At 64.1% G+C, this 52,631-nt stretch carries 43 protein-coding genes and 1 other RNA gene; 5 read left to right on the forward strand and 39 right to left on the reverse strand.

Going from position 1 to position 52,631, the window contains the following annotated elements; all coding sequences use genetic code 11:
- Window positions 1-157: 157 nt before the first annotated feature.
- From BM297_RS18880 to rfaH, 7 genes are all read right to left on the reverse strand, one after another.
- Window positions 158-883, reverse strand: a complete 726-nt coding sequence (locus tag BM297_RS18880) for a tyrosine-protein phosphatase (protein ID WP_092434610.1) — start codon at window positions 881-883, stop codon at window positions 158-160.
- A 161-nt stretch (window positions 884-1,044) separates the two neighbouring features.
- Window positions 1,045-3,282: a GumC family protein gene (locus tag BM297_RS18885; protein WP_092434613.1), complete on the reverse strand. Its 2,238-nt coding sequence runs from the start codon at window positions 3,280-3,282 to the stop codon at window positions 1,045-1,047.
- A 126-nt stretch (window positions 3,283-3,408) separates the two neighbouring features.
- A complete protein-coding gene (locus tag BM297_RS18890) occupies window positions 3,409-3,948 on the reverse strand; it encodes a polysaccharide biosynthesis/export family protein (protein WP_092434616.1) in 540 nt (179 codons plus the stop codon).
- 74 nt (window positions 3,949-4,022) lie between these two features.
- Window positions 4,023-5,183 carry an outer membrane beta-barrel protein gene (locus tag BM297_RS18895; protein ID WP_092434619.1) on the reverse strand — a complete coding sequence of 387 codons (1,161 nt, stop codon included), beginning with the start codon at window positions 5,181-5,183 and terminating at the stop codon, window positions 4,023-4,025.
- A gap of 95 nt (window positions 5,184-5,278) precedes the next feature.
- Window positions 5,279-5,809: a hypothetical protein gene (locus tag BM297_RS18900; protein ID WP_092434622.1), complete on the reverse strand. Its 531-nt coding sequence runs from the start codon at window positions 5,807-5,809 to the stop codon at window positions 5,279-5,281.
- Window positions 5,810-5,958: 149 nt separating this feature from the next.
- On the reverse strand, window positions 5,959-7,416 hold the full coding sequence (locus BM297_RS18905) for an MBL fold metallo-hydrolase (protein WP_092434625.1): 1,458 nt from the start codon (window positions 7,414-7,416) through the stop codon (window positions 5,959-5,961).
- Window positions 7,417-7,669: 253 nt separating this feature from the next.
- Entirely contained in the window at window positions 7,670-8,197 is a 528-nt protein-coding gene (gene rfaH / locus BM297_RS18910; protein WP_092434628.1) for a transcription/translation regulatory transformer protein RfaH, read from the reverse strand.
- A 234-nt stretch (window positions 8,198-8,431) separates the two neighbouring features.
- Here rfaH and BM297_RS18915 point away from each other — a divergent pair, with 234 nt between their 5' ends.
- Window positions 8,432-10,486: a polysaccharide biosynthesis protein gene (locus BM297_RS18915; protein ID WP_092434630.1), complete on the forward strand. Its 2,055-nt coding sequence runs from the start codon at window positions 8,432-8,434 to the stop codon at window positions 10,484-10,486.
- Window positions 10,487-10,537: 51 nt separating this feature from the next.
- Here the strand turns inward: BM297_RS18915 and BM297_RS18920 are convergent, their stop codons facing one another.
- The 22 genes from BM297_RS18920 to BM297_RS19025 form a co-directional block, all read right to left on the reverse strand.
- A complete protein-coding gene (locus tag BM297_RS18920) occupies window positions 10,538-11,485 on the reverse strand; it encodes a GNAT family N-acetyltransferase (protein ID WP_092434633.1) in 948 nt (315 codons plus the stop codon).
- A gap of 117 nt (window positions 11,486-11,602) precedes the next feature.
- On the reverse strand, window positions 11,603-13,645 hold the full coding sequence (locus tag BM297_RS18925; RefSeq protein WP_092434636.1) for an acyltransferase family protein: 2,043 nt from the start codon (window positions 13,643-13,645) through the stop codon (window positions 11,603-11,605).
- A gap of 102 nt (window positions 13,646-13,747) precedes the next feature.
- The gene (locus tag BM297_RS18930) at window positions 13,748-15,199 is read right to left on the reverse strand and encodes an oligosaccharide flippase family protein (protein WP_217648288.1); all 1,452 of its coding nucleotides are present in this window, start codon (window positions 15,197-15,199) and stop codon (window positions 13,748-13,750) included.
- On the reverse strand, window positions 15,190-16,317 hold the full coding sequence (locus tag BM297_RS18935; protein ID WP_092434639.1) for a DegT/DnrJ/EryC1/StrS family aminotransferase: 1,128 nt from the start codon (window positions 16,315-16,317) through the stop codon (window positions 15,190-15,192). Before BM297_RS18935 ends, BM297_RS18930 begins: the two co-directional genes overlap by 10 nt.
- Before the next feature lie 37 nt (window positions 16,318-16,354).
- Complete coding sequence (locus tag BM297_RS18940; protein WP_092434642.1) at window positions 16,355-17,365, reverse strand: GNAT family N-acetyltransferase; 1,011 nt, start codon at window positions 17,363-17,365, stop codon at window positions 16,355-16,357.
- A 52-nt stretch (window positions 17,366-17,417) separates the two neighbouring features.
- Window positions 17,418-18,011 (reverse strand): sugar transferase, encoded by a 594-nt coding sequence (locus tag BM297_RS18945; protein WP_092434644.1) that lies wholly within the window; start codon window positions 18,009-18,011, stop codon window positions 17,418-17,420.
- On the reverse strand, window positions 18,011-19,135 hold the full coding sequence (locus tag BM297_RS18950) for a glycosyltransferase family 4 protein (RefSeq protein WP_092434647.1): 1,125 nt from the start codon (window positions 19,133-19,135) through the stop codon (window positions 18,011-18,013). The genes BM297_RS18945 and BM297_RS18950 overlap by 1 nt, the downstream gene beginning before the upstream one ends.
- Window positions 19,113-21,101: an asparagine synthase (glutamine-hydrolyzing) gene (gene asnB, locus BM297_RS18955; protein ID WP_092434650.1), complete on the reverse strand. Its 1,989-nt coding sequence runs from the start codon at window positions 21,099-21,101 to the stop codon at window positions 19,113-19,115. The genes BM297_RS18950 and asnB overlap by 23 nt, the downstream gene beginning before the upstream one ends.
- Window positions 21,089-22,228, reverse strand: a complete 1,140-nt coding sequence (locus BM297_RS18960) for an O-antigen ligase family protein (protein WP_092434653.1) — start codon at window positions 22,226-22,228, stop codon at window positions 21,089-21,091. Before BM297_RS18960 ends, asnB begins: the two co-directional genes overlap by 13 nt.
- Before the next feature lie 103 nt (window positions 22,229-22,331).
- Window positions 22,332-23,591, reverse strand: a complete 1,260-nt coding sequence (locus BM297_RS18965; RefSeq protein ID WP_092434656.1) for a glycosyltransferase — start codon at window positions 23,589-23,591, stop codon at window positions 22,332-22,334.
- Entirely contained in the window at window positions 23,588-24,646 is a 1,059-nt protein-coding gene (wecB, locus tag BM297_RS18970) for a non-hydrolyzing UDP-N-acetylglucosamine 2-epimerase (protein ID WP_092434659.1), read from the reverse strand. Before wecB ends, BM297_RS18965 begins: the two co-directional genes overlap by 4 nt.
- A 133-nt stretch (window positions 24,647-24,779) precedes the next feature.
- Window positions 24,780-26,144, reverse strand: coding sequence for a polysaccharide deacetylase family protein (locus BM297_RS18975; protein ID WP_092434662.1), 1,365 nt, complete (start codon window positions 26,142-26,144; stop codon window positions 24,780-24,782).
- A 2-nt stretch (window positions 26,145-26,146) separates the two neighbouring features.
- Window positions 26,147-27,196: a GNAT family N-acetyltransferase gene (locus BM297_RS18980; RefSeq protein WP_092434665.1), complete on the reverse strand. Its 1,050-nt coding sequence runs from the start codon at window positions 27,194-27,196 to the stop codon at window positions 26,147-26,149.
- Window positions 27,197-27,781 (reverse strand): UDP-2-acetamido-3-amino-2,3-dideoxy-D-glucuronate N-acetyltransferase, encoded by a 585-nt coding sequence (gene wbpD / locus BM297_RS18985; protein WP_092434668.1) that lies wholly within the window; start codon window positions 27,779-27,781, stop codon window positions 27,197-27,199.
- A complete protein-coding gene (locus tag BM297_RS18990) occupies window positions 27,778-28,740 on the reverse strand; it encodes a Gfo/Idh/MocA family oxidoreductase (protein WP_092434671.1) in 963 nt (320 codons plus the stop codon). Before BM297_RS18990 ends, wbpD begins: the two co-directional genes overlap by 4 nt.
- A 95-nt stretch (window positions 28,741-28,835) precedes the next feature.
- On the reverse strand, window positions 28,836-29,858 hold the full coding sequence (locus tag BM297_RS18995; protein WP_092434674.1) for an NAD-dependent epimerase/dehydratase family protein: 1,023 nt from the start codon (window positions 29,856-29,858) through the stop codon (window positions 28,836-28,838).
- 88 nt (window positions 29,859-29,946) lie between these two features.
- The gene (gene tviB / locus BM297_RS19000; RefSeq protein ID WP_092434677.1) at window positions 29,947-31,224 is read right to left on the reverse strand and encodes a Vi polysaccharide biosynthesis UDP-N-acetylglucosamine C-6 dehydrogenase TviB; all 1,278 of its coding nucleotides are present in this window, start codon (window positions 31,222-31,224) and stop codon (window positions 29,947-29,949) included.
- 117 nt (window positions 31,225-31,341) lie between these two features.
- Complete coding sequence (locus BM297_RS19005; RefSeq protein ID WP_092434680.1) at window positions 31,342-32,067, reverse strand: tyrosine-protein phosphatase; 726 nt, start codon at window positions 32,065-32,067, stop codon at window positions 31,342-31,344.
- Window positions 32,068-32,103: 36 nt separating this feature from the next.
- Window positions 32,104-34,320, reverse strand: a complete 2,217-nt coding sequence (locus BM297_RS19010; protein ID WP_245768298.1) for a GumC family protein — start codon at window positions 34,318-34,320, stop codon at window positions 32,104-32,106.
- 76 nt (window positions 34,321-34,396) lie between these two features.
- Window positions 34,397-34,906, reverse strand: coding sequence for a polysaccharide biosynthesis/export family protein (locus BM297_RS19015; RefSeq protein WP_217648289.1), 510 nt, complete (start codon window positions 34,904-34,906; stop codon window positions 34,397-34,399).
- A 273-nt stretch (window positions 34,907-35,179) separates the two neighbouring features.
- Window positions 35,180-35,461: a hypothetical protein gene (locus tag BM297_RS21905; RefSeq protein WP_092434690.1), complete on the reverse strand. Its 282-nt coding sequence runs from the start codon at window positions 35,459-35,461 to the stop codon at window positions 35,180-35,182.
- 1,108 nt (window positions 35,462-36,569) lie between these two features.
- Window positions 36,570-39,497 carry a hybrid sensor histidine kinase/response regulator gene (locus tag BM297_RS19025; RefSeq protein ID WP_092434693.1) on the reverse strand — a complete coding sequence of 976 codons (2,928 nt, stop codon included), beginning with the start codon at window positions 39,495-39,497 and terminating at the stop codon, window positions 36,570-36,572.
- 308 nt (window positions 39,498-39,805) lie between these two features.
- Here BM297_RS19025 and ffs point away from each other — a divergent pair.
- From ffs to recR, 4 genes are all read left to right on the forward strand, one after another.
- Window positions 39,806-39,902, forward strand: an RNA gene (gene ffs, locus BM297_RS19030) — signal recognition particle sRNA small type.
- A 212-nt stretch (window positions 39,903-40,114) separates the two neighbouring features.
- The gene (gene dnaX / locus BM297_RS19035) at window positions 40,115-42,103 is read left to right on the forward strand and encodes a DNA polymerase III subunit gamma/tau (RefSeq protein ID WP_092434696.1); all 1,989 of its coding nucleotides are present in this window, start codon (window positions 40,115-40,117) and stop codon (window positions 42,101-42,103) included.
- Window positions 42,104-42,112: 9 nt separating this feature from the next.
- On the forward strand, window positions 42,113-42,439 hold the full coding sequence (locus BM297_RS19040) for a YbaB/EbfC family nucleoid-associated protein (RefSeq protein WP_090310254.1): 327 nt from the start codon (window positions 42,113-42,115) through the stop codon (window positions 42,437-42,439).
- 176 nt (window positions 42,440-42,615) lie between these two features.
- Window positions 42,616-43,215 (forward strand): recombination mediator RecR, encoded by a 600-nt coding sequence (gene recR, locus BM297_RS19045; RefSeq protein WP_092434699.1) that lies wholly within the window; start codon window positions 42,616-42,618, stop codon window positions 43,213-43,215.
- 99 nt (window positions 43,216-43,314) lie between these two features.
- On the opposite strand, the gene fnr is transcribed toward recR, so the two are convergent.
- The 10 genes from fnr to BM297_RS19095 all read right to left on the reverse strand — a co-directional run.
- A complete protein-coding gene (gene fnr, locus BM297_RS19050; RefSeq protein WP_092434702.1) occupies window positions 43,315-44,058 on the reverse strand; it encodes a fumarate/nitrate reduction transcriptional regulator Fnr in 744 nt (247 codons plus the stop codon).
- Window positions 44,059-44,146: 88 nt separating this feature from the next.
- On the reverse strand, window positions 44,147-45,529 hold the full coding sequence (gene hemN, locus BM297_RS19055) for an oxygen-independent coproporphyrinogen III oxidase (RefSeq protein ID WP_092434705.1): 1,383 nt from the start codon (window positions 45,527-45,529) through the stop codon (window positions 44,147-44,149).
- A gap of 79 nt (window positions 45,530-45,608) precedes the next feature.
- Window positions 45,609-46,322 carry a sulfite exporter TauE/SafE family protein gene (locus BM297_RS19060; RefSeq protein ID WP_092434708.1) on the reverse strand — a complete coding sequence of 238 codons (714 nt, stop codon included), beginning with the start codon at window positions 46,320-46,322 and terminating at the stop codon, window positions 45,609-45,611.
- Window positions 46,315-46,548, reverse strand: coding sequence for a cbb3-type cytochrome oxidase assembly protein CcoS (ccoS, locus tag BM297_RS19065; RefSeq protein WP_092434711.1), 234 nt, complete (start codon window positions 46,546-46,548; stop codon window positions 46,315-46,317). Before ccoS ends, BM297_RS19060 begins: the two co-directional genes overlap by 8 nt.
- A 14-nt stretch (window positions 46,549-46,562) precedes the next feature.
- The gene (locus BM297_RS19070; protein WP_092434714.1) at window positions 46,563-49,031 is read right to left on the reverse strand and encodes a heavy metal translocating P-type ATPase; all 2,469 of its coding nucleotides are present in this window, start codon (window positions 49,029-49,031) and stop codon (window positions 46,563-46,565) included.
- A gap of 8 nt (window positions 49,032-49,039) precedes the next feature.
- Window positions 49,040-49,546, reverse strand: coding sequence for a FixH family protein (locus BM297_RS19075; RefSeq protein WP_092434717.1), 507 nt, complete (start codon window positions 49,544-49,546; stop codon window positions 49,040-49,042).
- Window positions 49,547-49,558: 12 nt separating this feature from the next.
- Window positions 49,559-50,977, reverse strand: coding sequence for a cytochrome c oxidase accessory protein CcoG (ccoG, locus tag BM297_RS19080; RefSeq protein WP_092434720.1), 1,419 nt, complete (start codon window positions 50,975-50,977; stop codon window positions 49,559-49,561).
- A gap of 230 nt (window positions 50,978-51,207) precedes the next feature.
- Entirely contained in the window at window positions 51,208-52,122 is a 915-nt protein-coding gene (gene ccoP / locus BM297_RS19085) for a cytochrome-c oxidase, cbb3-type subunit III (protein ID WP_092434723.1), read from the reverse strand.
- The gene (locus tag BM297_RS19090) at window positions 52,119-52,301 is read right to left on the reverse strand and encodes a cbb3-type cytochrome oxidase subunit 3 (RefSeq protein WP_092434726.1); all 183 of its coding nucleotides are present in this window, start codon (window positions 52,299-52,301) and stop codon (window positions 52,119-52,121) included. The genes ccoP and BM297_RS19090 overlap by 4 nt, the downstream gene beginning before the upstream one ends.
- Before the next feature lie 6 nt (window positions 52,302-52,307).
- Window positions 52,308-52,631 (reverse strand): cbb3-type cytochrome c oxidase subunit II (locus tag BM297_RS19095; protein ID WP_175526689.1); only part of this gene is annotated, 324 nt, incomplete at its 5' end.

Below are 52,631 nucleotides of genomic sequence, written 5' to 3' on the forward strand. Positions count from 1 at the left end.
TGGCCCGCATCGCCGCGAGGGCGCGCCTCCTACGGGAGCGCGGTGTGGTCTGGTTTTGTGGCGGGCCCGAGCTTGGCGAAGGGGTTGGTTTGTTTGGCGAGCCGTTGGCCCCATCGCCGCGAGGGCGCGGCTCCTACAGGGCGTAGTGTTGTTCCGGTCAGGCGAAGTGGCTTTGGGCGATTTGCCAGGGCGTGTCCTTGACCAGGCGTTCAGCCTGGCTATCTCCGACGATGCGGGCGGCGTGTTCCATGCCTTCGGTCAGGCGGGGCGGGCGGTGTTGCGCGTTGTGGGCGTCGCTGGCGAGGATGGTGACCAGGCCCTGTTCGAGCAGGCTGTGGGCGAGGTCCTGGGCGGTCTCGCCGAAGTGGCCGGCGACGGAGCCGGCGGTGACTTGCAGCAGGCAACCCTGTTCGATGAAGGGCTTGAGCTTGTTCGGCGTGCGCATGATGCCCTTGTTGCGTTCGGGGTGGGCGATCATCGGGATGATGTTGCGCGCTAGCAGCCAGCCGGTAAGGCGTTCGGCGCCGAAGGGGATCTCGCTGTGGGGGAACTCGAGCAGCAAGACCTTCTTGTCCTGCCAGCGGCCGAGGAAGGGCAGGTTGCCTTCGGCCTGGCTGACCATCAGTTCCATGCCGAAGCGCACTTCGGCGGCCCAGCTGACCCGCAGTTGGATGCCGGCCTGGTCGAGGCCGCGGACGAACTGCTGGTGGGCGGTGTGGATGCTGGTGCGGTCGTTGTCGTAGCGGCCGGGGTGGATGTGCGGGGTGCAGACCAGGTGGGTGATGCCGTCCTGCACGGCGATGCGGGCCAGGTGCAGGGCGGTTTCCAGGTCGGGTGCGCCGTCGTCGATGCCGGGGAGCAGGTGGTTGTGCAGGTCGATCATTGGGTGGTGTGGTTCTGATTCTGTATTTTGTGGGAGGCCCGACCTCGGGGCGATTCGTTTGGGCTTTGGGCGGGCCTTTGGCCCGCATCGCCGCGAGGTCGCGCCTCCTACAGGGCGCGGTGGGGCGCCCATAAGTGTGAGGGCGCCTCCTGCAAGGGCGGTCAGGCTTTCTGGGCGTCGCTGCTGTAGCCGTAGTAGTCGTAGTAGCCGCCGTAGCTGTAGCCCTGTTTCTGGGCCTTCTTGATGTCGACCTGGTTGAGCACGATGCCGGTGACCGGGGCGTTGTTCTGCAGCAGTTGGCCGATGCCTTTCTGCACCAGCGGGATCGGCGTGGCTTCGGACTTGACCACGTAGATCAGCGCATTGGCCAGGGTGCCGAGGACCAGGGCGTCGCTGACTGCCTGGGTCGGCGGCGAGTCGATGACGATGCGGTCGTACTTGCTGCGCAGGAACTCGACGACCTTCTCGAAGCGCGCCGAGGACAGCAGTTCCAGCGGGTTCGGCGGTACGGCGCCGGCGCTGAGCATGTCGATGCCTTCGATGTGCTTGACGCACTCTTCGAGCTTGGCGGTGCCGGCGATCAGGTTGGCCAGGCCGGGGGTGCCGACCGCGAAGCCGAAGTTCTTGGCCATGGTCGGGCGGCGCATGTCGGCGTCGATCAGCAGGACCTTTTCCATCTGGCCGAGGGCGCAGGCGAGGTTGGCCGCCACGGTGCTCTTGCCTTCGCCGGGGATGGAAGAGGTGACCACCAGGATCTTGTGCGGATCGTCCATGCCCGACAGCACCACGCCGGTGCGGATGGTGCGGATCGACTCGCTGAAGCTGCGGTCCTCGTTGCTGGTGAACAGGTGGGCGACCTGCTCGCGCTGCTTGTTCTTGATCAGCGGCAGGATGCCGAGCACCGGCAGGTTGAGCTTGTTCTCGATCTCTTCGGTGCCCTTGAAGGTGTTGTTGAGCATCTCCAGCAGCAGGGTGATGCCGACGCCGGCCATCAGGGCGAGAATGCCGGCCAGGGCGATGATCAGGCTCTTCTTCGGCTTGATCGGCGCAGTGGGCAGCACGGCCTGGTCGACCACGCGGGCGTTGGCGCTTTCCAGGTCGGAGGTGGCGGCGGTTTCCTTCAGGCGGGTCATGAAGGTGTCGTACAGGGCGCGGTTGCCGTCCACTTCGCGCTGCAGTTCACGCAGCTTGAACTCCTTGCGCGAGATGTCCTGGATCTGCGACTTGTTGGCGTTGAACGAGGCCTGCAGGGAGTTCTCGTTGGCGACGGCCAGCTGGTAGTTGCGCTCGATGCCGGCGACGATCTGTTCGACCTGGCCGCGCAGACTGCCGGAGGCGGCGCTGAGGTCGGAGCGGGCGGCTTCCATGGCCGGGTGGCGGGCGCCGTAGCGCTTGGACAGTTCGTCGACCTTGGCGCGGGCCTTGGCTTCGTCGGCCTTGAACTGCTGAATCAGCGGGTGGCCGAGCACGGCCGGGATGGTGGCGAGCTTTTCCCAGCCGCCGCCGCGCATGGACTGTACCTGCTGGTACTGGCTTTGGGCTTCGGCGCGCTGGCGGCGGGCGTCGATCATGCGGTCGCCGGTCAGCGACAGTTCGGCGGCGCTGATGGTGGCGACACCGTCGACGTCGACCAGGTTTTCCTTCTCGCGGAACGCCTGCAGGCGGTCTTCGGCGTCCTTGAGCTTGGTGCGCAGTTCGCCGAGGCGGCTGTTCATCCAGTTGGTGGCGGTCATGGACATTTCCATGGTCGCTTCCAGCTGGGCTTCGATGAAGCCGTTGGCCATGGCGTTGGCGGCCTTGGTGGCCATGCGCGGGTCGGCCATGTCGACCTGGACCTTGACCAGCTGGCTCTTGCCCAGCGGCGCGATGCTGACGCGCTCCATGAAGGCTTTGGTGACTTCATCGAAGATCTTCGCTTCGGTCGGGTCGACGTCTTCTTCGAGGTCGTCCGGCAGGATGGCCGGGATGGCCTTGGTGATGTTGAAGCTGGCCAGCAGGCCGCCGATGTCGATCAGCGGCTCGGGCTGTTGGCGCGGGTCGAATTCGGGGTGGGTGGTCAGGTTCAGCTGACGTACCACACGCTCGGCGAGGGCGCGGGACTTGAGCAGTTCGAACTGGGTCTGCAGGTATTCGTTGCCGGTGCCCTCCAGACCGTAGACCTGCTCGATGGAGACGACGTTGGCCTTCTTCTGCTCGATCAGCAGGGTCGCGCCGGCGCGGTAGATCGGCGTGAGGCTGAAGGCGGCGAGGGCAGCCACCATCATGACGACCAGCATCAGACTGAGGATGCTCCATTTGCGCCGCCAGATGGTCTGCCACATCTGCAGCAGGTCGGGGCCGTCGCTTTCCAGACGCTGGGCGATCCAGCTGCGTTCGGTGGTCTGGGCGTTACTGTCCATGCTTGGGGAAACTCTGGGAAATGGTGGCTGGGTAGGCGGCAAAGCGTTCGCTTGTCACATGCGGGACAGTACCTGGGGGACTGCCGGGATGTTTACCTGCTGTTCTCGGCGGCACGGCTACGCGAATCAGAAGAAACCCTGATCGATGGTGATGGTGTCGCCGGGCATCACGACGGTGTCGAGGGTGGCTTGTTCGGGAGTGCGGTTCGGATCCTGGTCGCGGATGATGGTGATGCGACCGGTGGAGGCGCGCTCGGTAAGGCCGCCGGCCAGGGCCACGGCGCGGCGCAGGGTCAGGCCGGGCTGGAAGGCGTAGCCGCCGGGCTCTTTCACTTCGCCGCTGATGAAGAATTCGCGGTAGGTGAGCACGCTGACCGAGACGCGCGGGTCGACCAGGTAGTCGCCCTTCAGGCTTTCGGTGAGGATCTGCTCGATTTCGGCGGCAGTCTTGCCCTTGGCGCGGACGTCGCCGATGAAGGGGTAGGAGAAGATGCCGGCATCGTTGAGGCGGATTTCCTCGATGCTGAGGTCCTTTTCACCGAAGACGTTGATGCGGATGACGTCGCCGGAGGCCAGTTTGTAGGTGGAATTGCTTTCAGCCAGCGCAGCGCTGCTGTTGAGCAGGAGCAGGCCCAGGATCAGGCGGAAGAAGTAACGGATGACCATGTGGCTTGGTTTCTCTTGTGAAGTCGGCTACAGAAGCGGGGGGCGCCACCCCCCCAAAGTCTGTGTTGCGCGGGTTACAGGCTGGCGGTGAAGCTGAGGGCGTAGATGTTGCGCTCGTAGCTCTCGTTGGCGGCGTCGGAATCGTTCTCGGAGTACTTGTAGCCGAGGCCGACGTCCAGCCAGCGCCGCATTTCGTAGGTCAGGCCGATGCCGAAGGTGTCGATCTGGTCTTCGCGATTGGTGTCCTGGTATTCCTGGTCCATGCGGGTGTAGCTGACGTTGGAGCTCAGGCGCTCGGCCCAGTCATGGTTCCAGCTCAGGGTGGTGCTCTGGGTCTTGATGGTCGAGGCGCCGCTGTCGCCCTCGTCGAAGCCGCGACGGGTGTTCAGGCTGAAGCGCGAGTAGGTGCGCGGTTCCCAGGTGGCGCCGACTTCCCACATGCCAGTGGATTTTTCACTGATGCTGGAGTCGTCGAAGTCCTTCTTCTCGCGACCGAACTTGGCGGTGCCGGTGGTCTTGGCGGTCGCTTCCCAGGTCACACCGGTGAGCAGGCCGATGTTGGTGCTGTTCAGGCGATCGTTGCTGACGTAGTCGTAGTCGGTGTGGCGACCTTCCAGCAGGACCTTGGTCTTCGGCGCGACACGGTAGTAGAAGGTGCTCTTCAGCGCGGTGGTGTCGCGCTCCTTGTCGGCGTTGAGGCGGCCGGTGTTGGTGTAGCGCAGCTCCTCGTAGTTGGCGCCGAGGTCGATCTGCGCGCGGGCGCTCTGGGCGCCGAAGGTGTACACGCCACCGACGTTCTTGGTGTTGAACATGTCGTTCTCGACTTTCTGGTCGAGACCGGCAGTCTCTTCCACGTCGTGATAGCCGGCGTTCAGCTTCAGACGGTTGCGGTCGTTGAATTCCATGCCGGCATCAGCGGTGAGGTGATGGTCGGTGTTGTTGTCTTTCTGGCTCGAGTGGAAGGTGTCGCTGACTGCGCTGTAGCTCAGCTTGTAGGCGCTCTTGCGGCCCTCGGCGCCGAGGGTGAAGGTCGGCGCGATGGTGGTGATCCACGACGACTCTTCGTTGTTTTCCACTTCGCGGAAGTTGTCGTCGTAGCTCTCGCTGACCTTCAGGGTCGGGGTGAACTCGAGGCCGTCGGCCAGTTTGACGCTCGCGGCCTCCACGGCCAGTGCGCTGCTGCTGGCGGCGGTGATGGCAATCGCCAGCAGGCTGATGTGCAGTTTCTTGCTCATTGAAAACGTTTCCTTTCCTGCCTCGGGCAGGGAGTGGTTACCAGGATGGCGGCCACGCTGGGCCGCCATCGGTGTCCTTTGATCTGCGCAGTGGATCAGCTGCCGCTGGCAGTGCCGCCGCCACCGCCGGAGCCGCCCGGGGTGCTGGCGTTGTTGGTGGTGGTGGTACCGCCGGCGCCGCCGCCGTCAGCACTGCCGGTCGACGCGGTGGAAGCGGCTGCAGCAGCGGCGGCGTTGATGGCGGCGGCCTGGGCCGGAGCAGCGGCAACGGCGGCGCTGGTGATGGCGGCAGCTTGTGCCGGGGCAGCGGCAACGGCGGCGCTGGTGATGGCGGCAGCTTGTGCCGGGGCAGCGGCAACGGCGGCGCCGGTGATGGCGGCAGCTTGTGCCGGGTTGGCTTGCACGGCGGCGGCGACGATGGCAGCGGCCTGCTCCGGATTGGCGGCTACCACGGCGGCGATGGCCGCTACCAGGGCTTCGCCCTCAGCGGTGGCCAGAGCCTGGGTCTGTGCCGGGGTCAGGGCGATGCCGGCGGAGCGCAGTGCGCCGACGGTGTTCTGGTCGGCCATGACCTGGCCGGAAGCCAGCGCCAGGGCGATGGAAAGTGCAGTAAGGGTTTTGCGCATGTTTAACGTCCTCGTTATTTGCAGCAATTGACCTTGCCGGGAATCTGGCAAGGGAGTGGTGTTGAGCATTGCCCGGCGCGGCTGATTGGATGGCAGCCAACATGAGCGAGGCGGGGCTTTCTGGTGAGTATCGGCTGCACCGCGTTTTTCTACAGGCCGGTATGGACCGACAGGCTCCGCTCATGCTGGCGGTAGCGCTCATGCAAGGCACGAGCCAGTTGCGCCTTGGCTCCGTCCTCGCCATGCACCAAGCGAATTTCGCTGGGCCAGTGGCGCATGCGGGTCACGAAGTTGACCAGGCCGCGCTGGTCGGCGTGTGCCGAATAGCCGCCAAGGGTCTCGATACCGGCGCGCATGTCGATACGCTCGCCATCCAGGTCGACGTAGCCGCCGCGGGGGCCGTATTGCTGGATGATCTGGCCGGGCGTGCCCTTGGCCTGGTAGCCGACAAACAGCACGTTGTGCCGCGGGTCGCCGAGCATCGCCTTGAGGTAGTCGACGATGCGCCCACCGCTGCACATGCCGCTGGCGGCGATGACGATGGCCGGGCGGGCGCTCTGGGCCAGATGGCGAACCGTGCTCAGGTGATCGCTGTGGCTGTCGACGGTGATCAGATTGGTGAATTTGAGCGGGTTGCGCCCCTGGCCGACGCGCTTGAGCGCTTCCTTGTCCCAGAAGGGTTGCAGCTGCTGATAGACCTCGGTGAAGCGGCTGGCCAGCGGTGAGTCGAGGATGATCGGCAGGGTGGGCCAGGGGGCGGCACTGGTCGCAGATGTGTCTGCTCCTGCAGGTGCGCTGTCGGCCTTGAACTTCATCCTGTGGGTGATGTCTTCCAGTTCGTACAGCAGCTCCTGGGTGCGGCCGATGCTGAACGCCGGGATCAACACGGTGCCGTTATCGGCCAGGGCTTTTTCGAGCACGCCCTGCAAACGCTTGCGGCGGGTGGCGCGAGACTCGTGGGTGCGGTCGCCGTAGGTGCTTTCCAGAATCAGGGTGTCGGCCTGCCAGGGCGATTTGGGGGCCGGCAGTAGCGGAGTATGGGGCGATCCCAGATCGCCGGAGAAGACGATGCGTTTTTTCTCACCGCTCTGACGATAGTGCAGATCGCATTCGACGTAGGCCGAGCCGAGGATGTGCCCGGCGCGCTGCAGGCGGATGCGCGCGTGCAGCTGCGGATTGTCGACGATCCTGAACCAGGTCTTGTAGGGCAGGGCGATGGTGCGAGTTTCGATGAGCTTGAGGTAGCGCTCGAGCAGTTTGGCGTCGCGACTGATACCGAGGCGGAAGGCGTCTTCCAGTACCAGCGGGAGCAGCTTGGCCGAGGGTTCGCTGCACAGGATCGGGCCTTTGAAGCCGGCAGCCAGCAGCTGCGGCAGACGGCCGATGTGGTCGACGTGCACGTGGGTGGCAATCAGCGCTCTGATATTGCTGGTATCGAAGTCGACCTGTAGCTGGTTGGCATTGCTGAGGCCGTCGGGCGAGGTTTCCGCGCCCTGGAACAATCCACAGTCGATCAGCAGGCTATGCTGTTTATCCATCAACAACTGGTGGCAGGAGCCGGTAACGCCGTGGGCGGCGCCGTGATGCAGGATTTGCGGGTAGGCCATGGTGTCAATCCGTTAACAGTGTCCAGTGGTGCCGCAGGTTTTCAGGCACGCTACCGCCCCAGGATTTTCCGTCGGATCCTGAGAACGTGTATTTCGCGTACAGCGCCCAGCCCTATGCGCGCCGGGCGGGCACAGGGCTGAGGGCAGATTTGTAAGGTGGGGTTTGCTGGTGCGCCCGGTCCTTGGGTCTATATTCGAAAACTCTATTATTGTGCCGGCTGTCACAACCTTTTGTCTGTAAGCATTTTTCCCTTTATTCCGCCTTCTGAATGCTTGACAGCGGCACACGGACTTTCTGTTCGCGGTGCAGGATGTTCATCAGCAATACCACCCGCTCGTTACCATCCATCGACAGGAATATGGCCTCCAGTTCGGCGAAGGGGCCGTTGTTGAGGCGTACCTTGTCGCCAGACTCGAGCAGTGGGCTGGGGGCGGGAGCGCTGCAGCGTTGCTGCAGGCATTCGATCAGCTCCGGGCTGACGGCCAGCGGCTGGTTGCCGAAGCCGACTACCCGGCTGACGCCACGGGTGGAGCGCAGCGGGGCCCAGTTGTCCTGCTGGCTGAGCTGGATGAACAGGTAACCGGGGAACAGGGACTCCTCGACCAGCTGCTTTTGCCCGCGCAGCAGGCGTTCGCGGCTGTGCCGCGGGCGGTAGCAGGTGTAGCCCTGGCGGAGCAGGTTTTCCTCGGCACGCTCGTCTTGGCGCGGTTTGCACTGGACCAGATACCAGGCATGCGGTTGTCGATGCTGGGGCTGTTCCGGCGTGAGTCTGCTGCTCATGCGATCTTTCGTCCTTGCCTTTGCCTTTCGGGGGATAGCTGCGCTCTGACAGGCGCGGCTTGGCTCAATCTGCATGATTTTCAGGGATTGCGCCACTTGATGCATGCATTGGCAGTATTTTGACGAATCTGATTCTCTATCGATCTGGACTTTTCTGGAATGGCGGCAAAATGACTCATCGTGGGCTACCGTTCCCTTGGAGGCTTCTCCTCGGAATGGGTAAAGGTGGTTTTCATGAGCGGGAATCGGAGTTCGCTACGTCAGCGTCTGTTGACGCTATCCCCTGCCAGGAAGCGCTTGTTGCAAGTTGCGGCGGATGTGCCGCTGATATGGCTGGCGTTGTGGCTGGCCTTCTATGTGCGCCTCGATGACGCGAACCTGATTCAACCGTTCACCAGCCATGCCTGGTTGTTCCTGGCCGCGCCGGCGGTGGCTTTGCCATTGCTCATTCGCCTGGGGATGTACCGTGCGGTGATGCGTCGCCTCGGCAACGCTGCGCTGTTGACGATCGCCAAGGCGGTGACCTTTTCCGCGTTGCTGCTGGGCTTGCTGGTCTTCCTGCGTGGCGACACGGTCAGGGTGATTCCGCCCGCGGTCATCTTCAATTACTGGTTGCTGAGTCTGCTGCTGATCGGTGGCTTGCGCATCGCCATGCGCCAGTACTTCACGGGGGACTGGTACAACCTGCGCGATCAGGCGTACCGGCGCCAAGCCGGTTTGCCGAAGGTGGCGATCTATGGGGCGGGTCTGGCCGGCAATCAGTTGGCCCATGCGTTGAGCATGGGCCGTAGCCGCCGCCCGGTGGCCTTCATCGATGATGATCCGCAGCTGGCCCATCGGGTGATCGCCGGCCTGCCGGTGTATCCGCCGAGCCTGATCGAACGCATCCAGAAGGAAACCGGGATCGAGGAGGTGCTCCTGGCCATTCCTTCGGTCTCCCGTGCGCGTCGCCGCGAGATTCTGAACATGCTCCAGTCTTATCCCCTGGCGGTGCGCTCGATGCCGGATATCGCCGATCTGGCCAGCGGCCGGGTCAAGGTCGAGGATCTGAAGGACGTCGACATCGCCGATCTGCTCGGCCGCGATCCGGTGGCGCCCAAGCCCGAGCTGCTGGCGCGCTGTATCCGTGCTCAGGTGGTGATGGTGACCGGCGCTGGCGGTTCGATCGGTGCCGAGCTGTGCCGACAGATCCTTGATGGCGAACCCTCGGTGCTGATCCTCTTCGATCATTCGGAGTTCAACCTGTACAGCATCCAGCTCGAGCTGGAGCAGCGCATCCGTCAGGCGAACCTGCCGGTGCAGCTGGTGGCGACCCTCGGTTCGGTGCGCTATCCGGTGCGCATGCTCGAGGTGATGCAAAGCTGGAAGGTGGACACCGTCTACCATGCGGCGGCCTACAAGCATGTGCCGATGGTCGAGCACAATGTGGCCGAGGGCGTGCTCAACAACACTCTGGGGACGCTGTATGCCGCCCAGTCGGCCCTGCGTGCCGGGGTGCGCAACTTCGTGCTGATTTCCACCGACAAGGCGGTGCGTCCGACCAATGTGATGGGCAGCACCAAGCGCATGGCCGAGCTGGTGCTGCAGGGCTTGGCCCACGAAACGTCGGTGACGTTGTACGGCGAGCCGGACCTGCCGGCGCAGCCCAATCACACCCGGTTCATCATGGTGCGCTTCGGCAACGTGCTGGGCTCGTCCGGCTCGGTGATTCCACTGTTTCGCGAGCAGATCAAGCGCGGCGGGCCGATCACCGTGACGCACCCGGAAATGACCCGCTACTTCATGACCATTCCAGAAGCTGCGCAGCTGGTGATCCAGGCGGGCTCCATGGGCGAAAGCGGCGATGTGTTCGTGCTGGATATGGGCGAGCCGGTGAAGATTGCTCAGTTGGCGGAGAAGATGGTGCATCTCTCCGGTTTGACGGTGCGCTCGGCGGCGAACCCGGATGGCGACATCGACATCGAGTTCACCGGCCTGCGCCCGGGGGAGAAGTTGTACGAGGAGTTGCTGATCGGTGACAACGTGTTGCCGACCGAACACACGATGATCATGCGCGCCAACGAGGCCTGCATGCCGTGGGAGGAACTCAAGGCGCTGATGGTCGAGATGGTCCAGGCGATCCGCGTGGATGATTACCCGCATGTGCGCCAGTTGCTGTGCCGGATCGTCAGTGGCTATACGCCGGATGCCAACGTCGACTGGCTGCACTGCCAGGTGGATGTTGCCGAGTCCGCAGCGCAAGCTGTGCGCAATGATGAGGTGATGGTCTCGGGAGGCAGAGGTGCGTAGTGGCGCGCGGGGCTGACGCCGATGCGGCCCGTGTACGGGCCGCATCGGCGTTCAATCGTTGAAGTGCCTGAGGAACAGGACGGTCCTGAGCAGCCTCGAAGGAGTCCTGGTGACGCAAGAATAGGGCTGTTGTATTGCTCCGAATGCCCGGAAGAAATGCTCTACCGGTTCCAGCATCGAGCCTTCGAAGTCGAAACGCCGGGTGACGGTTGTAGAGAAGCGTATGGCTTCCCACATGCACAGGCTGGTGGCGCCGCTGTTGCGCAGTTCTGGGTCACCGCCTCCCATCAGGTAGTAGGCACTGTTTTCATCCCATATCAGATAGACACCCGCATGACGGCGGCCCAAGTCGTCTTCGGCAATGAATATCTTGCGAGCGTTGCGTGCCCGACACGCGCTGTCGAGTCGTTCTACAAGGGGGTCGGAGTTGGGCGCAGACATGCCCTGGCGGGCAAAGGTGAGACGGCTGAGGGCAAGGAACTCGCTGACGCCGAGATCGTCGCGGATGCGGACCTTGAAGCGATTGCTGGCCTTGCGTATCTCGCGCCTGATGTTCTCCTGCAGATCGCTCCACAGTGCCTGTGGGTCGCTCAGCTCGGGAAGGATGTAGGTGTAGCGGGTGGTTTGCCTGAAGCCCTGCCAGTACAGGGGCAGACAGATGCTCTGGCTGTAGTGCCAGTTCTGTGCGTAGTGATGGAAACGTGGCAGGCGCTCGACCAGGGTCTGCATCAGGTCCTGCTGTTGGGAAACCTCCCTGGCATCGTCGGGCCGCAGCCAAGGGCCCAGCGTCTGGGTGAGAGCGGGTTGGGTGAGCAGGATCAGGCCCAGGCGCCTCTCGGTGTAGTAGGGCAGGGTCGCCATGATCCTGCCGTTTTTTGCCACGGTGATCACGTCCCAGTGCTGCTCGCCGGCGGTAGCGTCAAGCCACCATGGTTGGCTGAAAATCGGGATGGATTTTTCGCTTTCGCATAGGCGGCGATAGGCATCTTTGTTGTTCACGACTCAGTCCCAAAGACCCTGCGAGGGGCTTGAAAGGATCGGAGGTATCCCTGCCCTCGAGCGTGCGGCGCGCGTTGACTGCCCACGCGTCGCTCGGGGGCGGTTTCGTGAATCCTTTCAGTTTCTGCTCTGGGTTGGCCGTCGGGGGACGATCAGGGTGGGTGGGAAGATGTCGGGGGATGTCCTTGCCAGCTTCTCGTGCAGTTCGTTGGTGAGGGAAAGCACATAGAGCACGTTCAGGTGCTCGGCGTCCCTGTACATCAGGTGGTCGTTGGTGACGGTCATGCAGGTCCTCTGCGTGCAGAAGAACTCCGACATGTCGATGAGGTTCAGGTTGCTGAGCGTGCGCAAGTGGGCAATGGAGGGGTCGATGCTCGACAGCGACTGCTCGCGCGGCTTGGCGCAGGCCAGCGCATCCTCCGGATGTCGGGCTACGCAGGTGGCGGCATCGAAGTCGAACGCGGGGTTGTCGCGGATGGCGATCACCTTGATGCCCAGGCTTTCCAGCTTTTTCCACTGTTGCACGTATGACGGGGGGACATGCTCCGGCGATTCGGCCAGGGTCGCCCTCGTCGAGTTGGTGATCACGGCCAGTGGCTTGAGCAGGCTCAACTCTTCGACCAACTGTCTGTTCCACTCCATGCACGAGGGATCCGAGTCGGGCAGGGCGCCGAGCGGGCAGGAGCTTTTGGTGATGTTGAGGATCTTCAGCCGACCTTGCTTGCCGATGGTGTCCAGCGCGGGTAGCCACTGCGCCGCGTGCGAGCCGCCGACCAGGGCGACCGAGGCTTGGGAGTGCCGGTCGCCATAGGTGCAGATCCTCACCTCCGGCGAGGTGATGTCCTGGTGGCAGCCATCGGTGTAGGCATCGGGCAGCAGCTCCTTCACGGTGACCAGCTCGTCATGCGGGATATGGCTGGCATCCTGCCGTTCGTCGGGGCGGCTGACGTCGTTGATTATCGCCTGCTGCAGGTTGTAGTGGCTTTGGCTGGCGATGGTGCTCTGGATGTAATAGCTCCAGGTGGCCGCAGTGGCGAGCACGGGAGTCAGGAAGGCACCGCCGATCAGGTAGGGAGCCCATGCCTTGCCGGCTTGGTACTTCTTTTTGCGGATCGGCTCCTCGATGTAGCGGTTCGTCGCCATGGCCAGCACGACGGCAAGCAGGATGATTGCCAAACCCAGCGGCAGGCTCAGGTGGCTGTTGCCGGTGTATTCGATGGTGAACGCCAGCAGCGGCCAGTGCCAGAGGTAGATACCAAAGGAAACTTTGCCTAGGGCTTTCAGCCAGGGGTGGGACAGCAGCCGCTTGGCTGGCGTCTGCGAGCTTCCCGCGCCGGAGATGATCAGCAGGACAGCGGCGGTTACCGGGATGATGGCGATGTATCCCGGGAACTTCATGGACTCGCTCACCAGAATGCCGCACAGCAGCAGGGCGGATATTCCGATCAGGCCCAGGGCGTTGCGCAGGGCGGCGTTGAGCTGCAGGTACGGGAGCAGAAAGGCCAGAAGTACTCCGGCAAAGAACTCCCATGCCCGTGCGCCGGGGTTGAAATAGGCGCTCACCGGGTTGCTGGTGGTTTCCACCACCGAGTACAGGAAGGATGCCGCGATGACCACGGCGATGGCCGTGATGAAGGGGAGAGTCGAGTTGGGCCTTTTCGACAGGCCGAGGACCAGGGCCAGGATCAGCGGCAGGAAGACGTAGAACTGCACCTGGATGGACAGGGCCCAGAACTGCTGCACGGGGCTGGGGGGCAGCTCCCGCGCCAGGTAGTCCACCGAGTTGCGCATCAGGCCGATGTTTTCGATCTGCAGGGCGCTGAAGGTGACCTCCTTGATGAACTGGCTCCACAGTGGTTCCGGTACGAAGAAGTAGCCTAGGAACAGGGTGGCGAGCAATACGGTGCAGGCCGAGGGGGCGATCCGTTTCACCAGGTTGCCCCAGAACACGAACGGTTGAATCCTGTTCGTGCTTTCGAGCTGGCGGATCAGTACGCCCGTCATCAGGAAGCCCGACATGACGAAGAACACGTCCACGCCCCCAGATACCTTGTGGATCCAGATGTGATACAGGGCGATCAGGATTGCGCCGATGGCGCGAACACCCTGTATGTCATCTCTATAGGTATCTTGTGGGTTTATCCAAGGTGCTGAGACCATTTTGATGCCTATATGCGGGGGTGACGAAAAACACTGGTGATCAGAGCAAGCGGCGCGGGGTCAGGATTGCCAGGTGAATCCGCCGCCGCCATTTTGGCGTTCTCATCGGTAGATCTCGCGAAACAGAACGAAATAGCGGCCGCCGATAAATGCGGCGGTGATGGCCAGGAAAAGCAGCCAGGCGGGATGCCCGGGGAACATGGCCATTGCGATCAGCAGCGGCAAGATGCAGGCCACGGCCCACAGCAGGGCATGGCCGGTAGGGCGGAGCAGGCTGCCCAAGCTGTTGCCGGCGGAGTGGTTGATCCACAGCAGCGGCCAGATCCAGCACAGTGCACTGCCGAGCGAGAACAGCGCGATGGTCATTTCCAGGCTATCCAGCATGGCCCCGATGATGATGGTGGCGGTGCGGGTGGCCAGCAGCACGGCCTGGAACAGCAGCTCCAGTTTCTGCCTTTCCATGACATCGAACAGAGAACTCAGTGGCGAGGCCACGAAGGTCATGTACAGCCAGGGCACCATCCACTGGGCGAAATAGCCCGCATCGTGCCACTGCTCGCCGAACACCAGGGTAAACAGCTCAGGGGCGATCAGCAGCAGGACCAGCGCGGGCGGCATGGCGATGTGCGCCAGGCGTTCGTGGACCTTCGCCACCAGCGGGGCCAGGCGCTGTTTCCTGTGCGCCTCGGCCGCATTGGCGAGAAACACGCCGCCGATGGCGGTGCCGATGACCGCCATGGGAATGCCCAGCACCCGTTGCGCCAGGGTATAGAGACCTGCGGCGGCCGGGCTGAACAGGGCGGCGAGCATCAGCGGCGGCAGCTGGGTGCCGGCGGTATTGAACAGCCCCGCCCAGGTCGAGAACAGCGGAAAGCGCCGATAGCGGCGGGCGGCAGCGAGGATGCCGGCAGCGGATACCCGCTTGAGGCTCGGGCTTCTCACCAGGTGCCGGCCCAGGGCGAGGCAGCCCATGCCATGCCCGCTGGCGTGACCGAGCAGCAGGGCGACGGGACCCAGTTTGTAGCCCAGCAGCTGGAGTGTCAGCGTGGTGAAGACCTGCTTGATACGCGTGCCGGCGATGTCCCGGAAATTCTTGTGGCGCACAGCCCAGTAATGGAGTGCCAGATAGATGCCGCCGAAGAAAACGCCCGCCGGCAAGAGCCAGAGATAGGCGGAAAGCAGCGGCACACCGAGCAGATGCGCGATGGCATCGCCGGCGAAATACACCAGTATGGCGCTGAACAGGCTGGTGCCGGTTACGACCAGCAGACATAAGACCGTGACGTTCGCCGCTACCTGCTCATCCTCCGGCAGCGGGATGGCGATCTCGTAGCGCAGGCCGGCCACCACGAGAAACAGGGCCAGCAGACCGCCATACACCGCCAGCAGGCCGAAGTCTTCCGGAGTGAACAACCGGGTCAGCAGGGGGGCGGCCAGCACCATCATCATCTGCGCGCCCGCGGTCCCGCCGACCAGCACGCTGACACCGCGGGCGAAGGGCGCCTTGGGCAGCAGCCTGCCGGCGGTTGCACTCAGTTGCCGGATCAAGCGCATGTGCTCCGCAACACCTTGGCGATGGCCTGCAGGTCATCCTCGCGCAGATAGGGATGCATCGGCAGACTCAGCACCTGCTCCGCCACGGCATCACCTACCGGCAGAATAGCGCCAGGATCAGCCACGGCCGGTTGCTTGTTCAGCGGCAGCGGATAGTGCACGGCGGTGGGGATTCCCGCTGCCTCGAGTTGTGCCTGGACGGCTGCGCGGTCGGCCACGCGCAGGGTGTACTGGGCGTAGACGCTGGTGTTGTACGGCTGGATCCAGGGAGTGGCCAGGACACCTGGCAGAGCGCTCTCGGCGTAGTCGCCCGCCTCGCCTGCGCTGCTGAGCAGCTGCTTGTAGCTGGCGGCGACCTGCTGGCGCAGCTGGATCTCCTCGTCGAGAATTTCCAGCTTGGGCAAGAGGATGGCGGCCTGCAGGGTATCCAGGCGGCTGTTCACCCCGACGCGGATGTGATGGTAGCGGCGATCCTGGCCGTGCCGGGCGATCTGGCGCATGACGGTGGCCAGTTCGTCGTCGTTGGTGAAGATCGCCCCGCCGTCGCCATAGCAGCCCAGCGGTTTGCTGGGGAAGAAGCTGGTGCAGGCGATGGTGGTCAGGTTGCAGGAACGCCGGCCCTTGTAGGTGGCGCCGAAGCTCTGCGCCGCATCTTCGATCACCGGGATGCCGTGGCGCTTGGCAATCGCGTTGATGGTGTCGAAGTCGGCGCACTGACCGTACAGCGATACCGGGATGATCGCCCGGGTGCGTGGGGTGATCGCCGCTTCCAGCACGCGCGGGTTGAGGGTGTAGGTGTGCGGCTCGATATCCACGTACACCGGCCGGGCGCCGAGCTGGGCGACGGTTTCGGCGGTGGCGATGTAGGTGAAGCCGGGGCTGATCACCTCGTCGCCGGGGCCGATGCCCAGGGCCATCTGCGCGATCTGCAGGGCGTCGGTACCGTTGGCGCAGGTGATGCAGTAGCGCGCGCCGACGAAGGCGGCGAGTCTCTCTTCCAGTTCGGCCACCTCCGGGCCGAGGATGTACTGACCGTGCTCGAGGACACGTCGAATGCCGGCTTCGATACTGTCCCTGATCCGGGCTTGCTGGGCTTGCAGGTCGATGAATTCGATCATTTCTCGGGCGTCCACGAGGCATGGTGGCAAAGTCTATTTATTGGCAGTTGGCCCTGTATCTGGGAAAGAATTTCGTGTCGGCAGATACCTCTCGAGAGAGACTTTCATATTCATCCGGATTGATGATTATCTTGAGCGTTCTGAATTCCTTGATGTATTTGGAGAACCCTGCCTTGAACATGAACAGGGAGTCTTCATTGCAGCCCAGACCCCCGCCCAGACAGAAGTACTTGTAGCCCAGACGGGAGGCGTCCTTTCTGACGGTATCGAACATCAGCTTGGTCGGGGCCAGGCTGCCGAAGCCGGGGGCCGTGCCGCCGAGATGGTACTGAACGAATTCGCCACAGAAGACGAAGATGCCGCTGCAGATGACGGAGCCGTCCAGCGTGCAGGAGTAGATGCGGGCGTCGAAGGACTTTGCGTCCAGCAGGCGCCGATAGTAGTTTTCCGAGAAGAAGTAGTAGGGCGCGGCATCCAGCGATTTCATGGTGGCCTCGTAGTTTTCCACGAAGTCGGCAAGATCTTTTGCTGAATTGCTCTGTTGGCAGCTGACGCCAATTCTTTCGAGTTTCCTGATATCCCTTTTGTGGTTGGTGCGGTATTCGCTGACCTGCTCCTCTTCGGTTCGGTCGAGGCGAATGATGACGACCCGGCCAGACCGCTGGAAAAGGTCCTCGCCAAGGATTTCTGGGGTGACGAGCGGGTGACAGCGGGAAAACAGGCTGACATATCCCTGCTGGTAAAGATATGAAGTGAAATAGTCCCAGAAGCGGGGGATTTCTGTCCGGCCTATCTCCCCGTAGATCAGCGGCGATGGGTAGCCATAGACGGAGGTCAAATCCTTCAAGGGAGAGTCTTTGATGCTGCGCGCGAGCAGGGGAAAGAGTACTCCGCCATGCTCGAGCCGGATGTCGAACAGCACTGGATCGCCCTCGCCATTCAGACTGGAGAGCTGGTGGAAATCCATGGTGTGGTAAAAATCATGGCGAGGGGCTTTTGACAGGGATTTTTCCCAGTCGGCCTTGCCAGAGATCTCGATGATATCCATGACGTTGCGGCCCGTTGAGCAAACTTTGCGGTTTTCAATGCAGGGGGGGCGGCTATTTGGAGCCGGTGAACTTTGGCATCGTCGCTTCGCCCGCGGCGCTGATGCCTTCGCGCACCATGACCTTGGCGAGCGTCAGGCAGATGATCTTCAGGTCCAGCCAGAAGGACTGGTGGTCCACGTACCAGATATCCAGGCGGAACTTGTCTTCCCAGCTCAGAGCATTGCGGCCGTTGACCTGGGCCCAGCCGGTGACGCCGGGGCGCACCGCATGACGGCGAAATTGCTCGGGGCTGTACAGCGGCAGGTACTCCATCAGCAGCGGGCGCGGGCCGACCAGGCTCATGTCGCCCTTGAGCACGTTCCACAGCTCCGGCAGTTCGTCCAGGCTGCTGGCACGCAGGAAGCTGCCGAACGGCGTCATGCGCTCGCCATCCGGCAGCGGGTCGCCGTGGGCATCCACGGCGTCGCGCATGCTGCGGAACTTGATGATTTCGAACGGCTTGCCGTCGCGGCCGGGGCGCAGCTGTCGAAACAGCACCGGGGAACCGAGCTTGCGACGGATCTGCCAGGCGACGATGGCGATGACCGGGGCGAGCAGCAACAGGCCGCAGGCGGCCGCGACGATATCGAACAGACGCTTGAGCATCAGATTCCCATCTCCTGCAGCATCACCGTATTGACCCGGTGCACGTCGTATTTCTCTTCGGCAATCTGCCGCGCCCGTGCTCCCATGCGGGCGGCCAGCTCGGGCTCTTCGATGAAGCGCTGCATGGCGCCCACCAGCTCGTCCACCGCCTTGACCGGCACCAGAAAGCCGTTGTCGCCATCGACCACCGTCTCGCGGCAACCGGGGGCGTCGGTGGTGATGATGGCGCGGCCCATGGCCATGGCCTCCAGCACCGTGCGCGGTGTGCCTTCGTGATAGGAGGGCAGGACATAGACCGTGCAGGCGGCAATCGCGGGACGCACGTCGCTCAGGCGACCGAGATAGTTGCAGGTGCCATCCGCCACCCAGGCATCCAGCTCCTGCTGGGCGATGGCATCGGGATTCTCGTCGATCCAGCCGACCAGGCTGAATACGGCGTCCGGATAGCGGGCGCGAATGCGCCGGGCCGCTGCGGCGTACTCGCGCACGCCCTTGTCGCGGAGCAGGCGGGCGATCAGCAGAAAGTGTGGCGCCTTGGGTAGCGGCGCGACCTCGTATTCGGCCACGTCGACGCCGGAACCGTTGACTACCACCGAGGGCGTCGCCGGCGGGAGAATCCCCAGGGAGCGGAACAGCGCCTGATCGTCGGGGTTCTGCAGGAACACCTTGTGGGTGCAGCGCAGCGCCAGGGCGTACAGCGGTTGCACCAGCGAGCGTAGCCGGCTGCGGCTATCGCCTTCGTCGACCTCGCTCTGGAACAGGTAGCCGAGCCCGGTCACCAGGGCAAAGCGCTGCGGAACCTGGGCCAGCAGGGCGGCCAGCGAACCGTAGATCACCGGCTTGATGGTGTAGCCCAGCACGAATTGCGGATGGATGCGCCGCATCAGCTGCCACAGGTGCAGCAGGGTGGTTGCGTCGGCCAGGGGGTTGGTGCCGGTGCGGCGCAGGGGGATGTCATGCACCTGGATGCCCCGGGCTTCCAGGCGCTGGCGCATGAGGCTGTCTGCCGGCAGATCCGGTGCGGCGACATGCACGCTGAGGCCGCGGGCGAGCAGGGCATCCAGCAGCGGGCCGCGGAAGCTGAGGATCGAGTCGGCGAAACTAGCGATGAGCAGAAAGGTCATGGTGCTGGTTCTCCGCGAGCCAGGCCTGGAACATCAGCACATCCCACAGGTGATGCTGCCAGTTGCGCCGCCCGCTCAGGTGTTCGGTCCACATTTGGCGGATCGGTGCGGGGTGGAAGTAGCCTTCCTGGCGCAGGCGTCCCTCATTGAGCAGATGTTCCGCCCAGTCGCGCAGCGGGCCGCGCAGCCAGCTGTCCAGCGGAATGCTGAAGCCCTGCTTGGGGCGCTCGATCAGCTGCTGCGGAATATGGCGGTACAGCACCTGGCGCAGCAGCCATTTGCCCTGCCCCTGGCGGATCTTCAGATCCAGCGGCATGCGCCAGGCCAGCTCGACCACGCGGTGGTCGAGCATCGGCACGCGGGTTTCCAGGCTAGTGGCCATGGCCGCGCGATCGACTTTGACCAGGATGTCGTCGGTCATGTAGGTCTGCGTATCCATGGCCATCATCCAGTGCTCGAAGCTGTCGCTGTGCGGCCAGGCCGCCGGCGTGGTCAGCTGGGTCTGCGGCTCGCGGGCACCGATGACGATGCTGGCGGGGTCCTTCCAGTGGCTGGTGAGCTGGTGAAAGAAGGCTTGCTCGTCGGACAGGGCCAGTACGTCGGCCAGTTTCTGCGCCTTGTCGCCGGGGATGGCGAGATGCAGGCGTTTGGGCAGCAGTGGTTTGGCCAGGGCGAACAGGCGGTCCCAGGTGGCGGGCGGCAGGGCGCGCAGCATGCCGGCCGCGGCATGCCGGGCGAAGAGCGGCAGGCGCTGCATCCGGCTCCACACCTTGCGCGCACTGAGATAGCGGTTGTAGCCGCCGAACAGTTCGTCGCCACCGTCGCCACTCAAGGCCACCGTCACGTGCTGGCGCGCCATCTGGCTGACCAGGAAGGTGGGGATCTGCGAACTGTCGCTGAACGGCTCGCAATACATCGTCGGCAGGCGCGGGATCACCGCCAGCGCGTCCTTGGGGTGGACATACAGTTCGGTATGCTCGGTGCCCAGATGGCGGGCGACGGCCTTGGCGTGCGCCGCCTCGTCATAGCCGCCCTCGTCGAAGCCGATGGTGAAGGTGCGGATCGGTTGATGGCTCTGTGCCTGCATCAGCGCGGCGATGGTGCTGCTGTCCGTGCCGCCACTGAGGAAGGCGCCGAGGGGGACATCGGCCAGCATCTGCTCGCCGATGCTGGCCGAGAGGCGGCTGTGCAGCAGATCGACGGCCTCGTCCGGGCTGCCGCTGAAGGGATCGGCCAGCCCCCGCTGCACCGCATCGTTCAGGCGCCAGTAGGCCTGCGGCTGCGCGGCGCGGGCAGAGGAGCTGCCGTGCAGCGGAATGTTGATGAAGTGACCGGGCAGCAGCTTGGCGATGCCTTGATAGATGCTGTACGGGGCGGGAATGCAGTTGTGCCGCAGCAGCAGGGTCAGTGCATTGCGGTCGACAGCGCCACGAAACGCCGGGTGGGCCTTGAGTGCCTTGAGTTCGGAGCCGAACAGCAGCGTATCGCCCTGCCAGCCGTAGTACAGCGGCTTTTCGCCCATGCGATCGCGTGCCAGGGTGAGCCGCCTGTCCCGGCGATCCCACAGGGCGATGGCGAACATGCCCACGCAGGCTTGCAGGGTCTTCTCGATGCCCCAGGCGGCAAAGCAGGCCAGCAGGGTTTCGGTATCGGCATGTCCGCACCAGGGAGGATCCTTGCCCTCGTCGGTCAGTTGGCTGCGCAGGTCACGGTGGTTGTAGATCTCGCCGTTGAAGGCGATGACATAACGCTCGCAGGCCGAATGCATCGGCTGGTGGCCGGCCGGGGAGAGGTCAAGGATCGACAGGCGGCGATGGCCGAGGGCCAGGTTGTGCGCGTGGTCCAGCCATACGCCGCCATCATCCGGTCCACGGTTGCGCAGGGTATCGGCCATGCGCCAGGCGATGCCGGCCGAGGCGCTGGTATCGGCAGTTTCAGCTGACCAGAAACCGGTTATGCCACACATGATCTGGCAATCCCTTGTTGATCTTTGATGTACTGAAAGAGGAAGAAGAGCGTGACCCAGAAGATCGGGTGGCGGGCCACGAAGTGGAAGAGGGTGAAGCCGATCAGGCCAACGGTGCAGGCGAAGACCAGCTTCTGGTCGAGCCGGTAGACATCGATGGCCCACTTGACCGGAAAGAAGTAGATCGCGACAAATCCGAGCAGCCCGCCGACCGACAGTATGTCGATCGGGGTGCTATGGGCCTCCGAGCCTTGGAAGGGGGCGTAGATCCCCGAGAAATTGCCCGCCCCATTGCCCAGCATGAAGCTCAACGGGGTGTCGAGCCATGCCCTGATGCCGTTGAGGTAGAGGGTGATCCGCGAACCCCCTTCGTCGGCGACCGACCACTGCTTGCCGAGCATGTTCGCGATGTCCTCGAGGAACCAGACACCGAGGATGACCGCGAGAATCATGGCCAAGGGCGCCGCCAGCATGAAGAAGCGGCTGGGAATGATGAGGGTAAGCAGCAGAATGCCCAGGGTTATGCCCGCATAGGCCAAATAGGCATCGGAGAGGCTGGCGATGCCGAAGAAAACCAGGATGCCGATGCAGGCGGACTTCAGCAGTGGGTGGGTGATGTGGATGGCGGCAATCAGGGTCAGGCAGACGACGTACAAGGCCAACTGGTTCGGGTTTTTTGCGCCACCGGTAAAGCGGATTTGCGAGTACCAAGCGCTGTTGTCGCCAAACAGATACTGCAGTGAAACCAGGGCGATGGTGATGCCGATGGTCAGAATCGCGATTTCTCGGGTTTTCGACGCTTGCGTGGCAAGTGCAAAGGTTGTGAACGCGCACAGCAGATAGGCAAATAGATCCCTGAATTCCGCGCCATGGGTGCCGTAGTAGGTGTTGAGGGCTGTCACCGGGAGCAGAACCGTCAGGAGGTAGATCAGTGCCAGCAGCGGCAGCGGATGATCACTGAGTGCTGGCGTTCTGGCCGGTGTGGCAAAGCAGCTGGCTATCGAGAAAATGATGAACAGCGCCAGGCCTATTTCGCCCACGCCAATTCCGTCCGACAGTCTGTAGTTGGTCTGCAGAACCAGGGAGATTGCCGTGGCGATCAGGAAGCTGGGAATTATGGTTTTCATCGTGGCCGAGACTCGGTTCGGTGAGTATGGGGCAGCCGCGTTTGGTGGTTTTCAGTGCAGGCAATGTGGGGTTGCCAAGGGAAGGTTGTTGCCGGTTTTCTAATTAGATGGTCTGGCAGCAGTCGGATGCACCTTTGGCTGGTGCAGTCAGTGCCTTTATTGAAGCGAGCAGTTGGTTTTTCGATATTTCCGAGTAATCGACGGCCTGTTGCAGAGGTAGTGCCTGCTTGCCGGTGATGATCTGCTCGAACTCCTCGAGCGTGAGCAGGCGGTTGTGTTTTTTCAGGATTCTGTATATTTCCGAGTGCTCGTCGGGGCCGATCAGGAGGATCGGCTTGGTGGTGGCGAGATACTCGAAGATTTTTCCGGTCAATACCCCACGGGCTTCCGGTGCGGGTGATTCGAGCAGCACGAGGATGTCGGATTGCAGTTGCAGGTCGATGGATGCCTGCCTTGAGAGCGCACCCTTGAAATCGACAAATTCGCTGGCGTCGAGGTGGCGGGCTATTTCAAGGAGATTCCCCGGGTTTTTCGAGGCCACGCAAAATTTCACTGCACTTGTTTCGATCCTGTTGGCGCGCTGGAGTGTGGTCAGCAGTTGCAGCAGCGGGGCGGGATCCCGCCAGCCATTGTTGATGGTGCCCGTGTAGCACAGGGTGAGCGGGGCCGCGGAATTGCCGGGGGTGGGCGCCGCTGTTTTATCCAGCCTGGCCGGGCAGTTGTATATCAGCTGGGTCTTTGCCTGGCCGAGGGTCTTGTCCAGTTCTTCCTGCAGGCCCTGGCTGACAGTCGAGACGACCTCTGCTCGGTTCAGGGCTCTTTTTTCCAGGTATCTCTCCAGTTTCGAGAGCAGCGGCAAGCCTGTCGAAATGTGGTTGCCGACCCACAGGTCACGAAAGTCGACCCAGAGTTTTGTCCTGGGGTTGTTCAGGCAATAGAGAAGCGCAATGACGATGCTGATGTAGGGGCTGTGGGTCGCGATGACCAGGTCGGGGCGGATCCTTTTCAGTTCGCCATAGGCCGATGGCAGCCAGAAATCGAACAGACAGGGCATCCGGTAAACAAGGGCTCCGGAGGAGGTTTTCTTGTCGTTGCCCTGGGGCTTGGCGAGCCTGGGGTTTTGCGCCTTGTCGGACCGGGCTTTTTTCCGGTAGGCATTGAGCGCCTCGATGATCCTGATGGGCAACGACCGGGTGCGCGAGATCCGATAGCTGCAGTCGCCGCTATCATCCGGCGCGTTGGCGGCACGGGTGACGACATGGACTTCGTGCTCCTGGGCGAGCCAGGTCGCCCAGTTTTCCGGCCGGATCGATCCGACCGCCTCGTCTGGTCGGAAGTGGAAGGCGAGTAGGGCGATTCTCATCGGATGCTCCGGGCAATCAGGGGGGCACTCTCGCCGTTGCCGTACAGGCCATCGATGCCGGCGGGGAACTGACAGGACTTGATGTGGGCCATGATGGCCTCGGGGCTATGCCCGGCGATCAGGTTGCAGCCGTGGCTGACCAGTTCGACCCACTCGGTCTCGCCGCGCAGGGTGACGCAGGGCTTGCGGTGGAAGTAGGCCTCTTTCTGCACTCCACCCGAGTCGGTGGCAATCAGTTTGCAGTGGGCCTCGAGCCAGGCCATTTCCAGATAGCCGACAGGGTCGACTGCCCGGATGTTGGCCGGCAGCCGGAGCGCCATGCTCTCGAGTTTGCCGCGCGTCCTGGGGTGCAGGGGGAGGATCACCGGCAGCTCGCTGCCTTCCAGGCCCGCGAGGATTCCACGCAGGCAGATGGGGTCGTCGGTGTTTTCCGCACGATGGATGGTGCAGAGCACGAAGGCGTCGATCGGGATGTCGAGCGCGTCGAACCAAGCCGGCTTGCGCGCGCGCGCCTGGTAGTAGAGGGCGGCGTCGTACATGACATCACCGACCACCCGGATGCTGTCCGGCTCGACACCTTCGCGGAGCAGGTTGGCACGGGCAATGTCGGTGGGGGCGAACAGCAGGCTGGCAAGGTGGTCGGTCAGCACGCGATTGATTTCTTCCGGCATGCGCCGGTTGAACGAGCGCAGGCCCGCTTCGATATGGGCGACCGGGACATGCTGCTTCGCGGCGGCCAGCGCGCCGGCCAGGGTGCTGTCGGTATCGCCGTAGACCAGCGTCCAGTCGGGCTTTTCGCTCAGCAGCAGCTCCTCGATCTTTTCGAGCATGCGCCCGGTGTTTTGGCCGTGCGTGCCGCCGCCGATACCGAGGTTGTAATCCGGCCGCGGAATGTGCAGTTCCTCGAAGAAGACCTCCGACATGTTGGTGTCGTAGTGCTGGCCGGTGTGCACGAGGATTTCGCGAACATCCGGCCGGTGTTCGGACAAGGCCCGGGACACCACGGCGGCCTTGATGAACTGGGGGCGAGCGCCGATGACGGTCAGTATTTTCATGGATCATGCCCTGGGATACTGGATTCGAGTGGTTGTCGATCGGGGCAGTCAGCCCATTTGCTGCGGCACTGGCGGGGCGCGGCTCAAGCAGGTGATGAACGGTGGCGGCTGATGGCGCGGGCCTGGGCAGGCATCACTGCAGGAGTTGCCGATACAGCTCGCGCTCGGCCTGGGTATCGAACAACGAGTTGTGCCAGAGCAGGGTGAAGCACCCCTTGACGGCCTTGCAGCGATCTTTCAGTTCGTTGAACTTGTTGAGTGCGGCCTCGCCGCTACCCAGCCCCATGTAGGTTGGTTCCATGACCGTACCCTCCATGGCGATCAGCGGGCGGATGCGCAGCTTCAGTGCCTGGCCCTTCACGGGGTCGAAGGCCGGGTATTCGAAACAGGTGCCGCAGCGAAAGCCTGGGCGATCGGCATAGCTGAGGGTGCTGTCATAGGCCATGCCCGCCTGTTCCCAGGCGCGCGGGGTGGTCGGGTTTTCCCAGCGCAGGTAGTGCATGCGTCCGCCCCATGCGGCCTGTTCGATACCCTCTTCCGCGCATATACGGCGCAGCCGCTGGGCCTCGGCGACAATGGCCGCCGGCTTCTGATAGGTGTCGAAGCTCGGGTGTAGGCCAATTTCATGGCCGCGGGCATGGATGCGCCGCATCAATTCGCGGATCGCCGGGTGTTCGGGTTCGTAGTCGGCATCGCGCTGCGGGTCGGTGCGGCCACAGATGAAATAGAAGGCACTGCTCAGCCCGTGCTGCTCGGAGAGATCCATCAGCCAGTCGAAGGTGTTGTCGGGATCTGCGGGATGCAGCGTGTCCCGACTGCCGAGACGTACCCAGGGCGCCAGCCATGCGTTCTTGAAGTACCGGCGCTTGAGTACATCGCCCGCCATGAAGCGGATGATTCGGGCTGCGGAGCAGAATCCGTAGCGACTTGGCCGGTCGACATCGTGGGACACCTTCATGCTGAAGTGGTGCTGGCGGATCGGCAGCGCTGGCCACAGTTGCTGGATGACCTGGCCGAGTACCTGCAGCCATTCGTCGATGACCGGGCGTTCCAGATAGTCATGCCTGAAGGCATGGGACGAGGTGGCCGGAAAGCGCTGGTGATGGTCCAGGTCCTGGCGGCCAACCTCCTCCTGGCGCGCGAGCATCCAGTAGGTCAGACCGAGGATGTCGTAGTGCATGCGAAAGCCCGTGGCCGTTGGCTCGATCAGCGGCGAAGGCAGTCTGGCCGCTCCGGGGGCGGGCAGCGGTTTGCCCAGGGCCGATTGCCAGCCTTCGCGGCTGGCTTCCCAGGACGTGCAGGGCAGACTCGAGTCGCTGCGGGTGAAGAGCTCGGGTGCCGAGGCGATTTCGATTGCCTGCGAACTGTCGGCCATGCCCAGGCGAACAAAGCCGTTGCCGGCAACCTGCAGGGTAAAGGCATGGCCGAAGCGCTCGGCCAGGATCTGTTCCAGCCAGGCGGTGATAGCGGGAGTTGGCCATGCGTCGCGGGTGTTCATGCCTAGCTCGATTTCAGGTCCTTGAGGAACAGATAGGTCTTGAGCAGCCGGGAGGGCGTTTTGGATACAGCGAAATAAGGGATCTGCACGGCTCCATACTGGCGAAACGAGCGCTCAATCGGTTCGCTCATCGAGCCTTCGAAATCGAACTTGCAGGTCTTGTCGGCTACGAAGTCGATGATGGCCATGTTGAGCAGTGAGGCTGCTCCGTGGGTTCGGTAGTCCGGGTCAATGGTGCAGATCAGGCCATAGGCACTCATGGCGTCCCAGACAACAAAGAGTGCGGCGTGCAGGTTGCCGCTCTTGTCGTAGGCGCCGACAGTACGTGCCGAGTTGTTGGCGTAGCCGGCATCGTGAATTCGTTTGAACAGGTCTCGGGAGTAGGAGATCGTCGCCCCGCGCTTGGCGAGGGTCATCCGATGGTTTTCATAGAGTTCGTCGGCTGGGATATCGAAAACGACATCCACCAGCTTTTGGCTCTTCTTGATGTTGGCCCGCTTCGAGTTCTCGAACTCCGCATAGACCTTGCTCAGGTCGCTCAGGTCGTTCAGGACATAGGTATAGCGGGTGGTTTGCTTGAAGCCGTGCCAGTAGAAGGGCAGCCAGTTGGTCTGGCTGTAGTGCCAGTTCTGCGCGTAGTGGTCGAAGTGGGGAAGCTGGGCGATGAGGGCTTCCATCAAGTCTTTTTGCTGGCCGAGCTTCTTCGGCGGCCTGGCGTTGCTTTCGCGTATCCAGGGGCCGAGCGACTGGGTGAGCGGAGGCTGGGTCAGCATGCTGAAACCCATGCGTTTCTGGAGGACATAGGGCAGGGAGGCGATGATCTTTCCATTGCTTTCGACCAAGGCGACATCCCAGTTGTCCGCGCCGGCACTGGCATCTAGCCACCAGCCGCGACTGAATACCGGAATGGTTTTTTCCGTGGCCGAAAAATCCCTGTACAGCGCTTTCTTCGTGGTCGCTTTATCTGTCCCCGCCGGATCATCCCGATGCAGGCGCCAATTCTGTTCTTGAGAGGGGAGGTCCGGGACCTGATAGTTGAGTGGCTCAAGCATCTATCGCGCTTCCATCTTGGTGAGGATGTGGCCGTTCAGCACGTAACGTGCGCCGGTATGTGGGCACAAAACCTCGCCCTGGCCCTCGAGCGGCAGGTCGAGCTGCTCGCCGAACTCGCTCATCCAGCCGATCTGCCTGGCCGGCAGGCCCACCACCAGGGCGTAGGCCGGCACGTCCTTGTTGACCAGGGCGCCGGCGCCGACGAAGGCGTATTCGCCGATGGTCACCCCGCAGATGATGGTGCAGTTGGCGCCGAGGCTGGCGCCGCGCTTGACCAGGGTGTCGCGGTACTGGTCCTTGCGTTCGATCAGCGAGCGCGGGTTGTAGACGTTGGTGAAGACCATGCTCGGGCCGCAGAACACGCCCTCCTCGAGGGTGACGTTGTCGTACACCGAGACGTTGTTCTGCACCTTGCAGTGATCGCCGATCAGCACCCGGTTGCCGACGAAGACGTTCTGACCGAGGGATACGCCCTTGCCGATGCGGGCGCCGCCGCAGACATGCACGAAATGCCAGACGCGCGACCCTTCGCCGATCTGCGCGCCGTCGTCGACGATGGCGCTGGGGTGTTGGTAATGGTTCATGGGCAGACCCTCAAGTGGTTATTGAGCATCGGGTGGTAGTCGCCCTGTGGCCCCAGGGGCTTGGCGTTGCGGATGGCGGCCACGGTGGTGATGGCGGTGCGGTTGGCCTCGAGGCCGAAACCGCGCCCGGCGAGGATTTCCTCGTAGCTGCGCACGTGCAGATCGGTGAAGCCGCCGGAGAACTCGATTTCCTCGCCATCCACGGTGATGGAGCGGTAGGTGCGCTGACCGGCATCCAGCTGCGAGCGCGGGACGTCCTCCACGTCGACCGAGAGGAACCAGCGGACCCGGGCGTGCTCGTATTCGAGATAGCCGGCGGCCTTGGTGTTGGAGCAGAGGTGAACGCGGCTTTCCTGCAGTTCGCCGAAGATGAAGTGCAGCATGTCGAAGAAGTGCACGCCGATGTTGGTGGCGATGCCGCCGGACTTCTTGGTGTCGCCCTTCCACGAACGCAGGTACCAGTGGCCGCGTGCGGTGATGTAGCTCAGGTCGACCTCGTGCTTGGTCGTGCACTGCTTCTGCTGCATCTGCTCACGCAGGGCGATGATCGCCGGGTGCACGCGCAACTGCAGGATGGTGTTGACCTGGTGGCCGGTGTCCTTCTCGATCTCCTGCAGCGCGTCGATGTTCCACGGATTGAGCACCAGGGGTTTTTCGCAGATGGCATCGGCCCCGCTGCGCAGGGCAAAGCGCATGTGCGAGTCGTGCAGGTAGTTGGGCGAGCAGATGGAGACGTAGTCCACCTGGTTGCTGTGGTTGCAGCGGCGCAGCTTGTCGATGTGACGATCGAAGCGTTCGAATTCGGTGAAGAAGTCGGCTTCCGGGAAGTAGCTGTCGATGATGCCCACCGAGTCCTTGGGATCCAGCGCGGCAACCAGATTGTTGCCAGTGGCCTTGATGGCCTGCATGTGGCGGGGGGCGATGAAACCGGCGGCACCGATGAGCGCGAAGTTTTTCATGGGCGGGCTCTTCTGGTTGATTGTGATGGCTGGCTAGTGGCTGGCCATGCCCGGCGTGGGGGCATGGCGGGCAGGCTCGGTGGTGGTGTGGCGGGTCAGGCGTGACTGATGTACCAGGGCATGGCAGCAGCGATGCCGGCGTTGATGTCGTACTGCGGCGCATAGCCGAGCAGGCGCCGGGCTTTGCCGATGTCAGCCTGGGAATGGCGTACGTCGCCGACCCGGAAGTCTCGGTAGACCGGCTCCAGCGCGTAGTCCACACCGTGGCTGGCCAGGCTCTTGCGCAGCGCCGCGAACAGTTGGTTGAGGTCGGTGCGGCCGCTGACCGCGACGTTGTAGATCTGGTTGCGCGCGGCGGCGTCGCTGGTCGTGGCGGCGAGCAGATTGGCCTGCACGACATTCTCGACAAAGCAGAAGTCGCGGCTGGTTTCGCCGTCGCCGTTGATCGACACCCGCTCGCCCTTGATCATTGCCGCGGTCCATTTCGGGATCACTGCGGCGTAGGCGCCCTCCGGATCCTGGCGTTTGCCGAATACGTTGAAGTAGCGCAGACCGATGGTGGTGAAGCCGTAGTTACGGGCGAACACGTCGGCATACAGCTCGTTGACGTACTTGGTCACCGCGTAGGGAGAGAGCGGCTTGCCGATCAGGTCCTCGACCTTGGGCAGACCGGGATGGTCGCCGTAGGTGGAGCTGCTGGCGGCGTAGGTGAAGCTTTTCACCCGGGCATCGCGAGCGGCGACCAGCATGTTGAGAAAGCCGTCGATGTTGGCGCTGTTGGTGGTGATCGGGTCGTCGATCGAGCGTGGCACGGAGCCGAGGGCGGCCTGGTGGAGGACGTAATCCACGCCTTCGCAGGCTTGCCGACAGACGTCCAGAGCGCGGATGTCGCCCTGGATGAACTGGAAGCGTGCCCACTGCTCCGGGCTGACCAGGCTCTGCACCTCGTCGAGGTTGCGCCGGTGCCCGGTGGCGAAGTTGTCGAGGCCAACCACCTGCTGCCCGAGCTTGAGCAGGGTTTCCAGCAGGTTGGAACCGATGAAGCCGGCGACCCCGGTGACCAGCCAGGTTTTGGGGGACCGGGCGAGTTCGTGCTGCAGGGATGGGTAGCGAGTCATGGCGTTCGATTCTGCTCGTGCGGGAGCGGGTCGGTGGCGCTCGGCGATGGTGGTGGGGCCGACCTCGGCGCGCCGCCGCCGCTCGGGCTTACAGGCGAAGGTCGGATTCATCGGCGTTCAGCAGGTATTTGAGGTCGTAAAGCACATGCTCGGCCTTGCCGTACTTGCGGATGTTGGCGGCGCCCAGGCTGCGGAATTCGCCGTGGGCGACAGCAAGGATGATGCCGTCATAGGCCTCGATGGCCGGCTCGGCGATCGGCGTGATGCCATATTCGTGTCGGGCCTCCTCGATGCTCACCCAGGGGTCGTAGACGTCGGCGCTGATGTGGTATTCGCCCAGTTCGCGAATGATGTCGACCACTTTGGTGTTGCGCAGGTCCGGGCAGTTTTCCTTGAAGGCGAGACCGAGGACCAGCACGCGGGCGCCCTCGACGCAGATGCGTCGGGTGAGCATGGCCTTGATCAACTGCGACACCACATAGGCACCCATGCCGTCGTTGAGGCGGCGACCGGCGAGGATGATCTCGGGGTGGTAGCCGATGCTCTGCGCCTTGTGGGTCAGGTAGTAGGGGTCGACGCCGATGCAGTGGCCACCGACCAGGCCGGGGCGGAAGGGCAGGAAGTTCCACTTGGTGCCGGCGGCCTTGAGCACCTCTTCGGTGTCGATGCCCATCTTGTTGAAGATGATCGCCAGCTCGTTGATCAGGGCGATGTTGAGGTCGCGCTGGGTGTTCTCGATGACCTTGGCGGCCTCGGCGACCTTGATGCTGCTGGCCTTGTGGGTACCGGCGGTGATGACCTGGCCGTACAGGGCATCGACCAGTTCGGCGGCTTCCGGGGTGGAGCCGGAGGTGACCTTCTTGATGGTGGTGACGCGGTGTTCCTTGTCGCCGGGGTTGATCCGCTCGGGACTGTAGCCGGCGAAGAAGTCGACGTTGAAGCGCAGGCCGGATACCTGCTCGAGTACCGGCACGCAGACTTCCTCGGTGGCCCCCGGGTAGACGGTGGACTCGTAGATGACGACGTCGCCGTGCTTGAGCACCTTGCCGATGGTCTGCGAGGCCTTGATCAGCGGGGTGAGGTCGGGCTGCTTGTGCTCGTTGATCGGCGTCGGCACGGTGACGATGAACGTGTTGCAGGCGGCCAGGTCGTCGAGGCTGGCGCTGTAGGCCAGGCGGGTGGCTGCCCTCAGTTCGTCATTGCTGACTTCCAGGGTGGCGTCATGACCAGCCCGGAGCGCATCGATGCGCTCCGGGCTGATGTCGAAGCCCGTCACCGGGCGATGCTTGCTGAATTCGACGGCGAGCGGCAAACCGACGTAGCCGAGGCCGATGATGGCGAGTTTGATGTCGTCCGGCGTATGCATGGTGGTCGTCCAGATTGGGGCCTGTGGTGGGTCTGGGGCCATCCATGGTTCGCGTGTCTTGGTCGGGCGCCGTCCGTGCGCTCGGGGTATTCGGGTGGACAGTCGCGTGTGTGCGCTTCAGGAGAAATGCTCGCGGGCGATCTTCCAGGGGTTATCGATCACCAGGCGTTCGGCCTCGATATCGCCGACGATGCGTGCGGCGTGCTCCATGCCTTCGGCCAGCGCGGGCGGTCGATGCTGGACGTTGTGGGCATCGCTGGCGAGGATGGTCACCAGCCCGTACTCGAGCAGGGCATGGGCGATGAGCCGCGCCGGCTCGCCGAAGTGGCCGGCGACCGCGCCGGCGGTCACCTGCAGCAGGCAGCCCTGTTCGAGGAACGGCTTGAGCTTGCGCGGGCAGCGCATGACGCCCTTGTTGCGCTCGGGGTGGGCGATCATCGGCATCACATCATGCTGCAGCAGCCATTCGGTCAGGCGCTCGGCGCCGAAGGGCACCTCGCCGTGCGGCAATTCGAGCAGCAGCACCCGCTTGCCGTGCCATGTGCCCAGGAAAGGCAGGGTTTCCTGCTCGATACCGAGCATCAGCTCGCTGCCGTAGCGCACTTCGGCGGCTGCGGCGATCTGCAGTGGGATGCCCGTCTCCAGCAGGCCTGCCACCAGCTTTTCCCGGGCGGCCGCGATGCTGGCGATGGTGTTGTCGTAGCGGCCGGGATGGATGTGCGGGGTGCAGACCAGGTGGGTGATGCCTTGCTCGACGGCCATGCGCGCCAGTTGCAAGGCCGTGTCGAGGTCGGGTGCCCCGTCGTCGATGCCGGGCAGCAGGTGGTTGTGCAGGTCGATCATGGGCGGATCCTGACTCTTCAGGGCCCGGGTACCGGGCTAGGCTTGTGATCCTTGGGCAGCCTGTGGTTCCGCTTTCTGCGGTTTGGTGTAACCGTAGTAGTCGTAGTAGCCGCCGTAGTGGTAGCCGTGTTTCTGCGCTTTCTTGACGTCCACCTGGTTGAGCACCACGCCGGTGACCGGGGAGTTGGTCTGCAGCAGCTGGCCGACGCCCTTCTGGGCCAGGGGAATGGGCGTGGCCTCTGACTTGATCACGTAGATCTGCGCGTCGGCATGGGTGGCCAGGATGGTGGCATCGCTGACCGCCTGGATCGGCGGCGAGTCGATGATCACCCGGTCATAGCGGCTCTTGAGATGGTCGATGAGCTTGGCGAAGCGCTCGGAGGACAGCAGTTCCAGCGGGTTCGGTGGCACGGCGCCGGCGCATATCATGTCGATGCCCTCGATGCTCTTGATGCAGTCGTCGGTCTTCGCGGTGCCGGCGATGAGGTTGGCCAGGCCGGGAGTGCCCACCGGGAACTTGAAGTTCTTCGCCAGGGTTGGCCGCCGCAGGTCGGCGTCGATCAGCAGCACCCGCTCCATCTGACCGAAGGCATAGGCCAGGTTGGCGGCCACCGTGCTCTTGCCTTCACCGGGCAGAGAGGAGGTGACCACCAGGATGCGGTGCGGCCCGTTCATGCCGGACAGCACCAGGGCTGTGCGGATGGTGCGGATCGACTCGCTGAAGCTCTTGTCCTCGTCACTGGTAAACAGGTGGGCGATCTGGCTGCGCTGGCGGTTCTTGATCAGCGGCAGGATACCCAGCACCGGCAGGTTGAGCTTGTTCTCGACGTCCTGGGTGCTCTTGAAGGTGTTGTTGAGGATTTGCAGCAGCAGAGTGATGCCAACGCTGGACACCAAGGCGAGGATGCCGGACAGGCCGACGATCAGGCCTTTCATCGGCCGGATCGGTGCGCTGGGCAGCACCGCCGGATCGACCACGCGGGCGTTGGCGGATTCCAGATCGGCGGTGGCGGTGGTTTCCTTCAGGCGGGTCACGAAGGTTTCGTAGAGGATGCGGTTGGCTTCCACTTCACGCATCAGCTCGCGGACCTCGAACTCCTTGCGCGAGATCTTTTGAATCTGCGCCTTGTTGGACTCCACCGAGGCGCGCAGCGAGTTTTCGTTGGCCACGGCCAGTTGGTAGTTGCGCTCGATACCGGCGACGATCTGTTCGACCTGACCGCGCAGGCTGGCGGAGGCGGCACTGAGATCGGAGCGGGCAGCTTCCAGGGCGGGGTGGCGGGCACCATAGCGCTTGGACAGCTCGTCGACCTTGGCGCGAGCCCTGGCTTCGTCGGCCTTGAACTGCTGGATCAGCGGGTGACCGAGAACGGCCGGAATGGTGGCGAGCTTTTGCCAGCCGCCGCTGCGCATGGATTGCACCTGGCGGTACTGGCTCTGCGCTTCGGCGCGCTGGCGGCGGGCGTCGATCATGCGGTCGCTGGTGGCCGACAGTTCGGCGGCGCTGACGCTGGCCACGCCGCCGATATCCACCAGGTTTTCCTTCTCGCGAAAGGCCTGCAGGCGGTCCTCGGCCTCCTTCAGCTTGGTGCGCAGCTCGCCCATGCGGCTGTTCATCCAGGTCGTGGCCAGGATGGACATGTTCATGGAGGCTTCCAGCTGGGCTTCGATGAAGCCATTGGCCAGGGCATTGGCAGCCCGGGTCGCCAGTTCCGCGTCGGCCATGTCGACCTGAACCTTGACCAGCTGGCTCTTGCCCACGGGCTCGATGCTGATGCGCCCCATGAAGTCCAGGGTGACTGCGTCGAAAATCTGCGTTTCGCTCGGACCGGCGGCTGCCCCCTCAAGGTCTTCCGGCTGGGGGGCGGGGACGGCCTGGGCACTATTGAGGCTGCTCAGCAGGCCGCCGATGCCGATCAGCGACTCCTCTTGCTGGCGCGGGTCGAACTCGGGGTGGTTGGTCAGGTCCAGCGTGCGTACCACCCTTTCGGCCAGGGCACGGGACTTGAGCAGGGCGAACTGGGTTTCCAGATATTCGTTGCCGGTACCCTCGGCGCCATAGACCTGCTCGATGGAGACGACATTGGCCGTCTTCTTCTCGATCAACAGCGTGGTCGAGGCACGGTAGGTTGGGGTGATGGCGTAGGTGGCGAGGGCTGTCGCCAGCATGATGATCAGCATCAGCGTGAGGATGCTCCACTTTCGCCGCCAGATGGTCTGCCACATCTGCAGCATGTCTGGAGCGTCGCTCACAAGCCGCTGGGCTATCCAGGTACGATCTCTGGGCTGGGCGGGTTTGTCCATTTCGGGAAGCTCCCTGGTGAATGGATTAGAAGAATCCCTGGTCGATGGTGATGGTGTCGCCGGGCATCACGATGGTGTCGAGAGTTGCCGGCTCGGGAGTGCGCCCTGGGCTCTGGTCGCGGATGATGGTGATGCGCTTCTCCGAGGCGCGCTCGGTCAGGCCGCCGGCCAGGGCCACGGCGCGGCGCAGGGTCAGACCGGGTTGGAAGGGATAGCCGCCGGGTGTTTTCACTTCGCCACTGATGAAAAACTCGCGGTATTTCAGAATGCTGACCGAGACGCGCGGGTCGACCAGGTAGTCGCCCTTGAGACGTTCGGTGAGTATCTGTTCTATCTCGGCGGCGGTCCTCCCCTTGGCCCGCACGTCGCCGATGAAGGGATAGGAGAAGATCCCCGCATCGTTGAGGCGGACTTCTCCGAAGCTGAGGTCCGGCTCGCCGAATACGTTGATGTTTATGACATCGCCTGAGGCCAGCTTGTAGGTGGAGTTGTTCTCGGCCAGCACGCTGCCGCTGTTGGACAGGAGGATGGCCATGCTCAGGGCCAGAGGGATCAAGTAACGGGAGATCATGGCTCGGTCTCTCTTGGATGAGGTTGAGGCTTGAATCGGAGCGCTTCCTGCTCCTGAACTCTTGCCGCAACTGCTGGAGTTACAGGCCGGCACTGCTGGAGGTCTCGAGGCGGTGTGGCATGACGTAGCTGCAACCAACCTTGTCGAGACCGTCATCGCCGTTGCATTCGTCGCGGGGAGCGGGCGGCCAGCTTCACTGCCCGCCCTTCGTACTCATCAACGCTACGGTTGACCGGGTTAGCTTCGGCTGGCCTTGGGCGTGGCCGGGGTCGCCGGAGTTGCTGGGGTTGCCGGGGTGGCGGGAGTGCCTGGGGTGCCCGGGACAGCCGGAGTAGCCGGGGTTGCCGGCGTTGCCGGCGTGCCTTGTTTCGATTTGGTGGATTCCTTCTCGCTCTTGTCGTTGGCTGCGAGGAGGATGCTGCCTGCGGTCGTCAGGTCGCTCGGTGCGGCGCTGGCCGCAAGCGCCTGGGGAGCGATCAGCGCCAGTGCCAGGGATAGAGTGGTCAGGGTCTTGCGCATGTTGAACGTCCTCGCGTGCAAACCAGACAGTCTTCTGAAGGCTAGATCATCAATTCTCATGCGCCGCTGACGTGCTCGGTAACACGCGACAAGCGGTATCGGCAGGTATGCGGTTGTCAGTCCTGGGGGATGGCGGTAACGGTAGAGACCATCCTTCGGATAGGGGCGCTATGCCTTGTGCATCTGGTCGACTGCTAGTGTTTGTTGTTTGACAGAGTCATTCAGGCACGCTACCGCCCCAAGATTTTTCGTTGTTTCTTGAATACGAGAGTTCTTGAGAGTTAACGGCTTTCCCATCGGAAGTGGCGGATGGTGTGCCTATGGTCGAGAGTGTAGTGCGGCTTTCGGAGTCGTAAAGTCGACGATCCAGTGTTTTCATCTGACGCAGGTGTCTTTGTAGGGTCTGCTTTTTGACGCGCGGTGAGCTATTCTGCTTGGGAGGCATGGATATGTGAGGGGGAAGGGGATGAGGGCATCACTCGAGGGGCAATGAAGTCTGTCAGGACTTCCGGTCAGGCATGAGGGATGTGCTTTGAACGGGCGGGATAGTTGCGCCTGGTTGGCGGTTTTTTGTATTGAAAACCGGAACTTGGCTGATTTCGCGCGGGGATGGCTTGCGGCTCGATGCACGTGGATTCTGTGCTGAGTGGCTATTGCCAAGTTGTTGTGGAGTTTTTTGTCCGGCTGATGTTTGGTTTTGCGGTTTGTTGTTCAAGTTTGGTGTGATGGTTTTCTTGTCATACTTTTGGTTTGGTTTTTTCCATTATCGGTTTTAGGGCGGGATTTGTCGATCTCGGCGATTTGTTGTGGGTGAGTGTAATTTTTTTGTTGTTCGGTTTTTGTTTTTAAATGGTGGAATTTGTTTTTGAGTCGGCAGCTTTTGGTGGTGGAGGGAGAGTTTGTGAGTGTCAGTTCAACCTGTTGATTAGCTTGGGAAAAGCAGGCGCGCAGTGCGTGTCATGAATATATACAGCTTCTGTGTGGTGGTGTCGCGCAGGTCACCATGTACTCGCCAAGCTTCCAAAATGGAATGCTATATGCCTTGGCATATAGCATTCGTTCATTCGCCTGGGATTGATGCCGCCTCGGAGTTTGCGAGGATAAACCGCTACTGGATGGGTGAGGGGGTGTAGCGCGGAGTGCCGATCCGCATCACCGCCTCCCGCAGGAGTTGGATCTTCAGTGGTTTGGTCAGGTAGCAGGCGACATTGAGGTCGCTGACCATGGCCAGGTCTTCCGGTAGCGCCCCGGCGCTGATGACGATTACCGGCAGGTCGCTGGTGCGGGCGTGCTTGCGCAGGCTACGCAGCAGGCTGTCGCCTTGCAGGTCGGGCAGGTCGATGTCGAGCAGCAGCAGTTCCGGCGGGTTCTCGGTGAGCCAGTGCAGGGCCTCGAGGCCGTTGTCCATCACGTCGACATCGCCAATGTCCTCCAGGGCCTTTTGCACCAGGACCTGGCTGGCATGGTCGTCCTCCACATAGAGGATGCGCAGCGGCGGGGCACCATGGTTTTTTACCGGGGCGCCGGGGGGGACTTCCCGTTGCAGGGTCGGACTGAACGGCAGTTCGATCCAGAAGGTGCTGCCGATGCCCGGCTCGCTGCTGAAGCCGAGCTTGCCGTTCATCAGTTCGGCCAGCTCGCGGCTGAGTACCAGGCCGATGCCGGTGCCCTTGATCGTGCTGTTTTCGTGGCCAAGGCGCTGGAAGGGCTTGAACAGCAGGGCCTGTTTGTCTGCGCTGATACCGAAACCGGTGTCCTCGACGATCAGGCGCAGGCTGGTCGGGGTGGTCTTGTAGCTGAGCGAGATGTGGCCGTGCGGGCGGTTGTATTTCACTGCATTGCTCAGCAGGTTGAGCAGCGTCTGACGCAGCCGGCGCGGCTCGGCACGCACCAGCAGGCTGCCCTCGGGGAGATGAGCTTCCAGCTGCAGGTGCTGCTCCCGGGCCTGCGTGCGGATCAGTTCGAGGCACTCGCTCATGATCTGCCGGGCGTCCACGGTTTCCATGCTCACGCTGGTCTTCTGCGCTTCGATGTGGGCCAGGTCGAGGATGTCGTCGACCAGCATGCACAGGTGGTTGCTGGCGCCGAGGATTTCGCCGGCGTACTGGCCGAGGCTGGTCTCTTCCGGGCGGTCGAGCAGCTCCAGCTGGATCATCTGGGCAAAGCCCTGCACGGCATTGAGCGGGGTGCGCAGCTCGTGGCTCATGCTCGACAGGAAACGGGTCTTGGCGACGTTGGCGGCCTGGGCCTGCTGGCTGGCCTGGCGGAGGGCTTCCTGGGTGGCCTTGAGGGCGTCGATGTCGACGTGGGTGCCTGCCAGGCGCTGGATATGGCCGTCGGCATCGGCGGTGACCACCCGGCCTCGACTGAGCAACCAGTGGTAGATGCCGCGGTTGTCGCTGAAGCGGTATTCGATGGTGTAGTCGTCGCTTGGGCGCTGCTCGGGGTGTTCGTGGCAGATGACGACGTCTTCCAGGTCGTCGGGGTGGACCAGGGCGTAGAAGCCGTCCAGCGGCAGGTCCGGCCCGCTCAGGCCGAAACGCTCGATGAAGCGGCCTTCGATATGCACGCTGCGCTGGACGAGGTCGATTTCCCAGAGGCTTTCGGTGGTGGAGTCGAGCACCAGTTCCAGCTGGTTCTGCGCCTGCTGGCGAGTGGTTTCGCTGTGGGCCAGTTGCTTGCCCATGGTGGCGGCGGCGGTCGCCATCTGGTCGAGTTCGGCGATGTCCGATTGCGCACGGGTGGGATTCCAGTGGCCCTGGCCGATCTGCGCCATCATGCCGGTGACGCCGTCCATCGGCTGCTGCAGCTGGTGGCTGAGCTGGCGCGAGCGCAGCCACATGGCGGCGAAGAACAGCAGGTAGAACAGGACCATGCCGGCGATCAGCAGGTAGCCGATCTGCTGGTAGCGGGCGGCGAGGGCGTTGGTCTTGCTGAAGATTTCCGCCTCGTCGACCACGGTGATGAGTTTCCAGCCGGTTTCCGGGATGGTCGCCCAGGCGGCCAGTTTCGGTTTGCCGTCGAGGTTGAGGGCCTCGATGCCGGTCTGGCTGCGACTGATGGCCTGGGCCAGGCGGGAGCTGTCCTGGCGCTTGGCCAGGTTGAAGTCGGCGGGCTTGAAGATTTCCTGACGGATGGCTTCGTCGTAGGAATGCTCGGTCAGCTCGGCGAGGGCGAAATCCTGCTCGCCCTGCGGCGGCAGGGCCATGATGTTCAGCTCGCCGCTGACCAGCATGGCGTAGCCGTTCCAGCTCACCTGCAGTGCGGCGATTTCCTTGAGAATGGAGTCGACGGTGATGTCGAGGCCGGCGACGCCTTCGAGGAAGTCGCCACGGTAGACCGGTGCCAGCGCGGACATCATCCAGCCGTGGCCGGCCGGGTCGACGTAGATGTCGGTCCAGACCACCTTGCGTTGCGGATTGTGGCGGGCGTCGGCCAAGTAGTAGAAGTTGTAGTCGGGGATGACCATGTCGTGCGGGTACTGGTCCGGGGTGAAGAACCACGGATAGATCCGGTTGTAGCTGTCCCAGGTGTTGAAGTAGAGCGAGGCGATCAGCTTGTTGGAGGCCTGCAGGCTTTTCATCAGCGGATCGAGCTGGGCCAGGCGCAGGACGCGATCGAGGTCCTGCTGCTCCGTCGGGGTGCTGTTGGCGTAGAAGGAAGCGGCGCGGCCATCGTCCGTCTTGGTGTAGAGCACGCCATCCGGGGTGCGGGTGTGGCGCTGGCGCTCTAGCTCGTCGACCAAATAATCCTTGCGCAGCAGGACGCTGCCGACCTGCTCGCGGTAGAGATCGGTGAGCTTGCCGATGGTGGCCAGGCGCTCGCTGACCAGCTGGGCTTCCTGCTGGGCGGCGGTTTGCAGATCGCTGAGGGCGGTTTCGCGCAGGTGATCGATCTGCGCTTCGCGGATCGAGCTGTTGGTCAGCAGGTAGGCGGCGATCAGCACGGTCTCGACCAGCACCAGCGGGATCAGCGCGCTTTGTACGAATGCGCGCCACATCCAGCCGCGGAGGGAGGTTTTCGGGTGTTCCTGCATACCTTGGGGTCTCGAGCGCTCTAGGATGGGGGCTGCGCAGGCAAGAAAAGCGGTTTTTCTATTGGTGGCATACCACCTTATGAGGCGCGGCGGCTGCCTTTGTGCGCTGATGATAATTCAAAGTTCCGGTTTTGTGACGCAATTTGCATAACGTGCTGCCATCATATTGCTTCTGGTGAGGTCTTTCTGTTGGCCATGGATGGGGTTGCTGGGCCTGATGCGCTGTTTTTCGCTTGCCGGGTTGTAACTTGGGCGCGAGTCGCTACAATGGCCCCGCTCGCTGCAAGGCGGGTACGTTATGGTGGCCCTGTCGGTCCCTCCGCAACGATTAGCCGTTAACCTGGTCAGGCCCGGAAGGGAGCAGCCACAGCGGTGACATCGTGTGCCGGAGTGTGGCTGGCGGGGCCATCTCCATTTCTGCCCCGGGAAAACTCGCCCGGGGTGGCCCGCCCCAGCGCGGCAGCCCGCAGCAAGCCTCCAAGTGGCGTGTCTGCGTGCAAGATGCAGGTCGCAGGTTCGCCAGTGATCCAGGTCCCTCGCCCCGAGGCCGGGTGCAATTTATCCCGCGCTTCGCTAGCATGACGCCCCACGCTTAACAGTCGCAGCGAACAGATTCGATGAGTTATCAGGTTCTTGCCCGCAAGTGGCGTCCGCGCTCGTTCCGTGAAATGGTCGGCCAGACCCATGTGCTCAAGGCCCTGATCAACGCGCTCGACAACCAGCGCCTGCACCACGCCTACCTGTTCACCGGCACCCGCGGGGTGGGCAAGACCACCATTGCGCGGATCCTGGCCAAGTGCCTGAACTGCGAACAGGGGGTCAGCTCGACGCCCTGTGGGCAGTGCTCGGTGTGCCGGGAGATCGACGAGGGGCGCTTCGTCGATCTGATCGAGGTGGACGCGGCGAGCCGCACCAAGGTCGAGGACACCCGCGAACTGCTCGACAACGTGCAGTACGCACCGAGCCGCGGGCGCTACAAGGTCTACCTGATCGACGAAGTGCACATGCTCTCCACGCACTCGTTCAACGCCCTGCTGAAGACCCTCGAAGAGCCGCCGCCGCACGTCAAGTTCCTGCTTGCCACCACCGACCCGCAGAAGCTGCCGGTCACCATCCTTTCGCGCTGCCTGCAGTTCTCCCTGAAGAACATGCCGCCGGAGCGGGTGGTCGAGCACCTGACCCATGTACTGACCGTCGAACAGATCCCCTTCGAGGTGGATGCGCTGTGGCTGCTGGGGCGCGCCGCCGACGGCTCGATGCGCGATGCGATGAGTCTGACCGATCAGGCGATTGCCTTCGGCGAGGGCAAGGTGCTGGCCGCCGATGTGCGCTCGATGCTCGGTACTCTCGACCATGGCCAGGTCTACGGCGTGCTGCAGGCGTTGCTGGAGGGCGACGCGCGCGCGCTGCTCGAGGCCGTGCGACATCTGGCCGAGCAGGGGCCGGACTGGGCCGGGGTGCTGGCCGAAATACTCAATGTGCTGCACCGGGTGGCGATCGCCCAGGTGCTGCCGGATGCGGTGGACAACGGCCAGGGCGATCGCGATCGGGTGCTGGCGCTGGCCGCCGCCCTGCCGGGCGAAGACGTGCAGTTCTATTACCAGATGGGCCTGATTGGCCGGCGCGACCTGCCGCTGGCGCCGGATCCGCGTAGCGGCTTCGAGATGGTGCTGCTGCGCATGCTGGCCTTCCGCCCGGCGGATGCCGCCAGGGCGCCGGATACGCCGCTAAAGACCACGGGGATCAGTCAGGCCACGACTGACTCCCCGGCGGCGCCGGTGGCCGGGCCTGCGCTCGAAAGGACCGTGGCGCCTGCTGCCAGCGAGCCTCCTGCCCCGGTTGCGCGACCTGTCGAGCCGCCCGCGCGCGCGGCTGCGCCGGTCGCTCCGCTCGAGCCGGTGGATGTGCCCTGGGATACCGCTGCGCCAGCGCCGAGTCCGGCGCCCGGCGAGGAAGTGGCTCGTGCCCGAGCTGCCGAACCCGCAGCGCAGACGGTGGCCGCCGAGCGTGCAGCGGTCGTCAGCGCTAGCGCCCCGCGCCCCTCGCCAGCGGCGGCCGAAGCTGCGGATGACGCGGTCGATGACGGCGACGACTACGACGCGATCGACGTGGATGCCTATGCCTATCTGGAAAGCATGCAGCCCGTCGACGAAGACGAGTACGCCGCATCGGCCGCCGCGCCTGTCGAGGTGCCGCAGCCTGCCGCCACGCCGGCCACGGGCCTGGCCGCCGAATGGCTGGAACTGTTTCCCAAGCTCGGCCTGGCCGGCATGACCGCCAGCATCGCGGCCAACTGCACGCTGGTGGCAGTGGACGGCGACCGCTGGCATCTGCACCTGGACCCCGGGCAGAGTGCGCTGTTCAACGCCAGTCAGCAGCGCCGCCTGAGCGATGCGCTGAGCAGCTATCATGGACGTTCATTGACCCTGCAGATCGATATCGTCCGGCCCGAGCAGGAAACCCCGGCCCAGGCCGCTGCCCGCCAGCGCGCCGAGCGGCAGCGCCAGGCCGAGGCATCGATTCATGCCGATCCGCTGGTTCGGCAGATGATGGACCAATTCGCCGCGGTGATCCGCGACGGCACTATCGTACCCCTGGAAAATTGAGGTGATCCCATGATGAAAGGTGGCATGGCCGGGCTGATGAAGCAGGCCCAGCAGATGCAGGAAAAAATGCAGAAGATGCAGGAAGAGCTGGCCAACGCCGAGGTGACCGGTCAGTCCGGTGCCGGCCTGGTGAGCGTGGTGATGACCGGTCGCCATGACGTCAAGCGCGTCTCCCTGGATGACAGCCTGATGCAGGAAGACAAGGAGATCCTCGAGGATCTGATCGCCGCGGCGGTGAACGACGCCGTGCGCAAGATCGAGCAGAACAATCAGGACAAGATGGCCGGCATGACCGCCGGCATGCAGCTGCCCCCGGGCTTCAAGATGCCGTTCTGATTGGGCTCTTGATCTCTGGCGCACCAGCGCCTGCATTCGCTCCAAGGTCGCGTTTCCTGCAGGTGTGCAGTCGCTCTTGTAGGAGGCCCGACCCGGGGCGAAGCTCTTGGGCGTCTCGGGTTTTTCTCGATGCGTCGCATATCCTCCGTTTCGATGTCTGTAGTTGGTCATTCCCCATGAGCTTCAGTCCCCTGATTCGCCAGTTGATCGACGCCCTGCGCATTCTGCCCGGAGTGGGGCAGAAGACCGCCCAGCGCATGGCACTGCAGTTGCTCGAGCGCGACCGCAGTGGTGGCCTGCGCCTGGCGCAGGCGCTGACCCGGGCCATGGAGGGGGTCGGTTACTGCCGGCAGTGCCGTACCTTGAGTGAAGACGGGCTGTGCCCGCAGTGCAGCGATCCGCGTCGCGACGATGCGCTGCTGTGCGTGGTCGAGGGGCCGATGGATGTGTTTGCCGTCGAGCAGACCGGTTATCGCGGCCGCTATTTCGTGCTCAAGGGACATCTGTCGCCGCTGGATGGCCTGGGGCCGGAGGCCATCGGCATTCCGGAGCTGGAGGAGCGCATCGCGCGGGGTACGTTCGCGGAAGTGATCCTGGCCACCAATCCGACGGTGGAGGGCGAGGCGACCGCCCATTACATCGCCCAGATGCTGGCGCCGCGCGGTCTCACCGTGTCGCGCATCGCCCATGGCGTGCCGCTGGGCGGCGAGTTGGAGATGGTGGACGGCGGCACCCTGGCCCATGCGATGGCCGGGCGCCGGCCGATCGGGCTCTGAGGGGCGCGCCCCGACGGAGTTCTGCGGTTGCCGATGGCAGAAGCAAAAACGCCCGCGTCAGCATGCTGACGCGGGCGTTCTGTTTTGGAGCGGGGGAGGTCAGCCTTCCAGGCGGCCACCAGCCAGGCTGCACAGCTCGACGGAGTCGAGAATCTGCACTTCCTTGCCTTCGGCCTGCAGCAGACCGTTCTGCTGGAAGCGGGTGAACACCCGTGACACGGTTTCCACCGCGAGCCCCAGGTAGTTGCCGATCTCGCTGCGCGACATGGCCAGGCGGAACTGGTTGGCCGAGTAGCCGCGGGCGCGGAAGCGGGCGGAAAGGTTGACCAGGAAGGTGGCGATGCGTTCGTCGGCGGTCTTCTTGGAGAGCAGGAGCATCATCTGCTGATCGTCGCGGATCTCGCGGCTCATCATGCGCATCAGCTGGCGACGCAGTTGCGGCAGCTGAACCGACAGCTCGTCGAGCTTCTCGAAGGGGATCTCGCACAGCGAGGTGGTTTCCAGCGCCTGGGCGGAAACCGGATAGGCCTCGGCGTCCATGCCGGACATGCCGACCAGTTCGCTGGGCAGGTGGAAGCCGGTGATCTGCTCTTCGCCGCCATCGGTGACGCTGAAGGTCTTCAGCGCGCCGGTGCGCACGGCGAACAGCGAGGTGAAGCCATCACCCTGGCGGAACAGGAACTCACCCTTCTTCAGCGGCCGGCCACGCTTGACGATATTGTCCAGCGCATCCATGTCCTCCAGGTTCAGGGACAGCGGCAGGCACAGGGGGGCGAGGCTGCATTCCTTGCAGTGTGCTTGCGGCAGGTTGCGCGCCTTGATGGTGTCTTGGCCGGCAGTCATGGTGGGATCCTTACCTACACAACGGAATTGTGCGCAAGGGTACCCCAGCCCGCCGGGCGCTGCCAGTGCGTGACCGCGACCATTTGGCTCAGATGACCCGCGAGAAGCGCTGGGTGCTCTGCATCGGCAGGTAGCTGTCGAACAGCATGCACACCGAACGTACCAGCAGGCGACCGGCGGCCGTGATGTCTATGCTCTGGGCGTCGAGGCGGATCAGGCCATCGCTGGCGGCGCTCTCCAGGGTGGGCCAGATGTCGTTGAAGTAACCGCGGAAATCGATGTTGAACTGCTGCTCGATGGCGGTGAAGTCGAGCTTGAAATGGCAGATCAGCTGCTGGATCACCGCCCGGCGGATGCGGTCGTCGTTGTTGCAGTGCAGGCCGCGGCGGGTGGCGAGCTGGCCGTTGTCCAGGGTGCTCTGGTAGTCGTTGATGTCGCTGCTGTTCTGGCAGTACAGGTCGCCGACCTGGCTGATCGAGGAGACGCCCAGGCCAATCAGGTCGCAGTGGCCGTGGGTGGTGTAGCCTTGGAAGTTGCGCTGCAGGCTGCCTTCCTCCTGGGCGATGGCCAGTTCGTCGTCGGGCAGGGCGAAGTGGTCCATGCCGATGTAGCGGTAGCCGGCGCGGGTCAGCTGCTCGATGGTGCGCTGGAGCATTTCCAGCTTGGCGCCGGGGCTGGGCAGGTCCTCGGCGTTGATCCGCCGCTGCGGCGGGAAGCGCTCGGGCAGGTGGGCGTAGTTGAACACCGAAAGGCGGTCGGGCTGCAGGGCGATCACTTCGGCGACGGTTTTCGCGAAGGACTCCGGGGTCTGCAGCGGCAGGCCATAGATCAGGTCGATGTTGACCGAGCGGAACTGCAGGGTGCGCGCGGCCTCGAGGATGGCGCGGGTTTCCTCGAGAGTCTGCAGGCGGTTGACCGCCCGCTGCACGGCCGGGTCGAAGTCCTGCACGCCGAGGCTGACGCGGTTGAAGCCTATGTCGCGCAGCAGGCCCATGGTGGCCCAGTCGGCCTCGCGCGGGTCGATCTCGATGCTGTAGTCGCCGCTGTCGTCGTCGAGCAGGTTGAAGTGCTGGCGCAGGCCGGCCATCAGCTGGCGCAGCTCGTCGTGGCTGAGGAAGGTCGGCGTGCCGCCGCCGAAGTGCAGCTGCTCGACCACCTGCTCGGGATCGAGATGGCGGCCGACCAGTTCCATCTCGCGGAGCAGGCGCTGCAGGTAGGGCGCGCTGCGTCCGCGGTCCTTGGTGATGACCTTGTTGCAGGCGCAGTAGTAGCAGATGTGCGCGCAGAACGGCAGGTGCACGTACAGCGACAGGGCGCGCTTGGCCTGGGCGCTGGCGCGCAAGGCGTGCAGCAGGTCGAAGGAGCCGATGCCGTCGTGGAATTGCACGGCGGTGGGATAGGAGGTGTAGCGTGGCCCGGCCAGATCGTAGCGGCGGATCAGGTCGGTATCCCAGCGGATGGCGTCGAGCATGCGGTTGTCCCGGATTATCAGACTTGCGTTGCAGTCTAGAGTCCGGGCGCCGGAGGGGTGTTGATTTGCATCAACCGCTTCAGTGTGCGGGTTGTGCGCTGGCGTGACCGCCGTGGCCCATCAGCCAGGCCTGGTGGGGGCCGGGCAGGGTCCACAGGCCGAACAGGATGACCAGCAGGCCGCCGGCGATGCGCACGCCACGCTGGCGCAGCAGGGCTGTCAGGCGCTCGGCGGCCAGGCCGGTGGCGAGCAGCACCGGTAGGGTGCCGAGGCCGAAGGCCAGCATCAGCAGCGCGCTGTCCACGGCATCGCCCTGGCTGGCCGCCCACAGCAGGGTGCTGTAGACCAGGCCGCAGGGCAGCCAGCCCCACAGGGCGCCGAGCAGCAGGGCGCGCCGGGGATTGCGCACCGGCAGCAGGCCGCGGGCCAGCGGCTCGATGCGTCGCCAGAGCACCCGGCCGAGGCCTTCGATGCGGGTCAGGCCGCTCCACCAGCCGGCCAGGTACAGGCCCATGGCGACCAGCAGCAGGCCGGCGATGACCCGCAGCACGGTGGCCGCCGGGCCGCTGGCCACGGCCCAGCCTGCGGCGCCGACCAGCAGGCCGGCGCAGGTGTAGGAGGCGATGCGGCCGAGGTTGTAGGCCAGCAGCAGCTGCAGGCGACGCTGGCGCTGCTCGGCGGGAATCGCCAGGGTCAGCGCGCCCATCAGGCCGCCGCACATGCCTATGCAGTGGCCGCCGCCGAGCAGGCCGAGAATCAGTGCCGAGGCCAGCAGGGGCAGCAGGTCAGCCACGCGGCGGTTCCCGGTCGGTGGGTGCGGCGCTGTCGCCGGCCGGTTTGCCGGCGCTGGCCTCGTCGATGCCGGCCTGGTGCTTGGGGTCCTCGTCGTCGAACAGGATGCTGTGGGCCGGGCCGTCGAGGTCGTCATACTGGCCGCTGTCCACGGCCCAGAAGAACACCCAGATGGCCAGGCCGACCAGCACCACGGCAACCGGGATCAGCAGGTAGAGGGCGGACATCGCAAGGCTCCGGGTCAGGTGCGGCTGGGAAGGGCGGGCGGCAGCTCGGGCGCGTGCCCGGCAGCGCTCGCGGGACTGCTGTCGGTCACGCTGCTGAGGCGCAGGGCGTTGACCACCACCACCAGCGAGCTGAGCGACATGCCGATGGCTGCCCAGCCGGGGGTGATCCAGCCGATGGCGGCGAACGGCAGCACCAGGCCATTGTACAGGCCGGCCCAGGTCAGGTTTTCGACGATGATGCGGCGGGTGCGTTTGGCCACGTCGAGCGCCTGCACCAGGCTGTCGAGGCGGTTGGACAACAGCACCGCGTCGGCGCTGGTCTTGGCCAGGTCGGTGGCGCTGCCCATGGCCACGCTGATGTCGGCGCCGGCGAGCACCGGGACGTCGTTGACGCCGTCGCCGAGCATCAGCACGCGCCGCCCCTGTTCATGCAGCTGGTGCAGCACGGCCAGCTTGGCGTCCGGGGTCAGGCCGCCGCGGGCGTCGGCGATGCCCAGTTCGGCGGCCACGCTGGCCACCATCGGCGAGCTGTCGCCGGACAGCAGCAGTACCTGCCAGCCGCGCTGGTGGGCGGCGTCGACCAGTCGCCGGGCGTCGCTGCGCAGACGGTCATCGAGGCGGAACCAGGCCAGCGGCCCATGCTCGTCGCCGAGCAGCAGCCACTGGCCGGGCTCCTGGGGCATGCTCGGTGCCGGCTGGCCACCGAGCTGGCTGACGAAGGCGGGCTCGCCGATGCGCAGGCGGCGTCCGCCGACTTCACCCTGCAGCCCTTTGCCGGGCTCGCTGTGGACGGCTGCGGCGGCCTGCGGGGCGCGGCCGAAGGCGCGGGCGATCGGGTGTTCCGAACGGCTTTCCAGGGCGGCGGCCAGGCTCAGGCAGGCCTGGCTATCCAGGGCGCCGAGCACGCGCACCTCGCGCAGGGTCAGGCGTCCTTCGGTGAGGGTGCCGGTCTTGTCGACGATCAGGGTGTCGATCTGGGTGAGGCTTTCCAGCACATGGCCGCGGGTGACCAACAGGCCGAGCTTGTGCAGGCTGCCGGTGGCGGTGGTCAGTGCTGTGGGGGTGGCCAGCGACAGGGCGCAGGGGCAGGTGGCGACCAGCAGGGCGAGGACGATCCAGAACGCCCGCTCGCTGTCGAGCTGCCACCAGACCAGGCCGATCACCGCCGCGGTGAGCAGCACGACCACCAGGAACCACTGCGCCACGCGGTCGGCCAGCTGGGCCAGGCGCGGCTTGTCGGCCTGGGCGCGCTCGAGCAGGCGGACGATGGCGGACAGGCGGGTATCGTCGCCGAGCGCCTCGACCTGCACGGTCAGCGGGCCTTCGATGTTCAGGGTGCCGGCGGTGACGTGCTGGCCGGCACTGCGCGGCTGCGGCATGTATTCGCCGGTGAGCAGCGATTCGTCGATGCTCGACTGGCCGGCGAGGATCTGGGCGTCGGCGGGCACCACCGCGCCGGGCGGCACCAGTACCTGGTCGCCGAGCTGCAGCTCGTTGAGCAGGATGCGCTCGCTATGGCCTTGGGCATCCAGGCGCAGGCAGGAGGCCGGCAGCAGGTTGACCAGCTGCGCGGTGACCTGGGCGGTGCGTTCGCGGGCGCGGCGCTCCAGGTAGCGGCCAGCGAGCAGGAACAGGGCGAACATGCCCACGGCGTCGAAATACAGCTCGCCCTGGCCGGTGACGGTCGACCACAGGCCGGCGGCATAGGCACCGCCGATGGCCAGCGACACCGAGACGTCCATGGTCAGGTGACGGGTGCGCAGGTCGCGCAGGGCGCCGCGGAAGAACTGGCCGCAGCAGTAGAAGACGATGGGGGTGGTGAGGAACAGGCTGGTCCAGCGCAGGATGGCATCGAAGCTGGCGCTGAGGTCGAGGTTGAATTCCGGCCAGGTGGCCATGGTCGCCATCATCACCTGCATCCACAGCAGGCCGGCCACGCCGAGCTGGCGCATGGCCAGGCGGTTTTCCCGGTGCATCTGCTCGGCGGCGGCATCGGCCTGGTAGGGGTGGGCGGCATAGCCGATCCGGCGCAGCTCGGCGAGCAGCTGGCTGAGCGGCAGGCGGCTGTCGTCCCAGCTGATCTGCAGACGATGGTTGGACAGGTTGAGGCTGGCCTCGCTGACGCCGGGAAGCTTCTTCAGGTGGTGCTCGATCAGCCAGCCGCAGGCGGCGCAGCTGATGCCCTCGATCAGCAGGCAGGTTTGCGCCTGCTCGCCGGCATGGCTGACCAGCCCCTGCTGCACGTCCTCGCGGTCGTACAGCGCCAGCTCGTCGCTCAGGGCCTTGGGCAGGGCTTCGGGGTTGGCGGCGGTTTCGCTGCGGTGCCGATAGTAGCCTTCCAGGCCGCCGGCGACGATGGCCTCGGCCACCGCCTGGCAGCCGGGGCAGCACATGGCGCGGGCTTCGCCGAGCACTTGGGCGTGATACGGGCTGCCGTCGGGAACCGGCAGCCCGCAGTGGTAGCAGGGCAGGGGCGTGGCCATGACGCAGGTCAGGGCAGCAGCTGCACGGGGCGGCGGTCTTCGAGAGTGATCTCGTGGTACAGACGCCAGTCCTCGCCGCCTTCCTGGCCGAGCAGTTCGACGAAGCGACGCCCGCTGACCGCATCTTGCATCTGACCGTGGTACAGCCCGGCTTCGCCGGCGACCGGCTGGAGCACGACGCGGCGGTCACGCTCCGGCTGGGTCGGCGAGATCAGGTTGAGCACCAGCTGCGCCGGCTGGCTGATGCCGGCCAGGCGCAGTTCGGCGAGGCCGGTGTGCTCGTCGAGGGTGAGGGTGGCCTGCATGCCCAGACGCTCGGCCAGCTCTTCACGCTTGAGCGAGGTGTTGATGCCCTTGCCGACGTCGTAGTAGTTGTCGGCGACCAGAGTGTCGGCGGTCTTGATCGACACCACCAGCAGCGTGGTCCCGAGGACCACGCTGAAGGCCAGGATGCCGATGACGAACCAGGCCCAGAACTGCTTGTACCAGCGGGTGGTGATCTCGGGCTGTTGCATGCGCACTCTCTGTCAGCGGACGCTCGGGCCGATGAAGCGGCTTTCGGCGTCGAAGGTTTTGCCGGGAATGTCGGCGGCCTGAATTGTAAAGAGAATCTCGTTGGTACTGGAAGGCAGTTTGTCAGGGTCGATGGACAGTTCTACCGGTACCGCGAGGATTTCGCCGGCCACGGCCTTGACCTCGCGCCGCCCTTCGAAGACCAGACCGTCGAGGCCGGAAACGGCGATGGTGTAGACGTGGTCGCGCTGATCCTTGTTCATGATCTTCAGCGTGTAGACGTTCTCGATGCGACCTTCCTCGTTCTCGCGGTAGAGCACGCGGTCCTTGATCACGTCGAGCTCGGCCAGCGGGCGCAGGTACAGCGCGGTGGCGAAGGCGCCCATCATGACCAGCAGGGCGATGGCGTAGCCGATCAGGCGCGGACGCAGCAGGTGGGTCTTCTGGCCGCTGAGGTTGTGCTCGGTGGTATAGCTGATCAGCCCCTTGGGATAGTTCATCTTCTCCATGATGCTGTCGCAGGCGTCGACGCAGGCCGCGCAGCCGATGCAGGCGATCTGCAGGCCGTTACGGATGTCGATGCCGGTGGGGCAGACATGCACGCACATCTTGCAGTCGATGCAGTCGCCGAGGCCCAGGGCCTTGTAGTCGGCATCCTTCTTGCGCGGGCCGCGCCGCTCGCCGCGGTTCGGGTCGTAGGAGACGATCAGGGTGTCCTTGTCGAACATCACGCTCTGGAAGCGGGCGTAGGGGCACATGTGGATGCACACCTGCTCGCGCAGCCAGCCGGCGTTGCCGTAGGTGGCGAGGGTGAGGAAACCAACCCAGAACAGGGCCCAGCCCTCGATGTTGAGGGTGACCAGATCGACCGTCAGCTGGCGAATCGGCGTGAAGTAGCCGACGAAGGTCAGGGCGGTGAACAGGGCGACGCCCAGCCAGATGGCGTGCTTGGCGGTCTTGCGCAGGAACTTCTCGGCGCTCATCGGCAGCTTGTCGAGCTTCATGCGCTGGTTGCGGTCACCCTCGGTGACCTTCTCCGCCCACATGTACACCCAGGTCCACACGCTCTGTGGGCAGGTGTAGCCGCACCAGACGCGGCCGGCGAACACGGTGATGAAGAACAGGCCGAAGGCGCAGATGATCAGCAGCCAGGACAACAGCATGAAGTCCTGGGGCCAGAAAGTGGCACCGAAGATGTAGAACTTGCGCTCCGGCAGGTTCCACCAGACCGCCTGACGGTCGCCCCAGTTGAGCCACGCGGTGCCGAAGAACATCAGGAACAGGAAGGCGCCGCTGATCATGCGGACGTTGCGGAACAGTCCGGTGAAGGCCTTGGTGTAGATCTGCTCGCGCTTGGCGTAGAGATCGACGCTTTCGCCTTTCTTGACAGGGGAGGGAGGGGTTACATCCTGAACGGGAATCTTGTCGCTCATCGGTCTCTACCATGGCTGGAGGAGGTGCCCCGGCCGGTACATCGCCGACCGGGATCAATTCACCTTTTCCGCAATGCTACGCCTAATGGCGGACTGCTGCATGCGACGGGTGGTCGCGCAATACCACGTGGAGTATCTGGCCGGCACCGGTTTGGTCGTTGCATGTGCGGCACAAATGAAAACGCCGCTTTCCGGTGACCGGAAAGCGGCGTTTCTGTCCGCAGGGTGACTTACTGCTGCGGAGCCTTCTGCGACAGGCTGTACACGTAGGCCGCCAGCAGGTGGACCTTGTCGTTGCCGAGCAGGTCCTTCTGCGCCGGCATCACGCCGTTACGGCCGTGACGCAGGGTCTGCTGGACCTGGGCGAAGCTCGAGCCGTACAGCCAGATGCGGTCGGTCAGATTCGGTGCGCCCATGGCCTGCACGCCCTTGCCTTCCGGACCGTGGCAGACGGCGCAGTTGGTGGCGAAGGTCTTCTGGCCGGCAGCGAGATCGATGCCTTCCGGGTTCTTCAGGCCCGACAGGCTGCGCACGTAGCCGGCGACGTCCTTGATGCCTTCCTCGCCGAGAATGTCCTTCCAGGCCGGCATGGCGGCCTGACGGCCATTCATGATGGTGGTCTTGATGGTGTCGGCTTCGCCACCATACAGCCAGTCATGGTCGGTCAGGTTCGGGAAGCCGTAGGCACCCTTGGCGTCGGAACCGTGGCAGACGGAGCAGTTGGAGGCGAACAGGCGCGCCCCCATTTTCAGGGCCTGCTCGTCCTTGGCCACTTCGGCCACCGGCATGGCGGCGAACTTGGCGTACAGCGGGCCGTACTGCTCGTCCGCGCGGGCCATTTCCTTCTTCCACTGGTTGACGCCGGTCCAGCCATCCTCGTAACCCGGCAGGACGCCTTTCCAGTTGCCCAGGCCCGGGTAGAGCACCAGGTAGCCGAGGGCGAAGATCACGGTGCCGACGAACAGCATGAACCACCACTTGGGCAGCGGGTTGTCATACTCCTGAATGCCGTCGAAGGTGTGTCCCATCGTCTGGTCGGTGGTGTCCGGACGCTGGCCCTTGCGGGTCGCGAACAGCAGCCAGGTCAGCGCCACTATGGTGCCGAGGCTGAGTACGGTGACGTACCAATTCCAAAAACTGGTCATTCGTGCTTACTCCTGGAAGCTTCTTCTTCACGCTTTTCGGACTTGGGCTCATCGGCGAAGGGCAGGTTGGCCGCTTCGTCAAAGCTCTTCTTGGACCGACCGAATACCCAGATCAGCAGGACCACGAAGGCGATGAATATGATGGCTGTACCCAGTCCACGCAGAGTCCCGATATCCATGGCGCGTTACCGTGTGTTCTTGATGCTGGTGCCGAGGACCTGCAGGTACGCGACCAGCGCGTCCATTTCGGTCTTGCCCTTGACCGCGTCGCGGGCGCCGGCAATGTCTTCCTCGGTGTAGGGAACGCCCAGAGTACGCAGCGCGCTCATCTTGTTGGCGGTGTCCTTGCCGTCCAGCTTGTGCTCCACCAGCCAGGGGTAGGAGGGCATCTTCGACTCGGGCACCACGTTGCGCGGGTTGTACAGGTGGGCGCGGTGCCAGTCGTCGGAGTAGCGGCCGCCAACGCGGGCCAGGTCCGGACCGGTACGCTTGGAGCCCCACAGGAACGG

The organism is Geopseudomonas sagittaria (genome assembly GCF_900115715.1).
Classification (GTDB): domain Bacteria; phylum Pseudomonadota; class Gammaproteobacteria; order Pseudomonadales; family Pseudomonadaceae; genus Geopseudomonas; species Geopseudomonas sagittaria.

Coding starts and splice junctions, on each gene's coding strand:
- BM297_RS18880 (WP_092434610.1), bottom strand. CDS start 883: ATGATCGACCTGCACAACCACCTGCTCCCCGGCATCGACGACGGCGCA.
- BM297_RS18885 (WP_092434613.1), bottom strand. CDS start 3,282: ATGGACAGTAACGCCCAGACCACCGAACGCAGCTGGATCGCCCAGCGT.
- BM297_RS18890 (WP_092434616.1), bottom strand. CDS start 3,948: ATGGTCATCCGTTACTTCTTCCGCCTGATCCTGGGCCTGCTCCTGCTC.
- BM297_RS18895 (WP_092434619.1), bottom strand. CDS start 5,183: ATGAGCAAGAAACTGCACATCAGCCTGCTGGCGATTGCCATCACCGCC.
- BM297_RS18900 (WP_092434622.1), bottom strand. CDS start 5,809: ATGCGCAAAACCCTTACTGCACTTTCCATCGCCCTGGCGCTGGCTTCC.
- BM297_RS18905 (WP_092434625.1), bottom strand. CDS start 7,416: ATGGCCTACCCGCAAATCCTGCATCACGGCGCCGCCCACGGCGTTACC.
- rfaH (WP_092434628.1), bottom strand. CDS start 8,197: ATGAGCAGCAGACTCACGCCGGAACAGCCCCAGCATCGACAACCGCAT.
- BM297_RS18915 (WP_092434630.1), top strand. CDS start 8,432: ATGAGCGGGAATCGGAGTTCGCTACGTCAGCGTCTGTTGACGCTATCC.
- BM297_RS18925 (WP_092434636.1), bottom strand. CDS start 13,645: ATGGTCTCAGCACCTTGGATAAACCCACAAGATACCTATAGAGATGAC.
- BM297_RS18930 (WP_217648288.1), bottom strand. CDS start 15,199: ATGCGCTTGATCCGGCAACTGAGTGCAACCGCCGGCAGGCTGCTGCCC.
- BM297_RS18935 (WP_092434639.1), bottom strand. CDS start 16,317: ATGATCGAATTCATCGACCTGCAAGCCCAGCAAGCCCGGATCAGGGAC.
- BM297_RS18940 (WP_092434642.1), bottom strand. CDS start 17,365: ATGGATATCATCGAGATCTCTGGCAAGGCCGACTGGGAAAAATCCCTG.
- BM297_RS18945 (WP_092434644.1), bottom strand. CDS start 18,011: ATGCTCAAGCGTCTGTTCGATATCGTCGCGGCCGCCTGCGGCCTGTTG.
- BM297_RS18950 (WP_092434647.1), bottom strand. CDS start 19,135: ATGACCTTTCTGCTCATCGCTAGTTTCGCCGACTCGATCCTCAGCTTC.
- asnB (WP_092434650.1), bottom strand. CDS start 21,101: ATGTGTGGCATAACCGGTTTCTGGTCAGCTGAAACTGCCGATACCAGC.
- BM297_RS18960 (WP_092434653.1), bottom strand. CDS start 22,228: ATGAAAACCATAATTCCCAGCTTCCTGATCGCCACGGCAATCTCCCTG.
- BM297_RS18965 (WP_092434656.1), bottom strand. CDS start 23,591: ATGAGAATCGCCCTACTCGCCTTCCACTTCCGACCAGACGAGGCGGTC.
- wecB (WP_092434659.1), bottom strand. CDS start 24,646: ATGAAAATACTGACCGTCATCGGCGCTCGCCCCCAGTTCATCAAGGCC.
- BM297_RS18975 (WP_092434662.1), bottom strand. CDS start 26,144: ATGAACACCCGCGACGCATGGCCAACTCCCGCTATCACCGCCTGGCTG.
- BM297_RS18980 (WP_092434665.1), bottom strand. CDS start 27,196: ATGCTTGAGCCACTCAACTATCAGGTCCCGGACCTCCCCTCTCAAGAA.
- wbpD (WP_092434668.1), bottom strand. CDS start 27,781: ATGAACCATTACCAACACCCCAGCGCCATCGTCGACGACGGCGCGCAG.
- BM297_RS18990 (WP_092434671.1), bottom strand. CDS start 28,740: ATGAAAAACTTCGCGCTCATCGGTGCCGCCGGTTTCATCGCCCCCCGC.
- BM297_RS18995 (WP_092434674.1), bottom strand. CDS start 29,858: ATGACTCGCTACCCATCCCTGCAGCACGAACTCGCCCGGTCCCCCAAA.
- tviB (WP_092434677.1), bottom strand. CDS start 31,224: ATGCATACGCCGGACGACATCAAACTCGCCATCATCGGCCTCGGCTAC.
- BM297_RS19005 (WP_092434680.1), bottom strand. CDS start 32,067: ATGATCGACCTGCACAACCACCTGCTGCCCGGCATCGACGACGGGGCA.
- BM297_RS19015 (WP_217648289.1), bottom strand. CDS start 34,906: ATGGCCATCCTCCTGTCCAACAGCGGCAGCGTGCTGGCCGAGAACAAC.
- BM297_RS21905 (WP_092434690.1), bottom strand. CDS start 35,461: ATGCGCAAGACCCTGACCACTCTATCCCTGGCACTGGCGCTGATCGCT.
- BM297_RS19025 (WP_092434693.1), bottom strand. CDS start 39,497: ATGCAGGAACACCCGAAAACCTCCCTCCGCGGCTGGATGTGGCGCGCA.
- dnaX (WP_092434696.1), top strand. CDS start 40,115: ATGAGTTATCAGGTTCTTGCCCGCAAGTGGCGTCCGCGCTCGTTCCGT.
- BM297_RS19040 (WP_090310254.1), top strand. CDS start 42,113: ATGATGAAAGGTGGCATGGCCGGGCTGATGAAGCAGGCCCAGCAGATG.
- recR (WP_092434699.1), top strand. CDS start 42,616: ATGAGCTTCAGTCCCCTGATTCGCCAGTTGATCGACGCCCTGCGCATT.
- fnr (WP_092434702.1), bottom strand. CDS start 44,058: ATGACTGCCGGCCAAGACACCATCAAGGCGCGCAACCTGCCGCAAGCA.
- hemN (WP_092434705.1), bottom strand. CDS start 45,529: ATGCTCGACGCCATCCGCTGGGATACCGACCTGATCCGCCGCTACGAT.
- ccoS (WP_092434711.1), bottom strand. CDS start 46,548: ATGTCCGCCCTCTACCTGCTGATCCCGGTTGCCGTGGTGCTGGTCGGC.
- BM297_RS19070 (WP_092434714.1), bottom strand. CDS start 49,031: ATGGCCACGCCCCTGCCCTGCTACCACTGCGGGCTGCCGGTTCCCGAC.
- BM297_RS19075 (WP_092434717.1), bottom strand. CDS start 49,546: ATGCAACAGCCCGAGATCACCACCCGCTGGTACAAGCAGTTCTGGGCC.
- ccoG (WP_092434720.1), bottom strand. CDS start 50,977: ATGAGCGACAAGATTCCCGTTCAGGATGTAACCCCTCCCTCCCCTGTC.
- ccoP (WP_092434723.1), bottom strand. CDS start 52,122: ATGACCAGTTTTTGGAATTGGTACGTCACCGTACTCAGCCTCGGCACC.
- BM297_RS19090 (WP_092434726.1), bottom strand. CDS start 52,301: ATGGATATCGGGACTCTGCGTGGACTGGGTACAGCCATCATATTCATC.